Source organism: Pseudomonas sp. NPDC087346, assembly GCF_044744235.1.
GTDB lineage: Bacteria > Pseudomonadota > Gammaproteobacteria > Pseudomonadales > Pseudomonadaceae > Aquipseudomonas.
Genome location: NZ_JBIUXX010000041.1, coordinates 1 through 56,442, shown reverse-complemented (window position 1 = coordinate 56,442; position 56,442 = coordinate 1). Strand labels below are relative to the sequence as shown.

General features: G+C 56.2%; 55 protein-coding genes, 1 tRNA gene and 2 pseudogenes (1 of these 58 only partly in view). 25 read left to right on the top strand and 33 right to left on the bottom strand.

Features of this window, described 5'->3' with window-relative positions:
• Both tgt and queA read right to left on the bottom strand, forming a co-directional pair.
• On the bottom strand, positions 1–255 hold part of the coding region annotated (gene tgt, locus ACIOZM_RS22000; RefSeq protein ID WP_401217129.1) for a tRNA guanosine(34) transglycosylase Tgt (this coding region is incomplete at its 3' end). 502 nt of the annotated region lie to the left of the window's left edge; 255 of 757 annotated nt are visible.
• Positions 256–269: 14 nt separating this feature from the next.
• On the bottom strand, positions 270–1,334 hold the full coding sequence (queA, locus tag ACIOZM_RS21995) for a tRNA preQ1(34) S-adenosylmethionine ribosyltransferase-isomerase QueA (protein WP_401217120.1): 1,065 nt from the start codon (positions 1,332–1,334) through the stop codon (positions 270–272).
• 108 nt (positions 1,335–1,442) lie between these two features.
• Between queA and ACIOZM_RS21990 the strand changes: the two genes are divergently transcribed.
• The 12 genes and pseudogenes from ACIOZM_RS21990 (at position 1,443) to ACIOZM_RS21935 (ending at position 12,145) form a co-directional block, all read left to right on the top strand.
• Positions 1,443–1,527: transfer RNA gene (locus ACIOZM_RS21990), tRNA-Leu, on the top strand.
• A 164-nt stretch (positions 1,528–1,691) separates the two neighbouring features.
• Positions 1,692–2,933 carry a tyrosine-type recombinase/integrase gene (locus tag ACIOZM_RS21985; protein ID WP_401217117.1) on the top strand — a complete coding sequence of 414 codons (1,242 nt, stop codon included), beginning with the start codon at positions 1,692–1,694 and terminating at the stop codon, positions 2,931–2,933.
• A 280-nt stretch (positions 2,934–3,213) separates the two neighbouring features.
• A complete protein-coding gene (locus ACIOZM_RS21980) occupies positions 3,214–4,053 on the top strand; it encodes a hypothetical protein (protein ID WP_401217115.1) in 840 nt (279 codons plus the stop codon).
• A gap of 88 nt (positions 4,054–4,141) precedes the next feature.
• Complete coding sequence (locus ACIOZM_RS21975; protein WP_401217112.1) at positions 4,142–4,462, top strand: helix-turn-helix transcriptional regulator; 321 nt, start codon at positions 4,142–4,144, stop codon at positions 4,460–4,462.
• Positions 4,459–5,067 carry a hypothetical protein gene (locus ACIOZM_RS21970; protein WP_401217110.1) on the top strand — a complete coding sequence of 203 codons (609 nt, stop codon included), beginning with the start codon at positions 4,459–4,461 and terminating at the stop codon, positions 5,065–5,067. Before ACIOZM_RS21975 ends, ACIOZM_RS21970 begins: the two co-directional genes overlap by 4 nt.
• Entirely contained in the window at positions 5,064–5,369 is a 306-nt protein-coding gene (locus ACIOZM_RS21965; RefSeq protein WP_401217107.1) for a hypothetical protein, read from the top strand. The genes ACIOZM_RS21970 and ACIOZM_RS21965 overlap by 4 nt, the downstream gene beginning before the upstream one ends.
• Positions 5,370–5,897: 528 nt before the next feature.
• A complete protein-coding gene (locus ACIOZM_RS21960; protein WP_073473331.1) occupies positions 5,898–6,182 on the top strand; it encodes a hypothetical protein in 285 nt (94 codons plus the stop codon).
• Positions 6,179–6,451, top strand: a complete 273-nt coding sequence (locus ACIOZM_RS21955; protein WP_102901546.1) for a DUF3077 domain-containing protein — start codon at positions 6,179–6,181, stop codon at positions 6,449–6,451. Before ACIOZM_RS21960 ends, ACIOZM_RS21955 begins: the two co-directional genes overlap by 4 nt.
• Positions 6,448–9,355, top strand: a pseudogene (locus ACIOZM_RS21950) (DUF927 domain-containing protein). Before ACIOZM_RS21955 ends, ACIOZM_RS21950 begins: the two are co-directional and overlap by 4 nt.
• Positions 9,356–9,446: 91 nt before the next feature.
• The gene (locus ACIOZM_RS21945) at positions 9,447–10,391 is read left to right on the top strand and encodes a chromosome segregation protein SMC (RefSeq protein ID WP_401217104.1); all 945 of its coding nucleotides are present in this window, start codon (positions 9,447–9,449) and stop codon (positions 10,389–10,391) included.
• Between the two features lie 220 nt (positions 10,392–10,611).
• On the top strand, positions 10,612–10,977 hold the full coding sequence (locus ACIOZM_RS21940) for a histone-like nucleoid-structuring protein, MvaT/MvaU family (protein WP_130911741.1): 366 nt from the start codon (positions 10,612–10,614) through the stop codon (positions 10,975–10,977).
• A gap of 256 nt (positions 10,978–11,233) precedes the next feature.
• Positions 11,234–12,145 (top strand): DUF4365 domain-containing protein, encoded by a 912-nt coding sequence (locus ACIOZM_RS21935; protein WP_395593162.1) that lies wholly within the window; start codon positions 11,234–11,236, stop codon positions 12,143–12,145.
• A gap of 195 nt (positions 12,146–12,340) precedes the next feature.
• Here the strand turns inward: ACIOZM_RS21935 and ACIOZM_RS21930 are convergent, their stop codons facing one another.
• The 3 genes from ACIOZM_RS21930 to ACIOZM_RS21920 form a co-directional block, all read right to left on the bottom strand.
• The gene (locus tag ACIOZM_RS21930; protein WP_401217101.1) at positions 12,341–13,120 is read right to left on the bottom strand and encodes a hypothetical protein; all 780 of its coding nucleotides are present in this window, start codon (positions 13,118–13,120) and stop codon (positions 12,341–12,343) included.
• A gap of 85 nt (positions 13,121–13,205) precedes the next feature.
• Positions 13,206–15,893 carry a TrlF family AAA-like ATPase gene (locus ACIOZM_RS21925; RefSeq protein WP_401217098.1) on the bottom strand — a complete coding sequence of 896 codons (2,688 nt, stop codon included), beginning with the start codon at positions 15,891–15,893 and terminating at the stop codon, positions 13,206–13,208.
• 1,322 nt (positions 15,894–17,215) lie between these two features.
• Complete coding sequence (locus ACIOZM_RS21920; RefSeq protein WP_401217096.1) at positions 17,216–18,484, bottom strand: DUF4062 domain-containing protein; 1,269 nt, start codon at positions 18,482–18,484, stop codon at positions 17,216–17,218.
• Between the two features lie 412 nt (positions 18,485–18,896).
• On the opposite strand from ACIOZM_RS21920, the gene ACIOZM_RS21915 reads away from it, so the two are divergent.
• Positions 18,897–19,226 (top strand): hypothetical protein, encoded by a 330-nt coding sequence (locus ACIOZM_RS21915; RefSeq protein ID WP_401217093.1) that lies wholly within the window; start codon positions 18,897–18,899, stop codon positions 19,224–19,226.
• A gap of 49 nt (positions 19,227–19,275) precedes the next feature.
• Here the strand turns inward: ACIOZM_RS21915 and ACIOZM_RS21910 are convergent, their stop codons facing one another.
• The 3 genes and pseudogenes from ACIOZM_RS21910 to ACIOZM_RS21900 form a co-directional block, all read right to left on the bottom strand.
• On the bottom strand, positions 19,276–19,536 hold the full coding sequence (locus tag ACIOZM_RS21910) for a DUF6429 family protein (RefSeq protein WP_401217091.1): 261 nt from the start codon (positions 19,534–19,536) through the stop codon (positions 19,276–19,278).
• A gap of 132 nt (positions 19,537–19,668) precedes the next feature.
• A pseudogene (locus tag ACIOZM_RS21905) lies at positions 19,669–19,734 on the bottom strand (PH domain-containing protein); the annotation flags it as partial.
• A 20-nt stretch (positions 19,735–19,754) separates the two neighbouring features.
• Positions 19,755–20,501 carry a hypothetical protein gene (locus ACIOZM_RS21900; protein ID WP_401217089.1) on the bottom strand — a complete coding sequence of 249 codons (747 nt, stop codon included), beginning with the start codon at positions 20,499–20,501 and terminating at the stop codon, positions 19,755–19,757.
• Positions 20,502–20,625: 124 nt separating this feature from the next.
• On the opposite strand from ACIOZM_RS21900, the gene ACIOZM_RS21895 reads away from it, so the two are divergent.
• The 5 genes from ACIOZM_RS21895 (at position 20,626) to ACIOZM_RS21875 (ending at position 24,556) form a co-directional block, all read left to right on the top strand.
• Positions 20,626–20,982 carry a hypothetical protein gene (locus ACIOZM_RS21895; RefSeq protein WP_401217086.1) on the top strand — a complete coding sequence of 119 codons (357 nt, stop codon included), beginning with the start codon at positions 20,626–20,628 and terminating at the stop codon, positions 20,980–20,982.
• A gap of 88 nt (positions 20,983–21,070) precedes the next feature.
• A complete protein-coding gene (locus ACIOZM_RS21890) occupies positions 21,071–21,826 on the top strand; it encodes a hypothetical protein (RefSeq protein WP_401217083.1) in 756 nt (251 codons plus the stop codon).
• 72 nt (positions 21,827–21,898) lie between these two features.
• Positions 21,899–23,818 carry an alkaline phosphatase D family protein gene (locus ACIOZM_RS21885; protein WP_401217126.1) on the top strand — a complete coding sequence of 640 codons (1,920 nt, stop codon included), beginning with the start codon at positions 21,899–21,901 and terminating at the stop codon, positions 23,816–23,818.
• A gap of 232 nt (positions 23,819–24,050) precedes the next feature.
• Positions 24,051–24,305 (top strand): type II toxin-antitoxin system prevent-host-death family antitoxin, encoded by a 255-nt coding sequence (locus ACIOZM_RS21880; RefSeq protein ID WP_401217080.1) that lies wholly within the window; start codon positions 24,051–24,053, stop codon positions 24,303–24,305.
• Positions 24,302–24,556, top strand: coding sequence for a Txe/YoeB family addiction module toxin (locus ACIOZM_RS21875; RefSeq protein ID WP_401217077.1), 255 nt, complete (start codon positions 24,302–24,304; stop codon positions 24,554–24,556). The genes ACIOZM_RS21880 and ACIOZM_RS21875 overlap by 4 nt, the downstream gene beginning before the upstream one ends.
• Positions 24,557–24,562: 6 nt before the next feature.
• Here ACIOZM_RS21875 and ACIOZM_RS21870 read toward each other — a convergent pair whose 3' ends face one another.
• On the bottom strand, positions 24,563–25,735 hold the full coding sequence (locus ACIOZM_RS21870) for an aspartate aminotransferase family protein (protein WP_401217075.1): 1,173 nt from the start codon (positions 25,733–25,735) through the stop codon (positions 24,563–24,565).
• A 102-nt stretch (positions 25,736–25,837) separates the two neighbouring features.
• Here ACIOZM_RS21870 and ACIOZM_RS21865 point away from each other — a divergent pair, with 102 nt between their 5' ends.
• Both ACIOZM_RS21865 and ACIOZM_RS21860 read left to right on the top strand, forming a co-directional pair.
• A complete protein-coding gene (locus ACIOZM_RS21865) occupies positions 25,838–26,740 on the top strand; it encodes a LysR family transcriptional regulator (RefSeq protein WP_401217072.1) in 903 nt (300 codons plus the stop codon).
• A 45-nt stretch (positions 26,741–26,785) separates the two neighbouring features.
• Positions 26,786–27,190 carry a GNAT family N-acetyltransferase gene (locus ACIOZM_RS21860; protein WP_401217070.1) on the top strand — a complete coding sequence of 135 codons (405 nt, stop codon included), beginning with the start codon at positions 26,786–26,788 and terminating at the stop codon, positions 27,188–27,190.
• A 22-nt stretch (positions 27,191–27,212) separates the two neighbouring features.
• Here the strand turns inward: ACIOZM_RS21860 and msrA are convergent, their stop codons facing one another.
• The 3 genes from msrA to msrB are packed head-to-tail and all read right to left on the bottom strand — an operon-like array spanning position 27,213 to position 30,303.
• Entirely contained in the window at positions 27,213–27,917 is a 705-nt protein-coding gene (gene msrA / locus ACIOZM_RS21855; RefSeq protein WP_401217068.1) for a peptide-methionine (S)-S-oxide reductase MsrA, read from the bottom strand.
• 15 nt (positions 27,918–27,932) lie between these two features.
• Positions 27,933–29,741 (bottom strand): cytochrome c biogenesis protein DipZ, encoded by a 1,809-nt coding sequence (locus tag ACIOZM_RS21850; RefSeq protein WP_401217065.1) that lies wholly within the window; start codon positions 29,739–29,741, stop codon positions 27,933–27,935.
• Positions 29,742–29,784: 43 nt separating this feature from the next.
• Positions 29,785–30,303 (bottom strand): peptide-methionine (R)-S-oxide reductase MsrB, encoded by a 519-nt coding sequence (gene msrB / locus ACIOZM_RS21845; RefSeq protein WP_401217062.1) that lies wholly within the window; start codon positions 30,301–30,303, stop codon positions 29,785–29,787.
• A 150-nt stretch (positions 30,304–30,453) separates the two neighbouring features.
• On the opposite strand from msrB, the gene ACIOZM_RS21840 reads away from it, so the two are divergent.
• The 3 genes from ACIOZM_RS21840 (at position 30,454) to ACIOZM_RS21830 (ending at position 33,526) form a co-directional block, all read left to right on the top strand.
• Positions 30,454–31,170, top strand: a complete 717-nt coding sequence (locus ACIOZM_RS21840) for a response regulator transcription factor (protein WP_401217059.1) — start codon at positions 30,454–30,456, stop codon at positions 31,168–31,170.
• Positions 31,167–32,687, top strand: a complete 1,521-nt coding sequence (locus ACIOZM_RS21835; RefSeq protein ID WP_401217057.1) for an ATP-binding protein — start codon at positions 31,167–31,169, stop codon at positions 32,685–32,687. Before ACIOZM_RS21840 ends, ACIOZM_RS21835 begins: the two co-directional genes overlap by 4 nt.
• A 134-nt stretch (positions 32,688–32,821) precedes the next feature.
• Positions 32,822–33,526, top strand: a complete 705-nt coding sequence (locus ACIOZM_RS21830; protein ID WP_401217054.1) for a hypothetical protein — start codon at positions 32,822–32,824, stop codon at positions 33,524–33,526.
• Between the two features lie 97 nt (positions 33,527–33,623).
• Here the strand turns inward: ACIOZM_RS21830 and ACIOZM_RS21825 are convergent, their stop codons facing one another.
• From ACIOZM_RS21825 to ACIOZM_RS21800, 6 genes are all read right to left on the bottom strand, one after another.
• Entirely contained in the window at positions 33,624–34,349 is a 726-nt protein-coding gene (locus ACIOZM_RS21825; RefSeq protein WP_401217051.1) for an NTP transferase domain-containing protein, read from the bottom strand.
• Entirely contained in the window at positions 34,346–34,948 is a 603-nt protein-coding gene (locus ACIOZM_RS21820; protein WP_401217048.1) for a gamma-glutamyl-gamma-aminobutyrate hydrolase family protein, read from the bottom strand. The genes ACIOZM_RS21825 and ACIOZM_RS21820 overlap by 4 nt, the downstream gene beginning before the upstream one ends.
• Positions 34,945–37,305 (bottom strand): PEP/pyruvate-binding domain-containing protein, encoded by a 2,361-nt coding sequence (locus ACIOZM_RS21815; protein ID WP_401217045.1) that lies wholly within the window; start codon positions 37,303–37,305, stop codon positions 34,945–34,947. The genes ACIOZM_RS21820 and ACIOZM_RS21815 overlap by 4 nt, the downstream gene beginning before the upstream one ends.
• Before the next feature lie 77 nt (positions 37,306–37,382).
• Positions 37,383–38,693, bottom strand: a complete 1,311-nt coding sequence (locus ACIOZM_RS21810; protein WP_401217043.1) for an ATP-grasp domain-containing protein — start codon at positions 38,691–38,693, stop codon at positions 37,383–37,385.
• Between the two features lie 18 nt (positions 38,694–38,711).
• A complete protein-coding gene (locus ACIOZM_RS21805; RefSeq protein WP_401217123.1) occupies positions 38,712–39,329 on the bottom strand; it encodes a CDP-alcohol phosphatidyltransferase family protein in 618 nt (205 codons plus the stop codon).
• Positions 39,330–39,361: 32 nt separating this feature from the next.
• A complete protein-coding gene (locus ACIOZM_RS21800; RefSeq protein WP_401217040.1) occupies positions 39,362–40,555 on the bottom strand; it encodes an MFS transporter in 1,194 nt (397 codons plus the stop codon).
• A gap of 547 nt (positions 40,556–41,102) precedes the next feature.
• Here ACIOZM_RS21800 and ACIOZM_RS21795 point away from each other — a divergent pair.
• A complete protein-coding gene (locus ACIOZM_RS21795) occupies positions 41,103–42,533 on the top strand; it encodes a PLP-dependent aminotransferase family protein (protein WP_401217037.1) in 1,431 nt (476 codons plus the stop codon).
• Here ACIOZM_RS21795 and ACIOZM_RS21790 read toward each other — a convergent pair.
• The 10 genes from ACIOZM_RS21790 to ACIOZM_RS21745 form a co-directional block, all read right to left on the bottom strand.
• The gene (locus ACIOZM_RS21790; RefSeq protein WP_401217034.1) at positions 42,530–43,339 is read right to left on the bottom strand and encodes an N-acyl homoserine lactonase family protein; all 810 of its coding nucleotides are present in this window, start codon (positions 43,337–43,339) and stop codon (positions 42,530–42,532) included. The genes ACIOZM_RS21795 and ACIOZM_RS21790 overlap by 4 nt on opposite strands.
• 14 nt (positions 43,340–43,353) lie before the next feature.
• Positions 43,354–44,310 carry a diiron oxygenase gene (locus ACIOZM_RS21785; RefSeq protein ID WP_401217031.1) on the bottom strand — a complete coding sequence of 319 codons (957 nt, stop codon included), beginning with the start codon at positions 44,308–44,310 and terminating at the stop codon, positions 43,354–43,356.
• Positions 44,311–44,377: 67 nt separating this feature from the next.
• Complete coding sequence (locus tag ACIOZM_RS21780) at positions 44,378–45,136, bottom strand: TauD/TfdA family dioxygenase (protein WP_401217028.1); 759 nt, start codon at positions 45,134–45,136, stop codon at positions 44,378–44,380.
• A gap of 21 nt (positions 45,137–45,157) precedes the next feature.
• Positions 45,158–46,030 carry a branched-chain amino acid aminotransferase gene (locus ACIOZM_RS21775; RefSeq protein WP_401217025.1) on the bottom strand — a complete coding sequence of 291 codons (873 nt, stop codon included), beginning with the start codon at positions 46,028–46,030 and terminating at the stop codon, positions 45,158–45,160.
• Positions 46,031–46,061: 31 nt separating this feature from the next.
• Positions 46,062–47,396 (bottom strand): KamA family radical SAM protein, encoded by a 1,335-nt coding sequence (locus ACIOZM_RS21770; RefSeq protein ID WP_401217022.1) that lies wholly within the window; start codon positions 47,394–47,396, stop codon positions 46,062–46,064.
• 24 nt (positions 47,397–47,420) lie between these two features.
• Positions 47,421–48,065 (bottom strand): glutathione transferase, encoded by a 645-nt coding sequence (gene yfcF / locus ACIOZM_RS21765; protein WP_401217019.1) that lies wholly within the window; start codon positions 48,063–48,065, stop codon positions 47,421–47,423.
• A 216-nt stretch (positions 48,066–48,281) separates the two neighbouring features.
• A complete protein-coding gene (locus ACIOZM_RS21760; RefSeq protein ID WP_401217017.1) occupies positions 48,282–48,767 on the bottom strand; it encodes a cupin domain-containing protein in 486 nt (161 codons plus the stop codon).
• 81 nt (positions 48,768–48,848) lie between these two features.
• Positions 48,849–49,346, bottom strand: coding sequence for a RidA family protein (locus ACIOZM_RS21755; RefSeq protein WP_401217014.1), 498 nt, complete (start codon positions 49,344–49,346; stop codon positions 48,849–48,851).
• Between the two features lie 39 nt (positions 49,347–49,385).
• Positions 49,386–50,654, bottom strand: coding sequence for an acetyl-CoA carboxylase biotin carboxylase subunit family protein (locus ACIOZM_RS21750; protein ID WP_401217011.1), 1,269 nt, complete (start codon positions 50,652–50,654; stop codon positions 49,386–49,388).
• Positions 50,655–50,689: 35 nt separating this feature from the next.
• On the bottom strand, positions 50,690–51,790 hold the full coding sequence (locus tag ACIOZM_RS21745) for a hypothetical protein (protein ID WP_401217008.1): 1,101 nt from the start codon (positions 51,788–51,790) through the stop codon (positions 50,690–50,692).
• 123 nt (positions 51,791–51,913) lie between these two features.
• Between ACIOZM_RS21745 and ACIOZM_RS21740 the strand changes: the two genes are divergently transcribed.
• Positions 51,914–53,326: a PLP-dependent aminotransferase family protein gene (locus ACIOZM_RS21740; protein ID WP_401217005.1), complete on the top strand. Its 1,413-nt coding sequence runs from the start codon at positions 51,914–51,916 to the stop codon at positions 53,324–53,326.
• A 75-nt stretch (positions 53,327–53,401) separates the two neighbouring features.
• Here the strand turns inward: ACIOZM_RS21740 and ACIOZM_RS21735 are convergent, their stop codons facing one another.
• The 5 genes from ACIOZM_RS21735 to ACIOZM_RS21715 all read right to left on the bottom strand — a co-directional run.
• The gene (locus ACIOZM_RS21735; protein WP_401217002.1) at positions 53,402–53,716 is read right to left on the bottom strand and encodes a helix-turn-helix domain-containing protein; all 315 of its coding nucleotides are present in this window, start codon (positions 53,714–53,716) and stop codon (positions 53,402–53,404) included.
• A 156-nt stretch (positions 53,717–53,872) separates the two neighbouring features.
• Positions 53,873–54,760 (bottom strand): heme o synthase, encoded by an 888-nt coding sequence (gene cyoE / locus ACIOZM_RS21730; RefSeq protein ID WP_401216999.1) that lies wholly within the window; start codon positions 54,758–54,760, stop codon positions 53,873–53,875.
• Positions 54,761–54,771: 11 nt separating this feature from the next.
• Complete coding sequence (gene cyoD / locus ACIOZM_RS21725; RefSeq protein WP_221731491.1) at positions 54,772–55,107, bottom strand: cytochrome o ubiquinol oxidase subunit IV; 336 nt, start codon at positions 55,105–55,107, stop codon at positions 54,772–54,774.
• Entirely contained in the window at positions 55,107–55,730 is a 624-nt protein-coding gene (gene cyoC, locus ACIOZM_RS21720; RefSeq protein ID WP_401216997.1) for a cytochrome o ubiquinol oxidase subunit III, read from the bottom strand. Before cyoC ends, cyoD begins: the two co-directional genes overlap by 1 nt.
• 3 nt (positions 55,731–55,733) lie before the next feature.
• A partial coding sequence (locus ACIOZM_RS21715; RefSeq protein WP_401216995.1) for a cbb3-type cytochrome c oxidase subunit I occupies positions 55,734–56,442 on the bottom strand: 709 nt, incomplete at its 5' end.

Here is a 56,442-nt window from a genome sequence, read left to right as displayed (position 1 = left end):
CGGGCCTTTCCACTGCATGAAATCATGCAGGTCGCCGTGCTTCTTGATCACTTCGGTGCCAGGACGCAGCCACAGGTGAAAGGTGTTGCCCAGAATCATCTCCGCGCCGGTGGCGACGATGTCACGCGGCAACATGCCCTTGACCGTGCCGTAAGTGCCCACCGGCATGAAAGCCGGGGTCTCGACGGTGCCACGCGGGAAGGTCAGGCGACCACGGCGAGCCTTGCCATCAGTGGCAAGCAGCTCGAACGACATACGACAGGTGCGACTCATACAGTTTCCTCTGGGCCCGATTCTTTAGGGGCAGTCGGCGCAGGATTACGCGTGATGAACATCGCATCACCGTAGCTGAAAAAGCGGTATCCGTTGTCGACGGCGGCCTTGTAGGCGGCCATGGTTTCGGGATAACCGGCGAACGCCGAAACCAGCATCAACAGCGTGGATTCAGGCAAATGGAAATTGGTCACCAGCGCATCGACCACATGAAACGGTCGGCCCGGGAAGATAAAGATATCGGTGTCGCCACTGAACGGCTTGAGCACGCCATCACGCGCAGCACTTTCCAGCGAACGCACGCTGGTGGTGCCCACGGCAATCACCCGACCGCCACGCGCCCGGCAAGCGGCGACGGCATCGACCACGTCCTGGCCGACTTCCAGCCATTCGGTGTGCATGTGGTGATCTTCGAGCTTCTCGACGCGCACCGGCTGGAACGTACCCGCGCCAACGTGCAGCGTCACGAAAGTCGACTCGACGCCCTTGGCGGCAATCGCCTCCATCAGCGTCTGATCGAAATGCAGCCCTGCCGTCGGCGCCGCCACCGCACCGAGCTTCTCGGCGTACACGGTCTGATAACGTTCGCGATCCGAGCCTTCGTCCGGGCGATCTATATAAGGAGGCAGCGGCATATGCCCGACGCGATCGAGCAGCGGCAGCACTTCTTCATCGAAGCCCAACTCGAACAACGCATCGTGGCGTGCGAGCATTTCAGCCGAGCCACCACCGTCGATGAGGATCTTCGAACCCGGCTTCGGCGACTTGCTGGAGCGCACATGGGCCAGCACGCGATGACTGTCGAGCACTCGTTCGATCAGAATTTCCAGCTTGCCGCCGGATTCTTTCTGGCCAAACAGCCGCGCCGGAATCACCCGGGTATTGTTGAACACCATCAAATCGCCCGGGCGCAAATGCTCAAGCAAATCAGTGAATTGACGGTGTGCAAGGGCGCCGCTGACCCCATCAAGGGTCAACAGGCGACTACCGCGACGCTCGGCCAAAGGGTGGCGAGCGATCAGCGAATCAGGGAGTTCGAAGGTAAAGTCAGCAACGCGCATGATGGGGTTCGTCTAGCAGGGCCCGAAAGTCTAGCCGAAATATCGAAAATTGACCATGAAACGTGATTGACCAACGGTAATCACCTCTCTATACTTCGCCGCCATTGAGCCCTGATGGCGGAATTGGTAGACGCGGCGGATTCAAAATCCGTTTTCGAAAGGAGTGGGAGTTCGAGTCTCCCTCGGGGCACCATATAGCTGTATCTGAGAGTCTCTACCAGTCTCTCAGACCCAAAGAAACCGGCCACTTGGTCGGTTTTTTTGTGCCTGTCTGTCTACCCCTGTCCATCCTTATCCGTTGTATCCCTGTATCCCTGCTTGTATCCTGAGAAAAGTACCGAACTTTGGGATACAAGGATGAAGCGCGCAGATATCAAGCGTCGGCCTCTAGCAGATACCACACTCGCGGGGCTGGAGCCGGAATCAAAGGAATACCGAGAGCTGGATGGAAATGGCCTCTACTTCAGGGTCAAACCTGATGGGGGCAAATCTTGGCAGCTCCGCTATAAACGCCCGGCGGGTAATTGGGCGTGGATGGGGCTGGGGGGTTACCCAGAGGTAAGCGGCGCGCTAGCAAGAGACAAAGCTGCCGAGCTACGCAAAGTAGTGAGCAGTGGTGCCGACCCTCTCGAGCAAAAGCGATCTGCAAAAGCGGCAATAAATGCAGCTAAAACTCGAACCTTCCGAGCGGCTGCTGATGCTTGGTTAAAGGCGAAAGAAGAAAAGGGCCTGGCTCCGTCCACCCTCAATAAGATTCGCACATACCTCGACAAGGACATTCTCCCGGCGCTCGGGGACAAACCTCTCGACGAAATCACCCGGACGGATTGCGCACATCTGCAAGCATCCATAGAAGCGAGAGACGCTCACAACGTAGCGGAAAAGTGTCGCACCTGGATCAATCAGATCTTCGGTCGAGCCATTGGATTAGGCTTGACCGAGAACGACCCGGGAAGCCGACTTCGCGATATCGCCGCTCAAGCACCGAAAACTCAACAGCATCCTCATTTGCTGGAACCTGAGCTTGGCGACTTCTTGAACGCACTAAGACACACCCCCAGCAGGCTAACGGCTCGAACAGCGGCATGGCTGTGCATATGGACGGCATCGCGACCGGGGATGGTCCGTTTAGCCGAATGGAAGGAGTTCGACCTTGATAAAGCGATCTGGACGACGCCAGCCGCCAAAATGAAGATGCGCAGGGATTTCGTATGCCCGATCCCTAGGCAAGCGCTAATCGCCCTGAAGGAACTCCAGTGCCTAACAGGACGCAGTCGGTGGTTATTCCCCGGTGTCGGGGCCAAGAACCCGACAATCAGTGAGAACACAATCAACAAAGTCTTCGCGACGGTTGGTTACAAAGGTCGCTTGGTCGGTCATGGAACTCGACATACCGCTAGCACTTTACTCAGGGAACACGGCTGGCCAAAAGAGCACGTAGAAGCCCAGCTCGCTCACAAAGAAGAGGGAATTTCAGGGATTTACAACAAGGCTCAATATCTCGATCACAGAGTGAAGATGATGCAGTGGTACGCGGATTATCTGGACCAGTTGGCGGCGGGTAATGTTGTTCTCGGGCATTTCGCCGAGGTGGTATGAACGTGATTATCCACATCCTCTCAAAAATCGGTGTTACAGGTGTTACGCATGTAACGACTGCTACCAAACGCCCGAATTCATTGACTATCAGGCTTGTTACACGATTGCGCGGCTGCTCGTACACCCGATGTAACTCGGCACAAACGTGTAACGCCAAAACGAGGCTTCGTCCTGCTGCGGGCCGCTGCTTGCCCCGCGCTGACAAAGGGCTTTCGCTGGTTACGCTCGCAAAGTATAGGGCGTGGGATCAAAGCGGAGACGATGCGCGAGCCACTGACCAATGACTACTAACCAAAGCATCGCGCATTCGGCACTTACGTCTGGCTTGAGGGGTTTCCTATCTGACCAGTCGCTTTATGCCCTGTGCCGTGAACAGCTCACTGATGTGTGTTACTTGATCGATCAGTGTTGCCAGCGCATCCAGAGCAGCGGCATCAGCAGCGATCTCAGCAGTATGTGCATCAAGGCGACCATGCATGAGGAAACCATTTTCCAGTACGCCTCTACCGAACCCAGAGCGCGCCTCGCGCACTGGGTTCGTCAATACAGCGGGTGTCACGCTGCTTCGGATCGAGAGGCACATGCGGCCTACATCATGGCCTGCGCTGTGAAGGCACTCGGCATTTTGAGCGACTGGATGCGTGAAGCCGATCAGAAGGTCTGGTCATACGTGTCGAAGCATCCGACCGACTGGCCTTGGAGCTTCTACTGTAATTTCGTCGAGACTCAGATTGACCCGCGGGAACGCATTGAGGCGCTCGAGCAATATGTGCTTCATCTGGAGCCGATTACTTCACTCCCCTGCCTTATCGATGATGAGCTGACCCCGACTGCAGATAGAGCTATCAAAAACGCCATTCGCAAGAAAGGTGGCGTCGTCAGTGGGATAGGGCGAGCTCAAGACATGACCACTCGCGATGCGGCTATCACTAAGCAGGCCCTTCATTACTTGGCGAGCGGCATGTCACACAGGGATATCACCTCGAAGGTACATTCCTGGCTCGAGCAGGAAGTCGCAAAGCCACCCGCGCAGCGCCCTGAGTGGATCGCCCTTGAAACCGAAAAGGCGTTGTCTCGTAAAAGTGTCGAGGCAATTCTCAAGCGCAACTTCGTGGTGTAAACCTGAAATTTCAAATGGAAGTGAACTGCTCACCGGCGCCCAATCTCTAGACCATTGCTCTCGTCCAAACCAATCGAGAGCAATACCAATGACAAAGAACCTCACCCAATTCCCCGCTCCAACCTTTTCAAATCTTGCTAATCCTTTCGACTCTCCTTCCGCCGTACCAGATCTAGCCACTCCGTTTGATCCCGCCACTACCCTCATTCGCATGCCGCGTCTTGAGATAGCTACGGGACTCAAGCGCTCGACTCTCTACAAGCTGATGCAGTGCCCTGAAAGTGGTTTTCCACGACCGGTAAAACTGAGCAATAGCAACGCACGCGGAGCTCCTGTCGCGTGGGTTCTTTCTGAAGTCCAGAGCTGGGTCAAAAGCCGCATTGAGGCCCGGGATCAGGTGGCCGCATGAAGCGCAATTACTGCCCTTTCAAGCGACCATTCTTTGACTCGTACAGCATCGGATTCCGCCTCTATCAACCTGGTGAGATTAACTGGCGTCATCGCACTATTGCGGGCGTGAGCTGGAACGGCGAAGAGCAAGATGCGTTCTTCTTCAGCCCTGACGGTCTCGTGCTTCCACTCAAAGCCAATCCTTGGGAACTGCCCGAGCTGATCCTAAAAAATGCGGTGCGCAGAGAGTTTTCGAGCGTTCACGGCTCCGGCTATTTTGCTATGAGCGAAAGCCGCCTCGCCTCGTTGAAATCGCGCGGCATGACCGACTGGGTTACCTACTGGCTCGTCGATCAATCAGCGGGATTCGCGAACGATCCGGCGGTATGGCAACGCATCACGGATGAGGATCTTGCCGTCGAGAAGACGACAAGCGAGCGCGCTCATCAAGATATGCGCTTGACCTCCGACCTAAACGGTTATGTCGAGGAGTGTGTTGCACAACGCCGCGAGCAAATGACCGTTTTACACCGTCGCCGCTGTGTTGAAGACAGCAAGATCCTAGCCTGGCTTAAAGGCGAAACACCGCCTCCACTTTTCGCTAATGCGCAGGAGGCGGCATGAATCGCAATATCGCTGATAACGCCTTGATGCATCCGTTCTCCGTGCTGCGCCGCATCGGATTTTCTACTCGCCTCATGCAGCGCCTTGAACGCCACCGCAGCCAACAGGAAAAGCGAGGCCGCGTGGTCAGCGTACTGAGTTGGGCCGACGGCACCTGGTGCGCCCTCTCCCTCCACTGCGAAAAAAGCGGCGCGGTGATCGTCGACGAAGGCCAGCAAACCCAAGCCTACGAAGACGCCCGCTCGATGCTCAGCGGCGGCTTCCTACCGCTCCTATCCCTGCGCTGGGAAGCCCATGCCTGAAACGAAAACGCCTCCGGGGGCGATCCGGAGGCGTTGAGGTCAATCTACATGCACGAACAATTTATGCCGCACCTGAAAAAACCGCAAGCCATCAGCGCAGTTGCACTTTCGAAAAACGGACGTTACTCTTTGGCCGTCGCTGCAAACTCAGTGACCGGGCTTGGTAACCCGTTGAACAATAGGCGCAACAGCGCCCATATCTCTTTTGCAGGCGCTTTTTTTGCGCCCGCAAATCCGTTTTATGGCGGCTGTGCGTGGGAGACCTTCGGGTCTGCCGGGTTCCTATTGTCCCGGTTTACCAACCTGCGCACAGCTGCCACCCATTCGCTTGGTAACGAACGTGGCAGCTCCTCAACAATAGGAGCTTCGCCAGATGCACGCCCTCAATCCGTCCAAAATTCGCGCCGCTGCACACCGTGCAATGGCTCTCGCCGCTCTACACGCCAATTCCAGCCTCGCTACACGCCTCTCCCGTTACAACGCTCACATGGCCAAAGCCCGCGCACTCGAAACCGCAGGCGGTGCCCAATGAACAACGCTTTGAGTTTCGCCCTGCCCGAAGACCTGCTCTGCGTGAATCCGACCGCAGAAGCCGGTGTACCCATTGACGCCATTACCTGCGCAATTGCTCGCGCCGACTCGGTGCTGACGTTGCTTGAAGAACACTTTGAAAGCGACTCCTCGCGCCTTGCTAACCACGTTATCGCGGCCGTCCTCTGGGACGTGCGCGGCACTCTTGGTTTGATTAAAACACTGACCTTGCACGGCGACTCCACCTCGACGCCTGCTGCGCAGAAAGGCGGTGCGCTATGAACACCTCCACCACCCTCGGGCATGCCACCTTCACTCGCGTGAACGCCTCCGACTTGAAGTTGTTCCGGGTCAATGCCGGAGTACCGGTCGAGGACGCACTGGAGATGGTTTCCCTGCTGCAGCATCACGCCAACCAACTCAACTTCGACGCCGCCATGAGCGACAGCGGTGAGCGTTTCAGTTGGCCTGCTCTGTACCTTGGCGAGATGGCCAAAGCGCTGATTGATGACATCAACGACGCACTGTTTCTGCCGAGGGCTGACACATGAGCCAGCGCCCGAATAGCAACACCAAACGTCCAAGTTTTGCCGACGTGAAGGCCGCCGCGCTGAAAGACATTGATCGTGTCTTGTCGCACTGGCTGCCCAACGGCAAGCGCGTCGATGGCGGCAAAGAATACACCGCACCGAATCCAACCCGCAGCGACAAGCGCGCCGGTTCGCTGAAGATCAGTTTGAGCAAAGGCACATGGTCCGACTTTGCCACCGGCGACAAGGGTGGCGACCTGATTGATCTGGTGCGCTATCTGGACGGTGGCACCGACATCGAGGCCTGCAACCAACTCGCAGAATTGCTCAACGTGTCGCCCGGCGCCGCCCAGGCGAAGATCGCGCCTGCCAAAACAAAGGCACCTGAGTGGATTGCCATTCAGCCGATACCAGCGGAGGCCATGAACAAGTGCCCGGCCAAGCATCGGCAGCACGGCGCACCGTCCAAGGTGTGGATCTACCGTGACGCTCAAGGTCAGCCGCTTATGGCGCTCTATCGCTTCGACCTCGCGCCCGATAAGGGCGGCAAGCCGAAGAAGGTTTTTGCACCCCTTACATGGTGCGAGCGCGCCGATGGCCAAATCAAGCAATGGCGCTGGCAGGGTCTGCCCGATCCACGTCCGCTGTTGCGACTTGATGAACTGGCTCAACGTAGTGATGCACCGGTAGTTTTGTGCGAAGGCGAAAAAGCTGCCGACGCTGCCGCCGAACTGCTGCCGAGCCACGTGGCCACCTGCTGGCCGAACGGTTCCAACTCTTGGCACAAAGCCGACCTGACACCGCTGAAAGGCCGAGACGTGCTGCTGTGGCCTGACAACGACAACAGCGGTAAAGCATGCATGGAGGCCGTCGCCGAGAAGCTGCGCGAAATCGGCGTCGCCTCGGTTCGTTTCATCGCTCTGGACTCGTTCAAACGTAAGCCCACGCTGAAAAGTGGCCGCGCCGCTTTCGCCAAAGGTGGTCAATGGGATGACGGTGATGACGCTGCAAATGCGCTCACCAAAAATTGGACAGCCGCGCATTTCGCCGAGCTGCAAAGCAGCGGCGAGCTGTTTGGTTTGGTCGAGGAAAAAACAGCCCCTGAGCAAACTGAAGCCAAGACGGACGCGAAGACGAAATCCGCAGCCAAGCGCCCGACAAAATCGAAAACCGACCTGATGCCCGGCGGCTTTCGGCTGACGTCAGAAGGTGTGTTTTATGCCGGTGACGACGGTGAAGCGCGTCCAGTGTGTTCACCACTGGAGATCCTCGCCCGTACTCGCGACGACAAAGGTCAGAACTGGGGTTTGTTGGTTGAATTCGACGATCCCGACGGCGCCAAGAAACGCTGGAACATCCCGGCCCGCACCATGACCGGTGACTTCGGCAAAGATGTGCTCGGACCACTAGTGGACATGGGGCTACGCCTCGCAGGCAGTCGCTCTGGCCGCAATGCACGCAATGACCTGCAGAGTTATCTCGGCGGCTTCGACAGCGCGCAACGGGCTCGACTGGTCACGCGCTTGGGTTGGCATGACACAGCCTTTCTACTGCCCGAACAGCAGGTCGGTACGCACAGCGAACACCTGCACTTCTACGAGGCCGGTTCGCAACTTCCGCCTATCAGCGAAGCGGGCACGCTTGAGCAGTGGCAGGAGCAGATTGGCGCGCTTTGCGTCGGTAACCATCGTTTGGCATTTGTCGTTGGAGTGGCCTTCGCAGGGCCGCTGCTGCACATGCTCGGCCATGAATCAGGCGGCTTTCACCTGTATGGCGATAGCTCCGGCGGCAAGACCACACACTTGCAAGTCGCGGCCTCGGTCTACGGCGGACCGCGACTGGTGCGTTCGTGGCGCTCCACCGACAACGCGCTGGAGTCCATCGCCGCCGCGGCATTCCGACGGCCTGCTTGTCTTGGATGAAATCGGCATGTGCGACCCGCGCATCATCGGCGAGACGGTGTACATGCTCGGCAACGGCACCGGCAAGGCACGCGCCAACGATCGAGGGCAAGCTGGCCGACAGGTACAAGAGTGGCGTTTGCTTTTCCTCTCCACCGGTGAAAAGACGTTGGCCCAGCATATGGCCGAAGCGAACAAGGAGCTGAAAGCGGGCATGGAGGTACGCATGCTTGCCGTTCCTGCCGATGCGAGCAAAGGCCTCGGCATGTTCGATACGCTCAATGGTTTTGAAGATGCAGCGGCACTGTCCGACGCGCTCAAGGCTCGCGTAGCGAAATACTACGGCACGCCGCTCACTGCCTTCCTTACGGCGCTGTGTGAACCCGGTAAGCGTCATGGATGGTCCGCCATCCTGCGCCGCACGCTGGAAGGTTTTATCGCCCAGTCGTTACCAGCGTCGGCCAGTGGACAAGCGCACCGTGCCGCTGCTCGCTTCGGTCTCGCCGCCGCAGCGGGTGAGCTGGCCACCGCGATGGGAATCACCGGCTGGCCCGACGGAACCGCCACCACCGCTGCTCGCGTTTGCCTCAACGCATGGATGAACGAGCGTGGCGGCGTCGGTAACTTCGAGGGCGATGCGATCTTGGCGCGACTGCGCCAGGTCATCGAGCGCTTCGGTGAAAGCCGCTTCACGCGCTGGGAATCGACGGCGGCAAAAATCGATGAGCACGGGCCGCGCACCATCGACCGACTCGGTTTTCGTAAGACGCTGGAGCACGGGCTCGGAGACTCCCTGCACACCACCAACACCTATTACGTGCTCCCAGAGCTATGGCGCTCGGAGATCTTCCGAGGCATGAACATCAACGCGGTGAACAAGGAACTGCTGCAGCGCGGTGTTCTGGAACCCGGGAAGGACGGAAAGGCGTCGAGCCTGATCCGGTTACCCGGTCTCGGCACGCAGCGTTGCTACATCGTTAAGACGATTCCGGGAATGGATGAGAGCGAGGCTCGGGCTGCCTGAGGGCATCTCTGCTGATCGAGGTAGCGCCGGCTTATTCCCGGCCTCGCCAGCCACTCAACCAACCCACAATCGAATTGAAAGAGACCAGACCATGAACGAAATTCAAGAACTGAAAGACCGCCGCGACCAACTGCGCAGCGAGGCAAAACAGCTGCACGCCGACATGCTGCCCCTCGAGACGATACTGGAAAGCGACAACGCCATCGAACCGGAACGCGAGCGCGAACTGCGGGAAAAGTACAGCGAATTGAAAGGCAAATTCGACTCGCGCAATCTCAATGCCGATCTGTTGGACCGGCGAATCAATCGCCGAGAAAACCTCGCCAACTGCGATTCCCTGATGGCTGGCTACATCGAAGCGATGGACAACTGGACAGCTGATGAGCATGAATTGAGGGAGAAACGTCAGAGCCTCAGCACACGCCTGGAGCAAATTCAGCAGCAGGCGGAAGAGGACATGGGAAAAGCTCGCCAAGCCGAAACGGACGCCGCCACGGCGTACGCGCAGGCTGTCGCGTGGGGCGACATCGAAGGCGAGAAGACAGCCAATACTGATGCGCAAAAGGCTGCGAAGAACCTCACGGTGGCCACCGAACACAATCGTCGGCAACACCTGATCATGACAGCCTTGGAGCAGGAGCTGGTTACCGTAGATAAATACATCGTAGAAGCACAGATAAAGCATAAAGAGATAGAGCGCACCGCCCTGTTGCTATCGCATACGGTACTCGAAGAGCAATGGAACGATGCCGCTAAAGCGTTGTTCGAGGTTGGCGGAAAGCTTTGGGCGAACTACAACCTGCTCGGCCGTGACCAGATTGGCCTTATGAAGCTTGCCGTTCCAGAGCAAGGCGAGAACTTTGGGAAGTGGACATGGGAAGAGCTATCAGCTCGCTCGCGCCAGTACCGCGCGCGGGACTTGTTCCAGCTCGACGGCTTAGCGACGCCGAACCAACCTGAAGTCATGAGCAATCTGGAACAACGTAAGGATGAACGTAATGAACAAACCGATACAGAACAGCGCCAGTTGGTCTGACACGCTCAAAACTCGAAAGGCCCACCTCATTGGCCTTCTGAAGACCATCAACGCAGGGCCGGGCAAATCCAGTCCAATACAAACGCTGACGATTAACGCGATCAAATCGGAAATGACGCACATTGAAAGCCAACTGAACCGTCGAAAATAGTGCTGAACTTATAACCAGCTCATTTTATCTTATTAGTTACGCACGCTCACTCTGAACAAGGGAAAGACAATGTCAAAACTCGCAGAATACCGTCAGCTGGAAAAACACCTCGCCGAGCAACTCCAAGCGCTGGAAGCACTGAAAAGTGATGATGGGCTGAAGAAAGAAATCGAGTTCGAAACGAAGCTGCGCAAGCTGCTCGAACAGTATGGGTTTAGCCTGCGGCACATCGTCGACATTCTGGAGCCCCAAACCACTGTACGGCACCAATCAGCAGCTTCGGCCGTCAGCACACGCAAACCACGCGTACTCAAGGTCTACAAAAACCCGAATACCGGCGAAGTAATCGAAACCAAAGGTGGGAATCACAAAGCGCTGAAAGAGTGGAAAGCAAAACACGGTTCCGACGTCGTCGAGGGATGGTTGAAGAAGTAAACACCTCTCTAAAAAAGGGCCCATGACGGGCCCTTTTTTTGGACTCACGAATGGCATTCAATAATCCTGGGCAGGAGGATGTGTAAACTTACCGGCTAAGGGTGCCGTTTGGTGAAAAATGGCCATTGTAAAAATATATGATAAAACATGATTTTCCGGTTAGCCTGATATAGATTTACGTTCACATGCGTATATTCGAATCTCAAAATCCAATACCTCTTCCAGCTGGAGAGGATAGAACGTAAAGGTACCAACCATGCGCTACTCTCCTACCGAAAGGATCGGCATCGCACAAGTCGAAGGCATCACGGCGCAGGATCTTGGATGGATTTTCAGAGAGCAGCCAATACTCGATATGGGTGTAGATGCTCAAATTGAGTTTGTAGATGACAATCAAAATCCAACTGGCAAACTAATAGCGTTGCAGATAAAAACCGGCGCAAGCCACTTCACCCGGGGAGACAGCGGTTACACTTACTACGGCAATAACACCCATTTAGAATATTGGACTGGTCACTCCCTACCAGTGTTACTCATTGGCCACATCCCCGAAACAAAGCAAACGTTCTGGCAGGTAATCACTCAGAAAACAATTACCAAGACCGCAAAGCATTGGAAAGTCCTGATACCCTATTCAAACATATATGGCGCAGACTGCAAAAATGAGCTCGAGAGATTTTTTGAAGGAACTCCATCCCAGCAAAAACTCAGAGCCTTAACTTTAGACCTCCCACTTATGCAACATATTGAATCTGGAAAAAAGGTTAGCGTTGGATTAGAACACTGGTACAACAAAAGCCTAGGCAGATCACCGATCGAAGTTTTTGTTTATGATGAACACAATGACGAACAAACCTACAGAGAGTGGCATGTATTCTATACAGCAAGGAGCATCAAATCCTTGGCTAATATTCTATTCCCTTGGGCAAATGTAATTATCGACCAGGATTTTTACGACGAAAACGAAGAATTCGAAGAGGACGATCGCGATCGGTTGATGCGCGCAACTGACTTGGATCATGGCTTTGAGCCCTATATCCCGTCACCCTCTGATATCTATCCCTATGCAGATAATGCAGGCGAAGTAGAGTCGTACAGACTCCAATTGGTCCTCAACGATCTAGGCAAGTCATTTCTTAAAATCACAGAGTACATCGAAGACGAATGAAATCACCAATCTTATAACTGCTCAACGTTAGGTAAATAGGCTTGAACGTAATCTGCAGGCATTCAACAGTCGAAAAAGAGCGGGAACAGTTTATTTTTGGTCAGCCGTCCAACCGTTAAGAATTGGTAGAGCCAACCAAACTACGGAAACGTACAATAGCAAACACTGAAGCTGCCCATAATACAGGAGCGCAATTCAGTCATCGCCATCAAATTCCAAAATAAATTCTACGGGAGCAGTTCTTAACAACTGTTCTGGCCCGGAGCCAAATCGTCGTTGCACAGTTTCTTTTTCTAACGATGCAGACCAAATATCATTAACTTTTTCCACTTCAATTTGCTGAGTATATTCAGCAATGACAATAAATCTTTTAATTAATGCCGCGATTATTGCATACGACAGAGATATCACATGCGGCAACACTCTAAATCCGCTTTCGGAAAACCCATCATAGGCAATTTTATTATCTCTCCCGAGTAAATAACTCTTAGTTATTGCACCATATGTTCGGTGCGTGTACCTGCTAAGATCGCTGTAAAGGCTACTTAAATTTTTAGCTTTATCTTCGCATTCGTATTTTTTAATAAAATCTCTAAAAACTCGATGCGGGATCACTTCATTCCGATACCATTTATCAAGATCCTTTTTAGCTCGATCACCCGCCAAATGGAAATACGCCGAAATATCCATTGTTTCAACCGCATCACGAAACAAGCGCGAGGCAATTCTGTGCCTCTTTTCTTCTGTGAGTTTTAATGCATCCACTAGCGCCTCTAGGGCATCAATTTGTATAAGCCAGATCGCTTTTTCGAGTGACTGCTCATCTCGCCCAAACTGCATGTCCTTTTCTGCATAGTGAGATTTCATTAATGATAGAACCTGACAGGCTTCTCGATGAAACTGCTCTTGCCCCTCATACTCATATGGCTCATTCCATGCATCATCCGTATCTCTGTCCCATACAAAACTTGGCATACTACCACCTTAAAAGTCAGATATAATTATGTAACAAGGTATCTAAAGATAAACTATCACGAAAACCTGTCGACTCCAAAATGCTTTAGAGTGTCACACCGTATATTTTTGCTCTTCTTGTAAAAGCCTCCCGAGCACCTTCCAATATTTTACATGCAGATTCACGAGCTATAGAATCATCTATAGAACCTCTAGATATTACCGTGCTTTTGTCACTAGTGCTTTTTAGAACAATCAATTGCTCAGCATCACCTAAGACTGCAATATTTGCATTATGAGTTACAATTATAACTTGCCGACGTTCTTTGGCTCTTCGCAAAACTGGAACGAAGGTTTGAACAATGAATTCACTATCCAAATTATCTTCTGGCTGATCAATAATTAACGGACGAGTGCTATCTGAGGAAAGTATTAGGGCTAAAAGCACTGACTGCTGCTGTCCGAGCGACAGCTGTGCAAACTCTCGCTGCACGAATTTTGCGCCAGCACCATTATCTATCTGTCGAGAAACTGTCAGCTTTGGCAAATCATCAATATCGCATTGCTCAAGAGAATATCTTACTGACGGCTCTTTTAGCTTATCTACGACATCCTGCGCATCACCAGTAGAAAACATTTTAATACCAGGGCTAACTTCAATACTCGTCAGCCTTGCAACTTGTCCCTTCGATACTATTTCTAACAACACCGGAATTGTCAGTCCTTCGATAAGGGCGCGGGCTTTTGATTGATTTGAGGTACGCCACCCCATTGCGCTCGCAATAATTCCTACTGCTGATTGAGAATAGCCACCGTCTGCATATTGAAGCTTCACCTTCAGATCAGACAATACCTCGTCCAGCGCCTTAGATGCCTTAATTGCGTACGCCTGTCGTAAATTTGATACTACCCTACGACAAACCCACCGATTTTTTAGAGCAACGGCATACTCAGCCTGCATTTTCTCAAGATAAGGCACCCACTTTTCCAACTTTTCAAGTGATGCCAGCAAGGTGCTTTCCTCGGTAGCAAGCTTAGTGATATATGCCATATCCAGCTTAATCCCCTGTGCTTCCAAGGCATTTCTCTTTATGTCAATTTCATCGCGTATTGGCCGTTCCTTAAGTGCCCAACTTTGTAATGACGTAGAAACTAATTCACTTAGGCTTTCGTAGGCTACAGAAATTGATTGTAAAGCAGCATTCATTTCAGTGGAAAAGCTAATTAATTGGTCATCTATCGTTTTGGCCTCATCTACCCCAGCGATTATTTCTGCGTCACGAACAACAGCACAAATAGCTTCGACCATTTCTTTAGCAGATTCTCCCGATATTAATGTTTTTAACCCAGCCATTTTTTCATTGACACTAGCTCTTTTTGCCTTTTCAGCAGACAAACTTCTTTGCAAACGTATGACGTCTTTTCCCTGCGCCGCTTCAAAAGCTGCTAACTGCTGTCTCGTGACTAACAATGAACGTTGTACTTGCGGTATTTGCCCAACATTCGATTCAGCTTTTACGATATTTCCACTTATATCAGACAACATTTTTATTGCAGCCTTTTCCTCAATCAAGGCGTCTTGTACGCGGGTAAATTTATCAAGATACTTCAACAGTGCAAGAGGATCTGTCCTGCTTTGCTCACGAACATTTCCGGCCTCACCCTGTCCGAAACAGTCGATATCGAAACTTAAGGGCCCTTCCCCTTCATCATCTAAATTTTCAAGACTACCGCCTATCGGTCGAGCAAATGAATGGCGCTGACCAGCCTCATCTTGCCAAAATAGATGAAGTTGCTGAGGCCACACTTCTGAATCAACAACTTCAGCTTCCGATTCAGTGCCAGTCAAGCAGCGAACTGCTTCGAAGGCAGTGGATTTCCCCGAGCCTCGACCGCCAATTATGCAATTTAGATTGCTGCTGAAGTGAATCGTTTGACCAGTTAAAAAACCACCATTAATAGAAACACCCAGCACAAATGGGGTTGCAGTGGGAACTTCATCTTCCAAACGAACTCGAGAGTCGCATTCTTCTAGTGCGTGGCGCAATCCCTGAAAGGTCGGCTCCGTCATCTTGTAGCGAGTTAATTTTCTGGCTTGAGCAGCGTTTCTGCCTAGGACATTCAATGTATGCGAGTCGGAATTCAGCACTCTTGCGAGATACTGCCTTGCGCCCAACCCTAACTTATCAATTCTCTGACTTCCAATTTGAGCGCGGACAGATTCAGGATCGCCCAAAGCATAAGAGATTTTTGAGTCAGAGCTTTTTAGCTCTATTCCTAACAACGCAGAATGACAAATAATATCAACCTTGTGAGGCGAACCACCAGGACGATTAGACTCAAGTCCATTGCCGCCATCCACGTGAGCTAATATGCAGAAACCTCCCAATGATTTTGCGCTATCTAAACATGCTAGCATTGCGTCGCTACATCTGCTGTTGGGTGTTCCCCGATCTGCGAGATTCAGTCTACCGTGAAATTTCTGTAGTGCCTCCAAAGTAGGGAAGTAACATAATAAATGGCCTTCAGGTGTTGACAATTCAACAGCAGGAATTACCAGAACACCTGCTTCAGCACCTGCAACCATTGTTGCATGGACATTGCTAATTTCATTGTGATCCGCAACGGCAATGAGGGCCAGATTTTCGCGCAATGCAGTTGCGACGATTTCGACAGGGTTCATATCAATATCGGTAACGTCATGGGACGCCTGGTAGGAGTGAATATGAAGGTCACCACGATAGAACTGAGCGCCATTCGGATGAGACAAACATTCTTGCAAAATTTCGTTCATATCAATCCTTCTCTATTTAATTATTATGATTATCTCAGCCGTTACCAGAACAACCTACAAACAAGCTTTGTGAAACTACACCTCTCTCCACTTCACAATTGCTGTCATCACCGCCACAGATATGATTTCTTCCTCTCATTCCGTTTTTGAAAAAATCTTATCTGACAATAGCAGATAGCCAGCTTTTTGGAACACGATGTCGCATGATGTTTTCTGTTCCACTCCCAAACGCCGCTTGATGCCTCTGATTAACAGACGCACAGGGATGGCCGTGATCAACGAACGTGAATTCAGTCGGCGCTTATTTAAAGTACGAATATGGACTGAGGGAGGGTATCAAGGTCCTTCGCAACATCAAAATCGTTTCCGAGCTCCTCATAGTTCAAGAACCCGAAGTCTTAAAATTTAGGAACACCGAGCCTACGGTGAATGAATGCGTTACACGATTTGCCAGTGCTACACCTTCACCACGAAGGGTTTCAGATGCGTGTAACGCTGAAATTCTCTTTGTTTTCAGATGGTTAACCACAACTGTTACACCAGTAACACGAGTTACACCACATCAAAGGTGTATTCCACCCCTCTCCCCCGGAGATCGAGTTCCTCCAGCGAAGAAGTTCCCGCATAAACGGCTCCCCCCTTTAGGGTTTAGGTCATCACGGCATCGAAAACCCGAACCGCTTCAGCGAAAAGGTGTGCGGATCTGAACTGATGAGGTGTTAACACACCGCTTACTTGTATGAACACCCGAAGTCTCAAGAGGGCGCCGGGGCCCCTGAGCAGATCTGAAAGACACGGGGTCGGAAACCCGCCGGACTTTGATAGCGGACAGGTGCCCAGCTTAGTGAACAGGTGAACCGGGTGAACACACAGTTCACCGTGCAGTTGCACAGGATGATGGGTGGTCGCGGGGACCCTGAGCATTTCTGAATGACACGGGGCATAAAACCCGCGGGATCTTGGTAGTGGCTGACTTTTTTACATTGGTTGACAGGTTGACTCGGTTGACGGCAAAGGGCGTGCGGAATCAGCAACACAAAAGACCATCGTTACCGAAGCAGTAACGATGTCTTATTTCAACCAAAAGCTTTCGATTTCAATGACTGAAATTTCAGTAAGCTGGGAGGCCTCCCACTACCAAGAACCCGCGGGTTTCCGACCCCGTATGGAACCAAAATCCTCAGGGGCCCCGGCCAGTTTTCTCTTGAATCTATCTCCGCCAAAGCACCCGCTCAGGTGGGGTGGTACGCTCTACATTGGACGTTTCGGCATCAAGATGAATTCAGCTACCAGCGTGGCCATGAGTCCATAGGGATATCATGTCAAAAAGTAAAGTTGGACATGAAGCCATCCGCCGTGGCCATAACGGACTTAAAGCCATATTTAGTTAGCGTCAAATCATCTATTTTAGTTAAATAAGGTGAAACGTAGATAGACTCATGTTTTGGGCTTCGACCTTGCAATAGAGTTTGAACGTTACCATCCCTCAACGAGTGACCTATCACCACTATTTCATTATGCGCGATTAGGTTTTTAATTCTTTCAAAAACCGGTCTTTGTGCCACACGAGACAAATCCTCGCTGGTTAGGATTAGCGTTTGCGGTGCCGTTACTGAGCCAACAAGCTTATAAATCGTAAGTCCATTAAAGTCATCGCTAACAGACAAGTCAAATGGATGTACAACACGATAAGTTACACCTTGCAGCTCACTGGCAAGCTCAAATAGTCTGTCATAGTTCGTGGTAACGATACTTCTGAAGGCACGAACTGCCTTCATATGTGCCGGGGTTGGTTGAACCGATTGAGGTGTATCGAGTACCTCTTTAATACGGTTTTCCAATCCAGCTCTTCCCACAACAGACTCGTAGTAAGCGGCAAGATCACTGAAGCTATGAACCATCAGTTGGGTCGTGTCTTGCTGTGGCCCCCATAGATCGTTTGCCAGAATCCCCATCAAAACCATAGCTGTCGGGTAACCGGCTGCGATGGACATGCCCGCTCCCGCGAGCAATACCTTCTCAGTGCGCGGTTTCAACATCGCGGCCCCAGGAGGTTGTACTAAGGCGAGTGTACCGACACCGGATGTTTCATCGGCACGTCTGACTAGCTGTTTGAGCAGTGCATCGGTGAATAGGCTGTTAATTGACGTTGCCACCTTACTAGCAAGTTCATCGGCCCATTCAAAATCCTGCCGGAACACGCCAGTGGCCCAGTCAGAGACCTCCCTACGTAATGAGTCACGCTTAACGTCGACAGCAGCGCCGTAACGGAGCTTTTTCATGAATGCCAATACAAGCTTAGAGCCACGACGTGCAGCTTGTAATTCAAGATGAGTAACCGAGAGACCCGTCCCCGCACCATAACCACTGTCTGGCTCCCAACCGTAACGGTCGCCAAGGATCACAATGAACAGATGACATTGATCTATCTCTGAATGGATAGAATCCCAGCTTGAGCGGCCGACTGGAGGCATATCCTCGGCATTGATCGGTTCAATCCCCATGGATTTTAATTGCTGCACGACCGCACGACGCTCGTTACCCAAGTCTTCCATGGTGCTACTGATAAATGCGCGCAGTTTGTTAGCCACTGGCTTTCCCTGTTTAAATAAAAATTCGCGAAAGACTAGCAGAAGACGAAGAAAACGACGCCGAGTCAACTGCAATAGCAAACTGCCTATGCCCTGCGAGGCTGCCGCTCGCAAACCACTTCAGACGAAGTGAGACCAAAGGGTTTGCAAGGTTCCCCCCTCACTACTCATACTAGGTAGCAAACGTGATCATGTATCCCTACATGTATCCCTAGGCAGCAAACCTCTCTGGAGGCCACGAGTTTACTGGAACGCTACAGTCTCCCTCGGGCACCAAAATTAAGAAAGGTCTTGCTTAGCAAGGCCTTTTTTTTCGCCTGCAATAAAGCTCCCACATCATTTGGAAACTACGGCAGGCTGCGATCTTTTGACCTTAAGCTTCTTGGCCAACGAAAACCCCAAGGACCACATCATGGAAACGTCACTGGAAACAGTCGCCCTTTTCTCCCTCAAGCTGGCTTATGAGGAAGAAGGTCTGAGCCCGATTCTGCGGGACGACATGGTCATGGGCGATTATCAGAAGGACGTTTTCGAGTTGTTGATGCGCCGGGGTGATGTCGAGACCATTCAGTGCAAAGTGAATGAATGTCTGGGTCTGGCGATGGATGCGCTGGGCGGCGTCGAGAAGCCGCTGGGACGGGAGTTGCACAAATTGTCTGCTGAGTTCAGTCAGGTGCGGTCGATGGAGCAGCTCGATCAGCCGCTCCTCGCGCTCAAGGGTTACCTGAAAGACATTCTTTAACGAATCCTGGCAACCGTGGCGTTACCGCAAGTATTCGGATTGCACCGAGTCAAACATCAGTGCTGGGGGGATGTTCGGTTTTAGCGCTGTCCCCAAATAATCGGTCTGCAGTCTGCCTACCTTTCTCCAGGCCTTCTTCCGTCAACCAGATCGATTTGTTCTTGTTCACCGGATCGCTGATGAGACCCTGTTCATGCAGTCGATTCATGATCTCGAAGTCGTACCCTTTCCACGTATTGCCGTTGTCGGAACTAAAGGTTGCCAACAGGGCAAGCACCGCGTCTTCAATCAATTTATCGTCGTATTCCATGATCGTTGCTCCGCTCATCATCGAACGTGTAATAGCTACCCAGCCTATCGCGCATTAAATTCAGCAGCGGCCGGAATCAGTCACCGCGCCCGATTATCCAACGAGCCGGTGCTGGGTGTCATCACCGCCCGTCACGCGTTCGGCGTATTCGTCATTCTGCTTGAGCTTGAAGAAGCCTTTGTTGTTGAAGTCGATCATCTGCCCAGTATTTCCAACTATCAACGCCGAGCCTTCAACACCCGAATCTCCACCGGAAATCCATCCGCACCAACAATCTTCTTCCAGCCCACATACTGAAACTCTCCGCGCTCATCGATGTATTCCCCCTTCTCCACCGATCTCCCACCCATCACCGCCACACGCTTCACTTCTCCACAACCGCCATCGGAAGGCTGGACGGTGTAGATCACATACGGCTTCACGTATTGCGTGGCGCGGAAGTATTGGCCGCAGATTTCGTCGACGGTGATCATCATGGTTTTCAGGCGCGCTTCGCCATCCGTATCTTCGTGCAGTTTCAGGAAGGAAATTTCGCCGACATCGCTGTAGCCGAGTGAGCGCGCGCGTTTGTAGACGGGGGAGTTTTCGTGCTCGACCCGACCTTGTTGTATCCCCTGCTGCACCTTGGCGTTGAATTCATCCAGACCCTGGGCGGCCATGGCTTCAGCCTGGGCCGTGACGTTTTCGCATGCAGCGTATTCGCGGGAGCCGAGGTGTTGCTGAGTAAGGTTGGAGCGCCGCTGGTTGATGGTTCGCAGGCTGCCTTCGAGATCGAATTTCACGTCCCAGGCGGTCTTGCGTCCGCTTTGCACTTCGGCCATTTTTTCCTGCAATCGTTGGCAGTTGGCGAGGTAGTACTGCCAACTGCTTTGCGGGTCTTCTTGCCATTCGGCAAAGGCCGGAGTCATGGCGGCAGCGAGGGTGATTGCACAGAGCAGGCGCGTGGCGGAAGCAACAGTAAGCATGTGTAGTCCATTACGGGATTGAAGACAGTGGCGCGACGCTACTATTTTGATATCTTGCCGTCCAGCCAAGATGGAGTGACTGGAACGTGGCTCTGCGCTCAAGTCGGATTAAGGAAAATGCACAATGAAAACCCTGGTTGCCATTTCAGCATTGGTCGGCATGTGGATATGGGTAGTGAGGAATAGAGGGGACTGGCATCCGTTTCTTGCCAATCTTGCCGGTGCGGGCGCCGGTTTGGTCGCGATCGGGGTCGTGGCAGTTCTGAACGCGGCGCTGTTCGGCACTGAACTGCACGAAGGCATAAACATAGGCGTTAGTCTACTCGCCATCATGACCAGTGCTGGCGCCTGCGCCGGCGTCTGGATGTGGCTCGCCAACCGTCCACAACCGGAGCATCCGGTCGCGCGGCAATTGTTGGGTGCGCTCTGTGGTTTTGTCAGCGGAGTAACGACACTGGTTTTCTTTTCTCTCACCTTTTAGTCGGTTTTGCTATCTTGCTGGCCATTCTTGCAGCTGACTCGGCGAGTGCTGCGTTGCAGGTTTTTTGAAAGTTTAAGGAAAGGATCGAATGGAGTTTCTGCGTTTTCTGGCATTGGTCGCGGCATGGGGATTCATGTGGCGCTGGGTGGTGAAGAACCGCGGTAGCTGGAATCTTGTTTACAGCAACATCGTCGGCGCGGCGGGTGGTTTTGTTGTCGGCATTGTGGTGCTGTCGATCACGCTGTCGTTGTTTCCGGGCGAGAATAAACCCAAGGCCAAGTCACCCGATGCCCCCGTCGTACAGGAAACCGTGCCTGCCAAGCCAACAGCGGAGTTGCTGCCAGAGGCCGAGCCTGTCGTCGCCGTGCAAGCGCCCGCTCCTGTTTCCGACAACCTGCCGGCTTATATCGCCAGCGAACCGCAGAATGAGCCTTCGCCGCCCGAGTCAGCTCTCCTGCCGAACTTCAGCAAACGTCTGCCTGCTTCGACATTGGAAAAAGACTTCAAGGACAATGTGGGTCACGATTTCGCCACTCTGCGCAGATTGGCCGGCAGTAATCCGAACGCTGACAAATCGTTGATGGCCTCCATGATTTGCGAACCCTTGATCAAGAGCGCCATGCGCTTTTCCGCGTCGACAGTGATCTCAAGCGCCAGAAATGCCAGCAGTCAGCGCTTCAAAGATCAGACTTACACCATTACCAGCACTGCCTCAGCCCGGAACATGCTGGGCGATGATGTCAGCTACCGTTTTGACTGTTCAGTGCAGCAAGTGGACGGCAACGATGTTGGCAAGGCCGCATGGCGACTGCTCGACCTGAAACTAAAGAAAACCGACTCTTAAGCCTCGCTTAAGTGTTCAAGGCGCCGGCTGCGCTATCATCGCCGGTCTGTGCGCCTTGAGCTTTGCCCTTTGATATCTCCAACATCTGATGACGTGACCCCACTGCCTCCCGTTCTGGCCGGCCCGCTGTTGCGACGGCTGGAACCAACGCGGTTAGTGCTGTGGCTGGTCGGCACGCGCAAACTGTCGCTGACTTTGCGCCTGCAAGGTGTAGGAGACATTCCTCTTGATGCCACGAAATGTACGGTCATCCCCGTAGGCAGCCGAGCGTTTGTTCATCTGATCGACATCCCCCTTGAAACCGCCCTGCCCTGCGACACGCTTATCGACTACGACCTGCTGATCAATGGACAGGATCGGATCGCCGATTGGGCGCCGCATCTGCTCTATGGCAATGCCACATGCCCGAATTTCGTTCTGCGTTCGCGGATCGATCAGTTGTTGCACGGTTCCTGCCGCAAGCCGCATCACCCGGCGGCGGATGGTTTGCTCTGTGTCGATCAATTGCTGGCGGCGGAAACTGACCCGCAACAACGCCCGGCCCTGCTGATGATGAGCGGCGACCAGGTCTACGCCGACGACGTCGCCGGGCCGATGTTGCGGGCGATTCATGCCTTGATCGAGCGCCTCGGTCTGTTCGATGAACACCTCCAAGGCGCCGTGGTCAGCGACAGCGCAAAGCTCTACGAACACCCTGCCAGTTACTACCACCGTGCGGATTTGTTACCGGCACTGGAAGGTAACGAGACACTGCGTGAACGATTTTTCGGCGGTGCGCGTAAGCCGATTTTCACCAGCAGCAGTGCCGATAATCATCTGGTGACGTTCGCCGAGGTCATGGCGATGTATCTGTTGGTGTGGTCGCCGGTCGCATGGTCGTTGATCGATCCTCAGGCGCCGACACTGACGCCCGAACGACTCACGCGATATGCCCTGGAACAAACCCGCATCGACGGTTTCAAGGCCGGGCTTGGCAACGTCGCCCGAGCGCTGGCGCACTTGCCGAGCCTGATGATTTTCGACGACCACGACATTACCGATGACTGGAATCTTTCCGCGCAGTGGGAGGAAACGGCCTACGGCCATCCGTTCTCCAGACGCATCATTGGCAACGCGTTGATTGCATACATGCTGTGTCAGGGTTGGGGCAATAACCCGGATGCGTTCAAGGATGTGCTGGAGAAAACCCTGCATCTGAGCGCCAGCGGCAATGACCGTTACCTCGACAGCCCGGTGCAGGACGATCTGATTGACGACCTGCTGCGTTTTCAGCGCTGGCATTTCGTGTTGCCGACCAGCCCGGCGCTGGTAGTGCTCGACACCCGCACCCGGCGCTGGCGCAGCGAGATGGCGCTCAAACAGCCTTCCGGGCTGCTCGACTGGGAAGCCTTGAGCGAATTGCAGCAGGACTTGCTCGATCATCCGTCGGCGATCATCGTTTCACCGGCGCCGATCTTCGGCGTGAAACTGATCGAGACCGTACAAAAGGTTTTCAGTTGGTGCGGTTATCCACTATTGGTCGACGCAGAAAACTGGATGGCCCATCGCGGTGCGGCGCAGGTGATCCTGAACATTTTCCGACACACACGCACGCCCGGGAACTACGTCGTGCTGTCAGGCGATGTGCATTATTCCTTCGTCTACGAAGTCCTTATCCGACACCGCAAGGCCGGCCCACGGATCTGGCAGATCACCAGCAGCGGTATCAAGAACGAGTTCCCGAAAAGCTTGCTGGAATGGTTCGACCGCCTCAACCGCTGGCTGTACTCGCCGCGCTCGCCGCTCAACTGGTTTACCAAACGCCGACTCATGCGCATCGTGCCCTACAGGCCCGAACATGCCGAGGCCGGCGAACGACTGTGGAATTCGGCGGGGATTGGTCAGGTGTTTTTCAATGAACAGGGCCAGCCGCGCGAAATCATTCAGCACAACTCGAACGGTGCGCCGAAGACCCGGATGCTGGCGCCGGATCTGGCGGATTATCCGGACTAGCGGCAGGTCTATTTCCCACAGCGAAGCTGTTTGAGGACTACACCGCCAACGGCTTCGGATGGATCAAAACAGTGGATGCGGCTTACAGGCTTCTCAGAAACGTCTTTAGAATTTCCAAGTGATACTGAGCCTAGTCGCAGTCATCTCTTCTGCGAAACAGCCGCTCGTAGGTATCGCCTTGTCATCATGTACTGATTTCTGTACGTTCTTTGCATCCAGCGAGGACTACAGCATGCAAACCATCAACTACACCACAGCCCGTGCCCACTTGGCCGCGACAATGGATCGCGTCAATGAGGATCGAGCGCCGCTGCTGGTAACTCGCCAAAAAGGCGAGCCAGTCGTAATGATTTCTCTGGCTGAGTACAACGCACTGGAAGAAACAGCCTACCTGCTCCGCTCTCCTGCCAATGCTGAACGGCTTATCAAATCGATCGGCGAGATGCGCGCCGGGAAAGCCAAAGTCAGGCAATTGATCGAAGAATGAAAATCGAGTTCACGCCAACAGGCTGGGAAGATTACTTATGGTTTCAGCAGAACGATAAGGCCGGTCTCAAGCGAATCAATCTTTTGATCAAAGCGATTCAGCGCCAACCTTTTGAAGGAGTGGGTAAACCCGAGCCGCTGAAGCACAATATGAGCGGCTTATGGTCACGACGGATAACTGCCGAGCATCGCTTGGTGTATGCAATCAATGATGGTGAGATTTGCGTTATCACCTGCAAATATCATTACTGAAATTGATCACTTTTTATCCAATACCCGCACAACACCTCTGACAATCATCTCCACCTCGCGATCATCAATCGTCAGCGGCGGCAGCAGCCGGATGGTGTTGCCGCGTGTCACGTTGATCAGCAGTCCGTGATCACGGGCGGCGATCAGCGTCAGGTCGCGGATCGGTTGTTTCAACTCGATGCCAATCATCAATCCCTGCCCCCGAATTGCCTGCACATTGGGATTATCCGCCAGCTCTGCACGCAAACAACTGATCAGCCGTTCACCCTGCACCCGGACATTTTCCAGCAGGCCTTGATCTTCGATGATATCCAGCACAGTGCAGCCGACCCGACAGGCCAATGGATTACCGCCGAACGTGCTGCCGTGGCTGCCGGGTGTGAACAACTCCGCCGCCCTGCCCCGCGCCAGACAAGCGCCAATCGGTACGCCGTTGCCCAGCCCTTTTGCCAGGGTCATGACGTCCGGGATGATGTCCTCCTGCTGGAATGCAAACCACTGGCCGGTGCGGCCGATACCGGTCTGGATTTCGTCGAGCATCAGCAGCCACGAGTGACGCTTACACAATTTGCTTAAGGCTTTCAGGTAACCGGGCGGTGGCAGTTGCACCCCGCTTTCACCCTGAATCGGTTCGACCAGAATCGCGACGATCCGCTCGCCATGTTGCTGCTGTACTTGCTCCAGCGCCTGAAGATTGCCAAAGGGCACTTTGACGAAGTCGCCCGGCAAGTCATTGAAACCCAGCCGCACCGCCGGCCCATCGCTGGCGGACAAAGTCCCGAGCGTGCGGCCATGAAACGCGTTGGCCATCACCACCACCAGCGGCTGTTCGATGCCTTTGCGCCAGCCGTGCAGACGCGCCAGTTTCAACGCGGTTTCGTTGGCCTCTGCACCGGAGTTGTTGAAGAACACCCGGTCCATTCCGGAGAGTTGTGTGAGTTTCTGCGCGAGTTGTTGCTGCCAGTCGATGCTGTACAGGTTTGAAGTGTGCAACAGCAGGCCGGCCTGTTCGCTGATCGCCGCAACAATTCGCGGATGCGAGTGGCCGACATTGGTCACCGCCACACCGGCAACTGCATCCAGATATTCACGACCATCCTGATCCCACAGGCGAGTGCCCAGTCCCTTGATAAAACTCACGGCTAACGGTTGATAGGTATTCATCAGGGCGGCGGTCATGACTTCAAACTCCAGTGAAGGTCGGCGTTTTTGCAGTATGGTTAGCCACCAGAGCTGGATAAACCCGGAAAAACTTCAATCATTTAAAAGCAGAGCTTGATAATGGATCTGTTTCAGTCGATGAGCGTCTACGTCAAAGTGGTGGAAGCTGGCAGCATGACGAAGGCCGCGCTTCAGTGCGAAATGTCCACGACCATGGTCGGAAATCACTTGCGGGCGCTGGAGCAACGGCTCGGCGTGCAATTGCTGCAACGCACCACCCGGCGCCAGCGGCTGACCGAGTTCGGCAGTGTTTACTACCAGCGTTGTCTCGAAGTATTGGGGCTGGTGGCTGACTCGGAACGTCTCGCCGAGCAAACCATGGATGAACCTCGCGGCGTCCTGCGCGTTACCGCGCCACTGACTTTTGGCGTCGAGTGCCTGATCCCGGCACTCAGCGAGTTTTCCAAACAACACTCCAAGCTCAAACTCGATGTAGTGCTGACCAACCGACGCCCTGATCTGCTGGAAAACGGTCTGGATGTGGCGTTTCGTTTGGGTAACTTCGAGCAGTCTAACCTGATCGCCCGAAGGCTGATCGACTACACCCTGACCGTGTGCGCATCGCCTGAGTACATAAGCAATCGTGGAATGCCGCAAACACCCGAAGACCTGCAACAACACGATTGTCTGTCATTCGCCTACTCTGCCGGCGACGACTGGCAATCAGTGGAAAAGGAATGGCGTCTTTGCGGGCCGGACGGTGAAGTGATGGTCGCAGTAAGCGGGCCGATGCTGATCAACAGCTCAGCCGGTTTGCATCATGCGGCGCGCGCCGGCATGGGCATCGTGATGTTGCCGGATGCCTTGCTCAAACAGGATTTACGCGAAGGCAAACTGGTCGCCGTAATGCCGGACTACCAACCGCCGAGCCGCCCGCTGCACTTGCTCTATGCGCAGGATCGCTATCGCTTGCCGAAGCTGCGTCGATTCGTCGACTTTGCGATGCAGAAGTGGGGAGCTTAGGCGCGTATACATTCAAAGAATTGTCGGAAAGGATTCGACCCGCAGATGAACAATAACCAAAACGTACGCGATGCATTGCCCGAAGAAGTCGAGTCAATCCGTCTATTCCTCGGACAACATGGCTGGGGACACCGCACAGGCTCTCCCGAGCATTTTGCCCAGTTGATTCAGAACTCACAGCGCACTGCCGTTGCCTTGAAAGGCGCACAGATCATCGGCTTCGCCCGGGGAATAACCGATGGCCTATCCAACGGCTGCCTGTCGATGGTCGTGGTCGATGATCAGCATCGGCGTGAAGGCATCGGCCGAGCGCTGGTCGAACATGTGATGGGCGAAAATCCCGACATCACCTGGATGCTGCGCGCCGGGCGCGAAGGTGCTGAGGCGTTTTTCACCAGTCTGGGATTTGAAACGTCGGTGATCGCCATGGAGCGACCAAGACTCAAGTAACCGACGATCATCTGGCTGGCAATCAGCTTCCTCCTTTCACCAACACCGGTTTCTCCTGATAACGCTGCGCAAACATTTGCTTCAATTGCGCGACCTTCGGCATGTCGTTGATCACGATATACGGATAGCTCGGGTGCTCCGTCAGGAAGTCCTGGTGATAGTCCTCCGCCGGGTAGAAGCCGTTGTAGGTTTCAAGCTTGGTGACGATGGGTTTGTTGAAGGCATGCGCAGCATCCAGTTGAGTGATATAGGCCTGCGCAACACGTTGCTGATCAGCATTGACCGGGAACAACGCCGAACGATATTGCGTGCCGCTGTCCGGCCCCTGACGGTTGAGTTCGGTCGGGTTATGGGCCACCGAGAAGTAGATCTGCAACAGACTGCCATAGCTAACTTGCGTCGGGTCGAAGGTGACTTGCACCGATTCCGCGTGCCCGGTATCGCCCTCGCTCACTTGCTCGTACTCAGCGGTTTTGGCTGCGCCACCGGCATAACCGGAAAGCGCTTTCTGTACGCCTTTGACGTGCTGAAAAACACCCTGCACACCCCAGAAACAACCGCCAGCGAACACCGCTGTTTCGCTGTGCGTCTGAGTGGTTTCGTCGAGGGCGGGCGCGGGTAATGCAACCGCATCCTCGGCACCGAAAGAGAACGCCGAGCACTGGCCAATCACGCCTGCCATCGCGACCCCCAACAACACACGACGCCAGTTTTTTTGAGCTTTCATGTTGCGCACTCCCGATCAGCCAAAGGTGAAGGCGTAGGCCGACACGCCTGAGTCAAGAAATTCGATGCTGAAGGTTCGATCCTTCACATCGTCGGTTTGCCGAACCAATTGATACAAGCGCTGCTCGGTCACGCTGCCGCTGCCATCAGGGGCAACATCGACACCGTGAGCATCGCCGGGTGCCTGACCATCAATCATCACTTTGAAGCGCACTGGTTTACCGTCCGTACCCGGGCCCAATACCAGATGCAGGTCGCGAGCATGAAAGCGATAAACGATGCGGCTGGCCGGTGCGCTGGCAGTAGCGCGCTCTGCGCCGACCGTCCATTGCCCGCTGAGACTCCAGTCGTTAAGGGTCAGATCGGCTGGCGGTTTGTACGCCGCGACCTTGTCAGGCACCAGGCTGGTTTCGGGTACAAAATGTTCCGCACGCTGGTAGCCGACATAGGTTTCCGGCGACAGCACCTGATTCATGTCCGGGGCCAGTTGAACGCCTTTGGCATCGGCATTGATCAGGCCATCGGCGACGGTTTTCGATCCAGCCTCACGCAGCAGTTGTTGTATGACACGTTCCGATTCGGCGTAGTCCCCTTCACCAAAATGGTGGTAACGAATGCGCCCTTGAGCGTCGGCGAAATAGTGCGCCGGCCAGTATTCGTTGTTGAAGGCGCGCCAGATCCGGTAATCGTTGTCGATGGCCACCGGATAGTTGATACCCAGCTCCTTCATGGCTTTGGTGACGTTGCCGACGTCTCGTTCGAAGGCGAATTCCGGCGCATGCACGCCGATCACCACCAGCCCCTGATCACGATATTTTTCAGCCCAGGCTTTGACGTAGGGCAGCGTGCGCAGGCAGTTGATGCAGGAGTAGGTCCAGAAATCCACCAGCACTACTTTGCCCTTCAATGCCTGCGCATCCAGCGGCGGCGAATTGAGCCACTGCACCGCGCCATCCAGCGGCGGCAACGTACCTTCGACCGGCAACGTCGCAGTGGTTTTGGCGGCCATTTTCATCGCGCCGCCAGCGGCCATCATGCTGCCGTTCGCCGCATCATCGGCCGGGGGAATCTGCGCCATCATCGTGCCGCCAGCGTTGGGGAATTTCCCGGAAAGTTTACCGACCAGGGTTTGCTCCAGGCCACCGGTGGAGGCGGTCGAAAGACGCGCCAGAATTCCGGTGTCGAGGCCCAACGCAATCGCTGCCACGCCAGCGAGCATCGCCGCGCCCATTGCACGACGAACCCACTCACCCGCGCCGATCGAGCGCTTCATCACCGCGAAAACCTTACCGCCCAGCAGCAGCGCGGCGGCCAGCGAAGTCGCGGTACCCGCCGCGTAAGCGAGCAACAACAGCGTGGTGGCGATACTTGCTCCTTGCAGCGCGGCCCCGGTCAGAATCAGCCCGAGGATCGGCCCGGCGCACGGTGCCCACAGTAATCCGGTGGCGACCCCGATCAGAAACGAAGCGCCGGGACGCGGACGATTGTCCTGACCGGCGGCCTCCGACAGGCGACTGCCGGCTGACACCAACGGCCGCGTCAGCCTCTCGGCGAGGCGCGGCAGCAGCAGCGTCAGCCCGAACAGTGCTACGAACAGCAACGCGAGCCAGCGCCCGTACTGATTGACTTGCACCACCCAGGCGCCGCCCACCGCCGCCAGTGAGGCGACCAGCGCAAACGTCACCGCCATCCCCGCCAAGAGCGGCAAGCCACTCTTGATAAACGGCTGCCCGGTGCGAGCGAAGACAAAAGGCAGAACCGGCAGGATGCACGGGCTGACAATTGTCAGCACACCGCCGAGATACGCTAGAACCAAGAGCCACATAGTGTCGTCCTGTAGAAAGTGAAGACTGATAACGATCCATGACTCAAACCGCCACTGGCTTGAACGTCATGGCCAGACCATTCATGCAGTAGCGCAGGCCGGTAGGTTTCGGGCCGTCGTCGAATACGTGGCCCAAGTGACCACCGCAGCGCCGACAATGAACCTCGTTGCGTGACATGCCGAAGGAGCGGTCCTGGCGCGTTGCCACCGCATGTTCCAGCGGTGCCCAGAAACTCGGCCAGCCGGTGCGGCTATCGAACTTGGTCTCGGACGAAAACAGCGCCAGATCGCACCCGGCGCAGGCAAATTTGCCGGCGTGATGTTCATTGTTCAGCGGGCTGGTATAGGCCCGTTCGGTGCCCTCTTCACGCAGAATCTGGTACTGCTCGTCACTCAGCAGCGAATGCCATTCGTTGTCAGTGTGGATAACTTCAAAGGCTTCTTCGGCGTGGGCTTCGCTGACCAGCGCCGCGTTGCTCGACAATTTTGGCAATACACCCGCCACCAGGGCTGCAACCCCTAGCCCGCCGCCCGCTAACAGAATCTGTCGCCGTGAAAACATGGCCGTCTCCAAAATCCAGGATGCCTTTCATGGAACACAGCCTAGGCTTGGTTTGATCGCCAAATCCTCACGGGAAGTTAACGAATTCGTGATAACTCGTCCGGGGGAAAACCCGCACAATGCGCTCATCGCGCCAAAGGATTCAGCTTCATGGAACAGATAAAACGCGTCCTGGTGGTCGAGGACGACCTGCACATCGCCGACCTCATTTGCCTGCATCTGCGGGACGAGCAATTCGAGGTGGTACACAGCGCCGACGGCGACGAAGGCATGCGCCTGCTGCAGCAAGGCAACTGGGACGCGCTTGTCCTCGACCTCATGCTGCCGGGGGTCGATGGTCTGGAAATCTGCCGCCGCGCCCGGGCCATGGCGCGCTACACACCGATCATCATTACCAGCGCCCGCTCCAGCGAATTGCACCGCATCCTGGGCCTCGAACTGGGTGCTGACGACTACCTCGCCAAACCGTTTTCGATGCTCGAACTGGTCGCCCGGGTCAAAGCCTTGCTGCGCCGGGTGGACGCCATGGCGCGCAACCTGAAAATGGACGCAGGCAGTCTAAGCATCGATGGCTTGAGCATCGACCCGATCACCCGCGACGTCGCCCTCAATGGCCAACGGCTTGATCTCACCCCGCGAGAGTTCGATCTGCTGTATTTCTTTGCCCGCCAACCGGGAAAAGTGTTCTCACGCATGGATCTGCTCAACGCCGTCTGGGGCTACAGCCACGAGGGTTACGAGCACACGGTCAACACCCACATCAATCGCCTGCGGGCGAAGATCGAAAACGACCCGGCCCAACCCGCGCGCATCCTCACGGTGTGGGGCCGTGGTTATAAATTCGCCACCGATGCCGAGCAGCCATGAAACTGACCCTGACGCAGCGCCTGTCACTGGTATTCGCCGTGCTGTTGCTGGTGTGCTGCGGCACTTCCGCGTGGTTGCAGGTGCGCTCCAGCCAGATGCATGAACTGGAGGTGGTGCAAGGCCTGTCACGGGATCTGGCGCAACACATCGCCCACGACACCGTTTTGATGGACAGCAATGGCCTGATGCCGGGCGCCGTGCGCGAGCTGTTCAGCCAGTTGATGCTGGTCAACCCGAGTGTCGAGGTGTACCTGCTCGACACTGAGGGAAAGATTGTCGGCAACGCGGCACCGCAGGGACGCTTGCGTCGCGAGCAAGTCGATCTCGCACCGATCCGGCGACTGCTCGATAATCAGCCGCTACCGATCCTCGGCGACGATCCGCGCAGCGTTGACGGCAGAAAGGTCTTCAGTGCCGCGCCCTTGCAGGTCAATGGCAAAGCGGCCGGTTACCTGTATGTGGTGCTGCTCAGCGAAGAACACGACCGTTTCGCCGAGAGAGGTGCCACCAGCGCCGCGCTCAACACTGCGTTGCTGTCCATCGGTCTGGTTGCGCTGTTGTGCCTGATTGCCGGTCTGATGGCATTCAATCTGATCACCCGGCCACTGCGGCGGTTGACCGATACCGTCAGCCGCTTCGACATCGATGGCGCGCCGCAACCGGTTTCGGTCACCTCGGCGACTGTGGACAAGTCCGCCGACCCCGATGAAATCGCCGTGCTCGACGCCGCTTTCCGGCAGATGCAAAAACGTCTCGGCGAACAGTGGCGCTCGCTGACCCGCCAGGATCAGGAACGCCGCGAACTGGTCGCGAACATTTCCCATGACCTGCGCACGCCACTTGCCTCATTGCATGGCTATCTGGAAACCCTGTCACTGAAGGACGCCACGCTGAGCCCGGAAGACCGCCGGCGCTATCTGGGCATCGCTCTCGATCAAAGCCGCAAGGTCGGCGGGCTGGCACAATCACTGCTGGAGCTGGTGCGGCTGGAGCACGGTTTTGTACAACCGATACTGGAGCGCTTTTCCCTGACCGATCTGGTCCAGGACATCTTTCAAAAGTTCGAGCTCGGTGCCGAAGCGCGGCAGGTCGAACTCAAGGCCAATTTCGCCGCGAACCTGCCGACTGTCTGCGCCGACCTCGGGCTGATCGAGCGTGTACTGACCAATCTGGTGGACAACGCCTTGCGTCATACCCCGCAGGGTGGCGAAATCCAGTTCGATCTGGTCCCGCAGGGCGCGCTGGTCGAGGTGACGGTCAGCGACACCGGCCCGGGCATCGCGCCCGAATTGCGCGAAGGGCTGTTTTTACGCCCGTTCAATATCGGCGGCGCCCGGCGCGATGGTGGCCTGGGGCTGCGTATCGTGCACCGCATTCTGCAACTGCATGGCCGCGAGATTCGCTTGCTCGATGTTCCGGGGCGCGGCGCCACGCTGCACTTTTCGTTGCCCGTGGATCAACAGATCGCCGAGCAGTGGATGGTGCGCGGAATGAACCTGAACACACCGGAAAAATAATCATCCCGGACAAAAAACCCGACCATCGGCCTGTTGCTCCGTGACAACTCCGCCCCGCTCCCCTAAATTACCGGGTCGGAAAAAGACCTCGTGCTTTCTCGTCTCAACTCAAGTTAAAAAGTAGTGAAATTTCAATGTCCGATTTCAACACCGCTGAATCCGTAGTCACCCTGTCGTCCAAAGCGGAATACGAAAACTCCATCAATCTTTCACAACACCTTCCGCAGGCCAAAAACATCAGCGAGATGGTCCTGGACGCATTCCAGTCGACCCGCGAAAGCGACCAGATCCGCGAGCTGCGTACCGCGATCCGTCAGGCTCACGACCGCTTTGATGACGACCAGGCTTACGAGCTGATGGGCGAACTCAAGCGCCTGAAAGACGCCGAGGCCTCGGACATTGCCGCCCTTGAAGACCTGAGCAGCAAATTTCCGATCAGCCGCATCCTGTCCAGCTTCAAGGACGACCCGGCGTTCCAGGAAATCGTCTACGGACTGGCGCTCAAGGTGCTGAACCAGACCCATCAGGCGATGAGCAGCCCGAGCGGCGGCAAAAGCAAAGCCGCCCGCGCCAAGAAAGACGTCGAAGTGTTCACCATCAGCAAGGACGGCAACAGCGTGACCCTGCCGCTGCGCACACCGCGTTCGCGTCTGAACGTTGACCGTGAAGCGCTGGAATTCCTCGGCTTCAGCTTCGTCGGTGAAGGTGAAGAAGCCGAAATCGACAGCGAAACCTTCGTCGACAACGCCGGCAACGAGCAAGCGGTCAACCGCAAGAACATCATCACCGCGCTGCAACAGCAGACCGCGTTCGATGGCTACAGCATCGCCGCACAGTAACTCAGCCTAAACGCCGAGCCAAAAAAAGCCCCACGCGGCCAGTCAGCGTGGGGCTTTTTTAGTTTGCGCGCCGGACCAACGCAATCGCTCCAGCTTTTCAGAGCTGTGGATAAATCCGCTCATACAGCAGCACATCGGACGGGCAATCGATCTCGCCCCACGGCTCGTTCGTCGGTGTTCCGCCGACGCGTACGCCCGCTTCAATCGCCCGGGAAAACAGTGAGGTCATATCGACCTGATCGCGTTGCTCGGTACTCAGTCCTTGCAACTGCTCGTTGAGTGCGCGCCAGCCTGTCGGGGTGAGTTTGAACAAACCCATGTATTGGCCCTGGATCTGCTCCAGCGATTCGGCGCGATGGCCGATCTGGCAAATCCGGCCGTTGTCGATGATAAATCGCTCCATGTCATCCAGCGGATTATCGAAGCGTTGCTGCCAGAGCCTGACCGCTTGCGGGTCATAACCGAGGTCGATGTTTTCATCTTTTTGCATCAGATCGCGAACCAGTGTCGGCGAATAAAAGATGTCGCCGTAACTCACCACACAGGGCTGCGAATCCAGCCACTCTGCGGCCGCGCTCAATGACTGGCGAATGCCGGTTGTGCTCCACAGTGGATTGATAAACAACCGGTCGGCGTAAGATTCGAGCATGTCGCTGCGGTAGCCGGCGACGATGCCGATTTCGCTGATGCCGGCGGCACGCAAAGTGCGCACGGTGCGTTCGATCAATGGGGTTTTGTTGAACTCGACCAGCGCCTTGGGCCGCTGATCGGTAAGTGATCCCAGGCGGCTGCCACGTCCGGCCGCGAGAATGATTGCCTTCATGCTGAAACTCCAAAAACCTGCCGCACCAGAGAAAGGTCGGCACTGTCTATCTGTGGGTTGCGTTCGGGATGCCACATCACCGCGCTGTGGCGTGCGCCCGGATGGCTGACGGCTTCGATCACGCCATCCTCGCTCACGGCCTCGACTTCATAACCCGGCGGTGCCGCATAAAAACCGTAATCGTGGAACGAGTTGACCCGGCGCGTCGTACCGCGATATCGAATATCGTGGGCGCCAACATGCGCGGTGACCGGTTCAAGCCTGGCCCCGGCACGGGCGAGCATCACCTGCATGCCGCGACAGACCCCCAGCACCGGCAGCCGCCGCTGTTGCGCCCATGTCAGCAACAACGCTTCGGTCTCATCACGGCAATCAGCACTGCCGGTCAACGCCTGACAACTGCCGCCGCCGGTCAACAACACGCCATCGGGGTGAAAACGTTCCAGTAATTCCTGGCTGACTTGGGGATCGTTCGGCATGTACAACGGCAGCAACGCGCATTGCCCCAGAAACGCAGTCCAGCGCTGATCGATTGCATCACGCCATTCGTCACGCGATGCGTCGTACAGGCGCAGCATGGTCACCGCGATCAAGGTCACGACAGCACCTGAATTCGGCGCTCCGCACAATCGAGAATCAACCGGGTGCTCGACAGCAGACTGCGGAATTTAACGTCGCCAACACCGATGGCGGCAGGAATCGCGAACTCGCGGGCGCGGATCGACATGTGCGAGTTTTCACCACCATAGGCTGTGATAAACCCGGCGATACGATGGGTAAAAATCCAGTCGAATCCCGGGTCGGCGTTCTCGATCAGGACAATGCAGCCTTCGATATCACGTTTACCGCTCTCTTCAGCACGCAGCACAGCGACCGGGGCTTCCGTCGCACTGCGGGTGATGAAGTTCGGATTGCACGATTCAATCGCGTGGGACAGCAAATCCTGCGGCTTGCAGACAATCAGCGGTGTGCGAATCCCTTGGGTCTGCTGCCAGCGCGCCTGATTGCTGGCGATCTTGTCGCGGATTGCATCCAGACGTACTTCTTCCGGATTACCGATGAAGTCGCCTAGCTTGGCGAAGCTCAACTCTTCGAGACTCAACTGGTGATTCTCGCCCCAAGCGGCCAACGCCTTGAGGGCTTGCGAGACAAACGCCCCGTACAGATATTTGACCTTCTCGCGAGCGGCTACCGCAGCGTCGAGAAACTTGAAAAAGTGCTCGGCCGACACTCGGAACTGACATTCATCGAACGCCTGCTGCACGGCTTGACGGATTTCCCGACTGATCACTCGTGGCCCTTCGTCACGATGGGCGCGTTGCAGCGGGGTGTTCCAGTCGAAATAGGCTTCAGGGGCTTCGTCGTAACGCGATACACGCACGTCGTACGTACCGGGACGCACATGGCCGTGCAGACGCAGGAACGCCTCTTTGTGCAAGATCCGGAAATCATCGGCCATTTTGCGTCCGACTGTGTTTACCCCACCGATTACCCAGTCAGTGAAGCCCGCCGGAATCCGCTGCTGGGTTTCCAGCGACTTGATGACCGCCGTGGCGACGAACGCTGCGCGTGCCGCGCCAGAAAATACTTCGCCCACAACTTTCGCGTCGGCCAAAGCATGGCGCAGGCGTTGCAGCGGATCTTCATTCTCGTGATAGCGGTCGAGTTTTTCAGCCTTCTGCTCGATTCGCGGCAGACGTGTCAGATCCGAGAAAAACGGGCCGTCGGCATTGATGATGTGTTCGGTGACGCTTTTAAGCTCGGCCAGATAGAGCTTGCACTGCTGCGCGCTCAAGCCCCTGAAAGCGGGAATCGATTCGGCGGGCGTCGCCGCCAGTTGCGGGGTGAAACAGGTTGGAATGATCGAGAACTCGATCTTGTCGTGCAACGACTGATGAGCCGCCAGATGCTCACAGCACTGGCTGACCACCGAGTTGACGATCGACAGCGGCAGCGTCGCCGGAATGAACGACTCCACGCTGTAAGGAATGCAAATGTACGGTGAACCGCTGAACTGATACATCAACGGTTTGTTGCGCATATCACGGTAACCGTAGCGGAACCGCGCCGAGGCCCAGTTCACATCGGTGATCAGTTCCTTGTACAGCGAGTACGCCAGCGGGCGTGGCTTTACGCCGATCATCTCCGCCGGATTCCAGTCCGGCATCAGACCCAGAAACGCATTGTTACCGAGTTCGGGCTGACGGGTCTTGCGGGCCAGTTCCTGAAGCAGAACCACTTCAGAATCGAGCACCGTGCGCAAAGCCTGATCCGCTTGGGTGTCGATATTCTCGACTCCTTGCCCGGTCATTGGACGAACCTGAAACAGCAGCGGGCCATCCGCAGTGATCGCGAATTCGATGTCCAGCGCATCGCGCTCTGTCAGCTCTTCGACTTCAGCCAGCAGGGCGAACAAGCCTTTGAGCGCCAGTGGTTCGGCACAGCACTGAGATTTGATCGCCACGAACGAATGCACGATGCCGGTGCCAGCCGTAACGCCGTCGGTACCCTGCCCCGGCACGTAATCGACGACGTAATAAGGCAGACCGGTTTCCGGATCCCGCGTCATCGCCACACCCGAAGCCAGCACACCGGTGGCCATGCTCTGGATCAGCACTTCATCGAAATCACGCGCCTGCCCGTAGGATGCAATCACCTGTTCAATGGCCTGCTTCAATGCCGACGCCCCGCGCACATTGCCGACCGAGTCGTACATGCCGGCGCCGGAAACGCCGTCCTGATCCTCGGTCAGACTGCTGGAGCGCACGATCAGCGGTTGATCGGCAAAACGCTTTACGCAGTAATCCAGAATCGCTTGCGGCTTGCTGCGCCAATTCGCGACGGTGAATCGGTGCAGTGGCAGCACGCGACCGGATTTCAGGAACGGGGCAAGGCTTTCCAGTGTTCCGGCTTTACCGGAAAACTCGAAGGGACTGGCTAAAGTCATCGACTGCATGTCGTCTTCCATTGATAGAGATAATTACATTCCGTTGTGGGCAGCGATGACCACCAGGAGCCGGGCAAGCGAGCGATTTACAGCAGTTCAGGACCGGTGTATTTCGCCAGTTCGTTGCCGTACAGCAGCGACAGTTCAGCGAGGAACTCATTGCCCTTTTTCGCCGCTGCGTATGGGCAGCTATCGAGTACGATCACATGCCCGATGGTGCCGATGTTGCCGCTGTAGACACTGACTTCCTGCCCGGCAACGACATGCGCGGTGCAGAACGTGATCTCGTATTTGTCCAGCAGTGGCTGCAACAGGCTCGGGTCGTAACTGGTGGCAATCCGGCCGCCATGACGCGAAGCCACGGTGACCACGGTGCCAGCGGTTTCAATCAGCGAATCGTCAATCTTGATGGCCTCGCCCAAATGCAGGCGGATGAGCATTTCGAACGGATCGATACCGGTGAGCATCCGATACATCTGTGGAGCAACACTGCCCATCATCCGAGCGTTGATCTCGACCAGGCATGGGCCCTTTTCGTCACGAAGCAGCTCAACGTGGTACAGACCGATATCCAGTTTCAGGGCGCTGAATACTTGCTGCACATAGGCCTTGATTTCGTCACGCGCCGCAGTGTCCAGACCCGATGGCATGGTCGCGGTCATTTCGAGAATTTCGTTGTAGTCGGCGCGGAAACGAATGGTCGTGGCGTAGCACGACACCACGCCTTTCTGCACGATGACTTCAGCCGAATGCAGCGTACCGTTCACGTATTCTTCGACCAGATACTCACGGCTGACCAGCGCATCGATCATCGGATCGGAGTCGGCACGCGCCTGACGGATGTTTTCGACGAACGCATCAAAGTCATGCTGGGTGAAGCAGATCGCCGAAAACTGCTTGGAGAAACCACGGGTCGGTTTGACCACGAACGGCAGCGCCAGACGCGGTGCAATGCCCTCTGCCAGTTGGCTTTCGGTCAACACCTGGAAGTCCGGCGAACGGACGTTGTTGGCTCGCAAGGTTTCCCGCAGACGGCTCTTGTACACCGCGCCGCACAGATGCTCATGGCTCGGGTAAGGCGTGCCCAACAACTCGGCTTCGCGAGCGACCGCAACAATCGCTGCTTCGGAGGTGGTGATCAGTGCATCGATCTTGCGGGTGTCGTTGAGCTTCACCAGCAGATCATGAAACTCATCGCCATTGAGCGATTCGACACGAATGTATTCGTCGACATGCTTGAGGTAAGGCTCGATTTTCGATTGATCGCCCTTAACCGAAATTGTCAGGAACGACATGTCGCGCTGGTGGATGAACGTCACATAACAGCCCAGACGCTTGGCAGCTTCAAAGGCCAGCAGACCACTGACTGTGCTGTCGACCAAAACGACGTGTTTCATAAAAAACGCTCCTTGTAGTTATGTGTGGTGAAGAAGAAAACTGCTCAGGGAAAAGACCGCCGCGATGAACGTGACCGTGGGCACTGCCTTGAATTTCGGCAGCTTCAGGTTGGTCACTTGCAGTACGGCGATCACGAATGTCAGCGCCAGCACGGCATGGGCAGTGAGCTTGTCCGCTGCCATCGCCTGAAACGCCAGAGCAAACAGCAAGCCGGAATAAGTGGTTGGCAGCCCGCGATACCCGACCGGGGCATTCGGGTCATTGATGGCAAACACCGCCAGGCGCAGGACGCCCGACAACACCAGAGCAGCGGCGGCCACGACACTTAGTAAAGAAGGGAACAACAGAATCAGGATCAACGCCGGCGCGACGCTGAAATTCAGCAGGTCGGCAAAACTGTCGAGATGTTTGCCGAAAGCGCGACGAGGTGCGTCGGCCGCGAGCCAGGTTCTGGCAATGTGTCCATCGACAAAGTCGAGGATCGCGGCGAGACAAATAATGCTGGCCGCCCACGACAGACTGCCTTGTTGTGCCGTCACGACTGCGGCAAACGACAACAGGATATTGACTGTTGTTACGCAATTAGCCAGATCGAGAAAACGCACGAACGGAAACGCGGGCACAATAATGCGCATCACTGATGACTTCCTTGTCTATGAAATATTATTTATACAGTTTGTTCGACTGGCTTCAGACCAAACGACAGTAACTTTATAACCAGCAAGTAACTAATAGCAAAAACAATACTGGTATAAAACAAGCCAATATGCTCAACCAACAATGAACCGAAGAATATGGTGAAGATCATTCCAGCATAGACCCCGGCATATTGCACCGACGCCACCAGCGGCATTGCATCGCTGGGTGTTGCAAGCACAACGTCCGACTGCAACTTGAAGAACGCCAGTTCAAAGAAAAAGATGTAAAAGAAATAAGCCATGTAACTGGAGGCGAATCCTCCGCCATACGCCGCCGTCATCATGAACAGCGCACTGGCGCAGGCCATCGACAGCGGTGCCAGGCGATGGCCGCGCTTGTTCAGCTTGTAGTAGAGAATCGCCCCGGCCAGCGCAGCCATGCTGTTTACCGCTTGCAGCAGGCCGACGTAACCTTCGGACAAATTCAGTACATGGGCGGGCAGCAGAATCCGCGAAACGTTGAAGAAGCCCTGATAGACACTGACAAAGATGATGAAACTGACGAAGCTGCGACGCAGTTGCGGCGTGGTTTTCATCAGGTTTGAAAAGGTCGCGATCAGCGCTGCGGATTGCGCAGCAACGCCACCGGCCGGACGCTCGGCCCTTGGCAGCAAGAAGGCAGCGAAAGCGGCGCAGGCAAACAGCACAGCGGTAATCAGCATGGCTTGCCACGGTAGCATCTCGCCTTTGACCAGGCCCATCGCAGCGCCAGCAACCCCTCCGGCGATGAACTGCGCAGTGAGGGTCAAGGGCACTGTGGATTCGACATTCTGCGAGTTGAAGTAACACTTGATGGCAACGATGCGACCGACTCGCTGCAACGCATCGAGGGTACCGATGGCGATGCCACCGAAGACGGCAATCAGCGCAACGCTCGGCAGGATCGAATACACCAGCAATGCCACCAGCAGCGCGACGACGTTGGACAACAGCAACAATGTACGAGGGGAGATTCGATCCGACAGCCGATATATCTGCCCGACAAATAACACGGGCAACACCATCGGCGAGAACAGCACTATCTGCGAATACAGAAGACTACCTGTTTCCTTATAGGTGTAATAAGAAAGGTAGATATAACTGAGTGTGGATGCACAGATTGCACAAAGATTAACGACCCATATCAGGATCGTAAGATTTTTAGTCGAGTAGGTAATACGCATGTGATCCTTCACTTCAAAGCTTCCTGCTTGCGACACACACGCTATAGCAAAAAAAAACCCTCGGCAATATTTTTTAACAAATTTGTAACATGCTTATGATAACCGCTAAAACCGCACTATTTCAGTGCAAGTAAGCAGGCAAAAAGTCACTACTCCGTTACAAAACTCCCTCAATAACCCTGCGTCGCATGATGAACTATCAGTGTGAATGATTACTGCCCGGTCAATCTTTAAACGGTAGCCCTTGGTTGCACTAACCCTGTGCGAAACCAACCTGGGTACAACTATCGCTGCATCCACTGCGGTTGCACCCTCACTTCGGACACATCTCGCACAACTTACTGCGATGAAAGCCATGCAGCTCCCTCCGTTGCAAAGTGCCACCATCTGCGGCAATCAATGCCATCCCATGAACAATCGCAGGCCACAGAGGCAAGCTGGCCTGTAGCAAAAAACTCCCCCTAACCCTTGAGCACCACGGAACCGCCCGCAGGGAGCGTCAACTCACTTTCCAGCCCAAGACAGTGGTGCGATTGCTGAGGTCACCATGAACTCCCCGCCACTCTATCGACAACTCGCCAACCACTACCTCGATGCTATTCGCAGCGGCACGCTCAAGGCTGGCGAACGTTTCCCCTCGATTCGCCTGATGATGGAAAAACACGCCGTCAGTCTGTCCACGGCGGTGCAGGTTTGCCGCGAGCTGGAAGGCCAGGGCGTGCTGGAAGCGCGACCACGTTCCGGCAATTTCATCCGCCAACCGGATAAACCGCAAAAGTCGCCGACAGTGATTACGCCGCCCAAGGTCGACAGCGGCGTGTATGTCGGGATTCACGAGCAGGTTTCCTCAGTGCTCAAAGCCAGCCAGCAGGCCTCGATCAAGATCAACTTTTCCAGCGCCTACTGCGCGCCCGAGCTCTATCCGCTGAAGATCTTGCAGAACCACATGGCCAAGGCCCTGCGCACCGATCAGCACTTGCTCGGCACACCAGGATCGGCTTGCGGCAATCCGGCACTGCGTCAGGTGCTCGCCCGACGCGCGTTGGCGAGCAAGGCCAATTTGCCTGCCGAACGCATTGTTATCACCAACGGTGCGACCGAGGCCATCAACCTCGCGTTGCGCGCCGTCACCCAACCCGGCGACACCGTAGCGGTGGAATCGCCGACCTTTTATGGCCTGCTGCAAATTCTCGAAAGCCTGAATTTGCGCGTGCTCGAAGTGCCGACCACGGCGCACAGCGGTTTGAACCTGCTGGCATTGGAACAATTGCTGTCAGGACCGGAGCCGATCCGCGCGATGATCGTGATTCCCAATCTGCAAAACCCGCTGGGCAGCATCATGCCCGACACGCACAAGGCGCGACTGGTCGAGTTGTGCGACGAACACGGCACGGTGTTGATCGAGGACGACACCTATGGTGATCTGGTGGATACCGAGTTGCCGCTATCGACCCTCAAACACTGGGATCGCCACGACAACCTGATTTATTGCGCCTCGCTGAACAAGACCCTGGCACCGGGGATTCGCCTGGGCTGGATCAGTGCCGGGCGCTGGCACGAGCGCGTCGAGATGCTCAAACACACGCAGACCCGAGGCTGCGAAGCGATGTCGCAACTGGCGGTCAGCGCATTCATGAAAACTGCGTCGTACGAGCGTTATCTGCGCCGTTTGCGCAAAACCCTGACCGAGCAGCGCCAGCAGATGAGCGCAGCGATTTTGCGCTACTTTCCCGCCGGCACCCGAGTCACCGAGCCCCGGGGCGGCACCTTGCTCTGGGTGGAGCTGCCCCGGTCGCTGTCGGCGATGACGCTGTTTCATGACGCACTGAAAGTCGGAATCCAGATCACCCCCGGCGATATTTTTTCCAACGCCAAGCGTTTCGGCCACTGCGTGCGCATTGGCTGCGGCACGCCGTTTTCACCGCGCATCGACGAGGCGTTGAAAACCCTCGGGCAGTTGCTCGCCAATCAAGATTAACCGGGAAGGAGCGGCGGCTGGTGCAGACAGATGATGTGCGGGTCGTCGTTCCAATGCGCAAAGCGCTCGGCAATCAGCGGGTCGTGGCCGGGGATCACATGATCCTCGCCGTCCGCCAATGCGTCGATCAGGCTGAACGCTTCCAGCGTCTGCGCCAGGTCATCGAGGATTGGAAACGGACTGCGCTGACGGATGTTGGCCCACAGGTGCGCGGCATCCGAAGCCAGCACAATCCAGCCGCGCTCGGTGAACACCCGCACTACCTGGCTGCCGGGCGTGTGGCCGCCGACCGGGTGCAGCGTGATCCCCGGCAACACCTCGGCGCTGCCGGTGTGCAAACGCAAACGCCCTTCGAACAACGGCGGCAACGCCGACATGACGTCCTCGACCTCGTAGGTTTTGTTCACCGTGCGATGAGCCATTTTCGGCCCGGTGCAGAAGCGTAGTTCGGCTTCCTGCAAATGCACGGTGGCATTCGGAAACAAGCCGAGATTGCCGGCGTGATCCCAGTGCAAGTGAGTCAGGATCAACTGCTTGACCTGCGTCGGATCGATGTCCAGTTGCCGTAGGGAGTTTTCCGGCAGGCGATACATCTGACGGTTGCGCCGATCCGCCGTGGCCGGCTGGAAGCAGGTATCAACCACCACCACATGTTGCGCGTTGCGGATTACCCAGAAGTAGTAATCGAGCGGCATCGCGGCATTCGGATCGCCACAGCAGGCGTCGTAAAGAAAGTTTTCCTTGGCGGTGCGCTGCGCATTGGCGCCGACACGGATGGCGAATACTTCGTACACAGGAACAGTCATTTTCGCTCTCCTGCTCAGGCTGCGCTGGACTTGAGGGTCGGACGGAAATCGAAATCGATTTGCGCGCTGATCCCCAGGTCTTCCGCCAATCGATGCAGACCGCTGTAGTCACGCATGATGGTCGCGTTGCGATTGCTCTCGCGGGTGTCATCAATGATCTGCGCCGCCTCCGCTACACCGAGCTGAGTCAGAATCGCCTCCCACATCGAGTAGTCCTGAGCGACAAACGCACTCAGCGCCTGCGACAAGGTACGTGCGAAAAATTCCCGCTGCGCTGGCTGCATGTTGGCGTACATGACCTTGGCCACCTCGGCCAGCACTTTGCTGTGGGCATACTCGTCGCGGTTGTGCAGTTCGGCGACGCGGCGGTTCTGTGGCTGGATGGTCTGATCATCGGCCAGCAGATCGAGGTAAGCGTTGACGCTGATTTCCGCGACCACGGCAAAGGTGATTGCTGCCAGATCGCGCTGCCACGGCTCGCTCAGTTCTTCACGCAGCGCCGCCAAACGCAGGTAGGTCACCGACGGCGGCAGATCGAGCATGGTCTCGATATTGCGCTCGGCGCGGGTGCGTTCGATGGCACGCAGGTGCATCAGCGTGTGGTAATGCTCGTCGATCAAGGTCTGCTGCATGGCTTCGCGGAAATGCCAGTCGTCAGCACCCAGATACTCGTTGGCGATCACGCTCAACGCCGGGTTCACCACATGTTCCTCGGCAGTGACAGTCCGCAGGTTGTAGCCGATCCAGCCCCAGGTCAGCACCGCACTTTTCAGCTGGTCGCTGAGCGCCTGAAAACCCGGGTGATTGAAAAACGGCACCAGCCGCTCGGGGTAATCCGCACGCGTCGGGTCGAATGCCTCGACCACGTTGGCGCGGTCCGGTGAGCACACGGTGGCCCGTTTGCTCCAGGCCTGATTCAGTCGAACCACCAGTTGATGGTCAACGGTGGCGATCTCGATTGCTGTTTGCATGACACGGTACCTGTAAGCCGCGTACCCGCCATGGGGTACGCCAATGGAATAAATGACGTCGGAAAAATCAGCTCAACCAATAACGCGTGAGGTGTCGCCCCGGGTCGTTGTAGCGGCTGCGAGCGTGGATCATTCGCCAGTTATCCCAGATCAACATGCAGCCATCGGGGATCAGCACCGGGGTGTTGTGCTCGATGAAATACGCCTCGCCCAATCGAGCGAATCGCGCCAGTGGTGCATCGCTGTCGGCGACTTGCGATTGCTCCAGCGCCTGCTTCGACGGGTTCACATCGCCGTAGTGAAACTGGTTGTAGCTGAAGCGGAAAATATCTCCCGCCTCGGTCGGCGTGAGGATGTATTCCATCACCCGACGCTGATCCGGCTCACCAGGTTTGGCGGTGGCGACGAACTCTACCGGAGTGTCGTGCAGCCATTCGCGCAGTTCCGGATCGCTGCTTTGCAGTGACTGCAAAAACTCAATGCCATCCACCAGTCCGGTGTGCCCACCGCCGCAGGTCGCCTGCCGAAGACAATGCAGGGCCAGATAACGCGGCGGCGGGCCGTAGACCGGCGCTTCGGTGTGCGGGCCGATGCCGTTCATGCTCTGCGAATACGGCAGGTCTTCGTAGCCTGGTTTGCGGGTGATGGCGAAAGCCGTTTGCCCGTTGAACTGCGGAATAATCGGCCCGAAGCCCTGTAAAACGCCCTCGACATCGTGGGCAAATTCCTCCGGAGTCAGCACTGTCCAGCCGCGCATTGCCAATTCCTCATGGCGATGGCCCAGCGCAACGTAAGGTGCAGACACAGCGAGTCCTTGATCTGACATGGTGGCAGTCCTTTTTCTTATTCAGGCGTTAACGGTTGAGGTGTACGCCGCGATCAACTCGCGGCAAGCAGTGCCCGGTTCGAAGCGCTGCTGATCGATGCTTTGCACCGGGGTAATTTCGGCGGCGGTGCCGGTGAGAAAACACTCATCGAAGTCGCCAAGTTCCGTAGGCAAAATCGTCCGCTCGATGACCTGGTAATCCAGTGCCTGCGCCAGTTCGATCACCGTCTGGCGGGTGATGCCATTGAGGAAACAATCGGCCAGCGGCGTGTGCAACGTGCGCCCTTTGGCGAAGAACACATTGGCACTGGTGGCCTCGGCCACATGCCCGCGCCAGTCGAGCATCAAGGCGTCGTGGTAGCCGTTGTTTTCCGCGTCGTGCTTGCTCAACGTGGCGATCTGATAATGCCCGGAGGCCTTGGCTTCGAACGGACTGCTTTCAGGTGGCGGCCGGCGCCATGACGCAGTTTTCAAACGAATCCCGGCCATGCGCGCCGCCGGGTCGAAGTAGCTTGGCCACTGCCAGCAGGCAATCGCCACATGCACCCGATTGAAGCGCGCCGAAGTAGAAATCATCTCGCTGCCGCGCCACGCCACCGGTCGCAAGTAACCATCGATCACGCCGTTGCGTTGCAGCAGTTGTTGACTGGCGTCTTCCAGTTCTGCCGGCGAATACGGGATCTCGAAGTCCATCAGTTGCGCCGAGCGGTACAGGCGTTGCGTGTGCTCACTGAGTTTGAAGATCTTTCCTGCATACACGCGCTCACCTTCGTACACAGTGCTGGCGTAATGCAGCCCGTGACTGAGCACATGCAGACGCGCCTGCGACCACTCGACAAACTCGCCATCGAGCCAGATCACGCCGTCGCGTTGATCGAACGGAATTGCGCTCATGCTCTTTTCTCTCCTTGGATGTTCATGGGGCCTACGCGCTTTGCAGCAACACGGGTATCAATTCAGGCGTGGCCGGTGCGTCGGTCTCAAAGAAAAACCGCTGCTCACCGAAGGCCGGGCGCAACTCATCGAACCAGGTCGCCTGCGGGTCGAACCGTGCATAGAAAGTGCGCAAAACCCACTGCGGGTCGCGTGCCTGAAGAAACTGCAAGACGAAGACTTTTTCCCCGGCGACGGTCTCGATGCCGTTGATCAGAACCTTGCCGTAGAAGGTGCTCATGGAAGGCCCACGCACCGTGCGCGCCAGCCCGGAGACCGTGCGATAGGCCGCCTGAAAAATCTCGAAAGCGCGGGCCAGCGGCATCGCGAAGTAGTGGCTCGGCCCGGTGTCACGCTCGACGAACATGTAATAAGGAACCGCCCCGAGGCGTACACCTTCAGTCCACAACGTCGCCCAGTCCGCCGGGTTTTCGTTGATATGGCGGATCACCGGCGCCTGCATGCGCAGGGTCGCGCCGGTCGCACGAATATTCGCTACAGCCTGTCGGGCGATATCCTGCTGCAACTCCACCGGGTGGTTGTAGTGGCCCATGATCGACAGGTTTTTACCGGCAGCGATGATGTGCCTGAAAAGTTCCAGCAACTCGGGCGCATCCTTGTCGCTGACAAAGCGCTGCGGCCAGTACGCCACCGACTTGGTGCCGATGCGGATGCTCTTCAGGTGTGGCAACGCCAGCAGTGGCTCGATGTAACCGGCCAGCGAGCGGGTGTTCATGATCATCGGGTCGCCACCAGTGATCAGCACATCGGTGACTTCGGTGTGCTGTTTCAGGTAGCTCACCAGCTCCTGGGACTCCTTGGCGTTGAACTTCAATTCTTCCTCGCCAATGAACTGCGCCCAGCGGAAACAGAAGGTGCAGTAGGCGTGACAGGTTTGCCCGGCGCCGGGGAAAAACAGCACGGTCTCGCGGTACTTGTGCTGAATGCCCGACAAAACCTTACCGTCGAGCGTGACGCCGTTGTGCGTCAGTTGCCCGGCCGGGTGTGGATTCATCCGCAGCCAGATCGCTTCGATCCGACGCTTGATTGCTGCCGGGTCGTCCTGCTCGATCAGACGTTTGAGCGCCTCGTACTCGTCCGGCAGCAGCATGTCGCGGTGCGGAAAGGTCATGCGGAAAATCGGATCATCCGGGATGTTGTCCCAGTTGATCAGCGTGCTCAGCACGTAGTCGTTGGTACGAAAAGGCATCACCCGCGCCACCACGGTCATGGCTTCCTGCAAGGCAGGCGTGAGTTTTTGCCAATACGGCGTGTCGCGAATACTGCGTGAGTTGTAGGGTTTGTAGCGTTCGGCAAGTCCGTTCATGACAGCGCTCCCTGACTGGCCAGATTAGTGTTTCGGCGCGAGGCTGCGCGGCTGATCCAGCCACGCCTGCACGCTGTCGCGCTGCCATTGGCGGCGCACGTAATCAGCCAGTTGCGCCGGCATCGGATCACCATTGGCCAGCAGACGGTTGAGCATGATCGCCAGGTCGGTGTCGGCAATGCTCCACTCGCCAAACAGATGCTCGGCGCCCTGCTCCAGCAATTGCCCGGCGACAAAGTACAAGCGCTGCACCGCGCTCTGCGCATCGGCGGACAACGGCGTATCGCGTGGACCGAAGTAAATGAGGTCGGCCGGGCGCTCCTTGCGAATCACCAGCAAGTCGCTGCGCAGCCACGCTTGCAGCTGCCGGGCACGAGCGCGCTGGCGCAGATCCTGCGGCAAGAGTTTCGGGTGGCCGGGGGCGATTTCGTCGAGGTACTCGGCAATGGCCGAGGACTCGGACAAGGCGAATCCTTCATGGACCAGCGTCGGGATCTTGCAGGTCAGGGAAAGATCGCGATAAGCCGGAAGATAGTTCTCCCGCGCCTTCAAATCGACAGTAACGATATCGAATGAAAGTTGTTTTTCCTTCAGCCCGACAAATGCCGACATTGCAAAAGCACTGACAAAGTCCGCCCCAACATACAACTTAAGCTTTGCACTTTCCATGAAACACTCCTGTGTATTAAGCGCAGTCAAGCGCACCACTAAAAGCGGGTGCGAAGGTTTGCTTGAATGCCTTGGAAGTGATCCTAGTAAGTTGCATACAGGCTGAACAGATACAGAATTTGTCTGTTTATATCGATACAGGACTTAGTTCAACGAACAGTAAAAAAAACCATAAAAAAAGGGAGCCATCGGCTCCCTTGTCGTTAATGCCCCGCGTCAGGCCGGGCTGGTGATCAGCCCATGGCTGTCGGCAAAATTGGCCAGCAAGGCCATTTGCGGCATGTTGCTCAGGTTGAGCATTGCCAGGGGTTCATCACCCTCGCTGTTACTGAAACCATGGGTGGTCCAGGCCGGAACCAGTAGCACATCGCCGGGCCCGACCGTTACAGGCTGGGCGTCGCCGAGGGTCAGGCTGCCGTGGCCGGACTGGATGATGAACAGATGCCACCAGGCGTGGGCATGCCCTTTGAGCCCGACACCGGGGTTGAGCCATTGCATGGCCATGGCCATCCCGGGTGTCACTTCGCAGCCCATCAGGCTGGGAGCTGATGCGAGGGCAACGATGTCCACATCGTCGCTTTCGAGGGACTGACGCATGCCCGCCAGTTGCGCGTTGCTCCAGACTTTCGGGCTGAGCGGACGATGATGCAAACTTCGCCGAAAGTCCTTGTAGGAAAAGAATTCGCCCCTGATACCGCTCATGTAATCCTGCCTGTTATCAATAACTTTTGTTGGCCAACACTAGTTGAGCAACCTTTCCCTGTAAAGTTATATAAGCAGCACTTACAACGCCGAAGGTCGCAATGCAGCAATCATGTCCACTTCAATTGCCGCGTTTTTCGGTAGTTGATAAACGCCGATGGTGGTACGGGTATGTTTACCCGCTTCGCCCAGCACACGAGTGAATACATCGGACGCACCGTTGGCCACTTCGCTCAGGTCGACAAAATCGGCGGTGGATTTGACGTACACCGTCACCCGCAGCAGCGATTTGATCTTGTCCAGCGAGCCGATCGTATCGACGATCAACGCCAGCCCGCGCATTGCGCTGATGGCCGCCGCAGCCTGGGCATCGATCAGGTCCAGTTCCAGGCCAACCCGGCCGGGATAATGGATTCTGCCGTTCATGCGCGGCACCAGACCGCTGACGTACAGTTCATCGTGATGGCGTATCAGCGGCGCGTAATGGCCACCGGCGGTGTTTTCACCATAGATGTCATAGTCCATCTGCTTGGCCAGCGCGATAAAACGCTCATCACAGGTCTGCTTTTCTAAAATCATCGACTTCACCCTCTGAATCACTACTACAAAATTTTTCCGTCAACCGGCCAAGGCCAGCGCGGTGACTTCGATCCGCGACTCGATGGCCTCGGCCAGTCGCTGCAAGTCGTCACTGAGCTGCGGGTAATCGCGGTTGAACAACACGATGTGGCCGACAAACGCGGTGTTGTCCTGCACCAGTGCGGTCACCGAGTCGCCGATCTGCTTGGCGTAGGACGCCTCCAGCAGTTCGATGCCCAGCGCAGCGGCCAGCGCCTTGATGTCCGGTGCCGAACGTAGAATGCCGCCGGAAGGCGAGCGCAACAGGCGAATCCCGCAATGACCGCGAGCAACCGGCACGTGTGGCCGGACGCGGCCCTCCACTGCCCAGCGCACCCAGCGTTCCCATGGATCAAAATTGATGAATGCCTCACGGGCCAGATCCCAGATGTGCATGCCACCGGGGCGCATATTGGTTTCCACGGCAGAACTCAGGCCGTCGCTGCGCAAGAACACTTCGTTGTGCCAGGCACCGTTATTGGCCGACACCAGTGCCGCCATGTGCTGCCCCGCCGCCATCAGGCGCGTCTGCACCTCGGCGGACAACGGCGCCGGCACCACTTGCTGGATCTCGGCGCGGTAGGCGCCTTCGGTGGTGGTTTTCTCGGTGATCCAGGTGCTGCCCGCGACGTCATCCCAACTGTATTCACGGGCGTTCTGAATCAGCTCTTCGAGGACGATGCCGCCTTCGCGATAGGGCTTGAGTGCCTGCCAGACGTCGTCGCACTCCGCTGGGTGATGGATCACCCGACAGCCCCGACTGGCGCCTTCGCAAGCGGGTTTGATGAAGGCTTTGCCGCCGAGAGCGATGACCCGTTCACGCAATTGCGCGAGGCTGTCGATGCGCATCGATACCACTGGGCGATAGTCCGCCGGAGCTGAATCGGCGCTGGCTTCGAGTTGACGGAAGATCTGCTTGTCGAGCCCGGCCCGCGCTTCTGCCGGGGCAATGCCCGGCAGGTCAAAATGCTTGGCCAACGCCGCGCCGAGTAACACGCCGCGATCAGAAAACGGCAGCACGCCCAGCAACTTCCACCGGTCGGCACTCAGGCAATCGGCGACCAATTGCACTGAGTCGGATACGTCCTGCTCGGCAAATGACGTGGTGCAAACATGATCAGCCACCCGGTGATCGTCCGGGTGAATCTGCTCGACCAGCAACACCAGCCGCGCGTGGTACAGGCGATGGCACAACTCGCGCAGCTTCTGAATATCGTTGACCCGGTTGCCGTTGTAACCGACCACCACCATGCAAGACGTCGTGTTCATAACTACCTCTGACTGCGTGTAGGTAAACCACTGAATCAATCGTGCAACGCTGCGTTGGAGCGACGGACCATCCAGTACCAGGCGAGAATCCCGGCCGCGCCGAGCAAGGCCAGCAACAGCGCGTTGTACGGCGCCGGCACCACGCGCATGACCAGCACGGTCAAACCCGCGCCGACGCCCAGCGAGACTTCTTTGACGAACATGTTGTTTTGCTTAACCGAGAAGTAGTCGAGGTAGCTGAACGCGCACTCGGCGATCGACAGCAGCGCGACCCAGATCAACGCGCCGAGCAAGGTCTCGACATGGAATGCGGAAGGCGTCGACAGCACGGCGAAGCCACCGACGATGATCGTAATCACGGTGACTACCTTGAAGCGGCCGGTGCGTTCGATCAGGTTCATCACCGGCACTTGGGCGAACACCACCACCGCGCTGTTGACGATCAGCATCAGGCCGTACCAGGTCGGCAATTCACCAGTCTTGAGCAGGATCGCCTGAGGCAGGATCGAGAACACGCCGAACAGCTTGATGCCCATGATGATTCCGGCGATCACCCATGGCAGTTTGTTGCGCCAGCCACTGCCTTCCTGAGTTGTCGGACGGGCCACGCTCGGTTCGATACTGAACTTCGCGCCGAGGGCAATCGGCAGGCACAGCAGCACGAATGCCGCAGCGCCGAGGAAAAACATGGTTGGGGTGAGCAGCGGCGACAACAGGATCAGCCCCGCCACCAGACTGCCCATGTTCATCGCGACCCGGTTGTAGGCCGCGCCTTCCTTGGTTTGCGCCGCTTCACTCTTGATCAGGTAACCGGCAATCGCGATGCCGTAGGCGAACAGCGCGGCGGCAAACATCACCATTCCTTGATTGCTGGTGAGTGCCAGCAGCACCAGGCCGAGACTGGCGCACAGCAGCGTCACGCTCAGCGAGCGGCGACCGAGAATCAGCAAAGTCAGCGGCAGCAGTAACAACAAGGCGCGGTAGCCGAGGGCGAGGATGCTGTTGGTGGCAGTGTCGAGCCAGACGTTGGCCTTGCCCAGCACCGCGAACAGCGACACGGCGGTGATCATGCGGATCACGAACAACCGCACGTTGATTACCGGTTTGGCGACGGCAACCGTTGTTTCAATACTCATTGCAAAACCCCTTACCACCACAATCGAAAAGTCTGTAAGGCGATGGTAGAGACGCGCACATGTTCCGGTCAGAGCAAGTTCGTATAGAATCCAACGAAGTTTACTGTCGGAGAGACCAGTAAAATGCAGGTTCAACGCGCCGTGATCGCCGCGATCGAGTTCCAGCCGGGTGTGCCGCTGGTGCAGCAGATCGTCGATGAACTGTCCCGGGCCATCAGCACTGGCCGCCTGCCCCACGGCGCCAAGCTGCCGCCGATCCGCGAGCTGTCCGAGCTGATGAACGTCGGCAAGTCGACGGTGGTCGACGCCCTCGACCGCTTGCGCGCCAAAGGCCAGGTTGTGTCGCGTCAGGGTTCGGGGCATTACGTGCACCGCGCAAGCAGCTCGATGCCTGGAGGCAAAGGCCCGGATCTACAACCTCAGGACACCCTCAGCGTGGTGCGCCGCGCCCTGTTGCTGGACAACGGCGCGCTGCGTCCCGGCTGCGGATTTCTGCCGTCCTCGTGGCTACCCGCCGAAGAACTGCTGAAAGCCGTGCGCGGCACCTTGCGTGCGACGACGCTGCGCATGGGTGAGTACGGCGTTGCCGGCGGCTATCCGCCGCTACGTCAGGCGCTGCGGGTGAAGCTGGCGACCTTCGGTATCGAGGTGCCGGTCGATCAGATCATCACCACCGCCAACACCATGCAGGCCATCGACCTGCTGATGCGCCTGCTGATCAAACCCGGTGACACCGTGGTGCTCGACGACCCGTGCTACTTCAACCTGCACGCCAATCTGGCGCTGCACGGAGCCAAGGTCGTCACCATCCCGCGCGACTGCGATGGCATGGATCTGGACGCGTTCGAGCAGTTGGTCATTACCCATAAACCGGTGCTGTACATGACCAACAGCACTTTGCATAACCCGACCGGTCACTCGTTCTCGCCGGCGCAGGTCTACCGACTGGTGGAGTTGAGCCACCGCTACGGCTTCCACATCGTCGAAGACGACTTGTACTGCGACATCCAGCAACGCCGCACGCCGCGACTGGCAGCGAGCGGGCTGGACAACATCAGCTACGTCTCGGGATTCTCGAAAACCCTGACCGCCAACAGCCGGGTCAGCTACGCAGTGCTGTCGCCAGCCCTCGCGGCGCGGATGATTGCGCTGAAGATGGCCTGCGGTGGCGTTACCTCGGAACTGGCCGAGCAAATCACCTGCACCATGCTCAACGACGGCAGCTACGCCAAACATGCGCGGCGCACCGTGGATCGTCTGTACGAGTCCAACAGCCGGGTAGCGAGCTGGCTGGTCGAGGCCGGTTGCTCGGTGTCTTCGTTGCCGGGCGAAGGCCTGTTCATCTGGACCCGCCTGCCCGCCGGCAAAAATGCCGAAAGCCTTGCCCGACGTGGTCTGGAAAATGATCTGGTGCTGGCACCGGGAACCCTGCTGAGCAAAGCCGCAGACGCCAATAACCACCTGCGGTTCAACGTGGCGCACAGTGATCACGTGCAGGTGCGAGAGCGGTTTTTCCGGTTGTTGGAGACTGAATAGCGTTCAGTATCAGCCAACAACAAAAAAGCCCCACTTCGATTGCAAAGTGGGGCCTATGCCATTTGCGCAAAAAACCTAAACAGCGCCAAGCCGCTCGACCATGTCAGGAAACTTCCCGACCAATCTGATCAAAAGGGCCGCTTGGGCATTAGGCTTCGACTTCTCTTGCTCCCAGTTCCTGAGAGTGCTGGGGCTCGTCCGGATTCGCTTGGCGAACACCGCTTGGGACATATGCAACTTCTCCCTAAGCGCAACGATTTCCTGCGCACCAACCTCAAGGACTGGCTTGTCCTCAATCGTCGTATTTCGCAAGGTAATCTTGCCTTCGCGTTGAGCTGCCATCTCATCAACGCCCTGCATCAACTCTGCAAACAGGTCGCGCTTTTTCATTGGGTACCTCGTGTTTTCAACTCTCTTTCTATCGGCGAACTATAAGCAGATTGCGCATAGACAAGATATTAAAAAATACCCAAGCCAGATAAACATTTACCCAATAAAAAACCCCGCGCATCTCACGATGGCGGGGTTTTTACTGTTGCTGCAACCTTACGGCGCGTACGTCAGCAGCAACTCGGCTGGCACCTTGAAGTCCAGGGACATCATGACGCTCAACGCAGTGATGGTGAAGATCGAGAACACGAACAGCTTGCGTGCCCAGACCGTGTCATCCACCGCTTTGTAGCCGGTCCAGGCCATGTACAACCAGTACATGCCCATGGCCGCGGCCACTGCGAGGTAGCTCATGCCGGCATAGCCGCTGAAGGTCAGCATCAAGGTCGCCACGAGGAACGCCAGGATGTAGAGCAGGATGTGCTTCTTGGCCACTTGAATCCCGCGCTTCACTGGCAACACCGGAATCGATGCAGCCAGATAATCGTTGAAGCGGAAGATCGCGATGGCGTAGGAATGCGGCATCTGCCACAAGCTGAACATCACCAGCAGGGTCAGCGCGGCCATGTCGAAGCTGTTGGTTACGGCCACGTAACCGATCACTGGCGGCATGGCGCCCGACAGACTGCCCACCAGCGTGCCGTGAACCGACTTGCGCTTGAGGTACAGGCTGTAGAAGCCGACGTAGATAACGAAGCCGATTACGGCGAACAGGGCAGCCAACGGGTTGGCCACCTTGTACAACAACGCAACGCCGAGAACACCCAGGACGGTCGCATAGATCAGGGCCAGTTTCAGGGAGATCAAGCCCTGAACCAGCACGCGGTTCTTGGTGCGTTCCATCTTGATGTCGATGTCGCGGTCGATGCAGTTGTTGAACACGCAACCGGAGGCGACGACCAGGGACGTGCCGATCATGGCTGCCAGAAACACGGCCAGATCGACATGCCCTTTCGAGGCCAGGAAGAACCCGCCTGCCACAGAAAGCACGTTACCGAAAATGATCCCCGGTTTGGTGATTTGGATAAAGTGCTTGAGCGACATTCGGGTCTACCTCACTTCGCCATCATGTACGTGTGGATGCTGAACATGATCCACAGCGACAGGCCAACCAGCAGCACGATCACAATCGCGGCGAACACGAAGGCAATCACGTTGTTACGTTGCGCAGCCGAACGATCCAGGTGCAGGAAGTACACGAGGTGAACAACTACCTGGATCACGGCGAAAGCCAGAACGATCATCAGCGTGATCGACTTCGGCAACGACGGGTACATCACCAGCGCAAACGGAATTGCAGTCAGGATTACCGACAGGATAAAACCGATCGCGTAAGACTTGACGCTGCCGTGGCTGTCGTCGTGGCTGTCATGGGAGTGTGCATTAGCCATTACAGGGTCCCCATCAGATAAACAACGGTGAATACGCAGATCCAGACCACGTCCAGGAAGTGCCAGAACAGGCTCAGGCAGCTCAGACGAGTCTTGTTGGTTGCGGTCAGGCCGTGCTTGTTGACCTGGTACATCATGATGCCCATCCAGATCAGACCCGCCGAAACGTGCAGACCGTGGGTACCGACCAGGGTGAAGAACGCGGACAGGAAGCCCGAACGGCTAGGACCGTAGCCCTCGGAGATCAGCAGGTGGAACTCGTTGATCTCCATGGCGATAAAGCCAGCGCCGAGCAGGAAGGTCATGAACAACCAGCCCAGAACCTGCTGCTTCTTGCCTTTGAACAACGCCAGCATGGCGAAGCCGTAGGTGATCGAACTGAACAACAGCAGAGCGGTTTCGCCCAGCACGTATGGCAGTTCGAAGATGTCGTGGCCCGCCGGGCCACCCGCTACGTTGTTTACCAGTACCGCGTACACCGCGAAGATCGACGCAAACAGAATGCAGTCGGTCATCAGGTAGAGCCAGAAACCGTATACGGTCATCTCGCCCGAATCGTGGTGATGGTCATCGTGCCCATGTTCACCATGGGCGTGTCCAGCATTGGTCACTAAATTCGACATGGTTTAAGCCTGTTCCAACGAGGTTTCAACACGGGTGGCGGAAGCCGGGATTTTCCCTGCCGCGACCAGACGCTTGTGCTGCTCGGCTTCGATACGCTCGATCGTTTCAACCGGAACCATATAGCCCTGGTCGTCACGTGCAGCGTGGATCACGAAGTACACAACGGTGCCGACCAGACTTGCGATCGCCAGCCACCAGATGTGCCAGATCATCGCGAAACCGAACACGGTCAGCAGTGCGCCCATGACCACACCGGTAGCGGTGTTGTTTGGCATGTGGATCGGCTCGTACTTGGCCGGAGCCTGGTACGCAGTACCGTTTTCCTTGGCTTCGGTGAACGGGTCGATGCAGTCAGCCTTAGGCAGCACAGCGAAGTTGTAGAACGGAGGTGGCGACGAGGTCGACCATTCCAGAGTGTGCGCATTCCACGGGTCACCGTGATCGCAGATGTTCTCTGGCTTGTTGCGGTCACGCACACTGACGTACAGCTGAATCAGTTGGCAGGCGATACCGGCAGCAATCATCACCGCACCGAACATGGCAACGTACAGGTACGGTACCCACTCAGGGTTGGTGGTGGCGTTCAGACGACGGGTCATGCCCATGAAGCCCAGTGCATAGAGCGGCATGAACGCGACGTAGAAGCCCGAGATCCAGAACCAGAACGCTGCTTTACCCCAGCCTTCGTGCAGCTTGAAGCCGAACGCTTTC

What these genes read in the sequence shown, in the direction of transcription:
- ACIOZM_RS21910 (WP_401217091.1), bottom strand. Translation starts at nt 19,536, where the DNA reads ATGGAATACGACGATAAATTGATTGAAGACGCGGTGCTTGCCCTGTTG.
- ACIOZM_RS21770 (WP_401217022.1), bottom strand. Translation starts at nt 47,396, where the DNA reads ATGAACGGACTTGCCGAACGCTACAAACCCTACAACTCACGCAGTATT.
- ACIOZM_RS21870 (WP_401217075.1), bottom strand. Translation starts at nt 25,735, where the DNA reads ATGACCGCCGCCCTGATGAATACCTATCAACCGTTAGCCGTGAGTTTT.
- ACIOZM_RS21915 (WP_401217093.1), top strand. Translation starts at nt 18,897, where the DNA reads ATGGAAACGTCACTGGAAACAGTCGCCCTTTTCTCCCTCAAGCTGGCT.
- ACIOZM_RS21810 (WP_401217043.1), bottom strand. Translation starts at nt 38,693, where the DNA reads ATGAAACACGTCGTTTTGGTCGACAGCACAGTCAGTGGTCTGCTGGCC.
- ACIOZM_RS21925 (WP_401217098.1), bottom strand. Translation starts at nt 15,893, where the DNA reads ATGAACGAAATTTTGCAAGAATGTTTGTCTCATCCGAATGGCGCTCAG.
- ACIOZM_RS21800 (WP_401217040.1), bottom strand. Translation starts at nt 40,555, where the DNA reads ATGCGTATTACCTACTCGACTAAAAATCTTACGATCCTGATATGGGTC.
- ACIOZM_RS21865 (WP_401217072.1), top strand. Translation starts at nt 25,838, where the DNA reads ATGGATCTGTTTCAGTCGATGAGCGTCTACGTCAAAGTGGTGGAAGCT.
- ACIOZM_RS21955 (WP_102901546.1), top strand. Translation starts at nt 6,179, where the DNA reads ATGAACACCTCCACCACCCTCGGGCATGCCACCTTCACTCGCGTGAAC.
- ACIOZM_RS21790 (WP_401217034.1), bottom strand. Translation starts at nt 43,339, where the DNA reads ATGACTGTTCCTGTGTACGAAGTATTCGCCATCCGTGTCGGCGCCAAT.
- ACIOZM_RS21880 (WP_401217080.1), top strand. Translation starts at nt 24,051, where the DNA reads ATGCAAACCATCAACTACACCACAGCCCGTGCCCACTTGGCCGCGACA.
- ACIOZM_RS21980 (WP_401217115.1), top strand. Translation starts at nt 3,214, where the DNA reads ATGACTACTAACCAAAGCATCGCGCATTCGGCACTTACGTCTGGCTTG.
- ACIOZM_RS21815 (WP_401217045.1), bottom strand. Translation starts at nt 37,305, where the DNA reads ATGCAGTCGATGACTTTAGCCAGTCCCTTCGAGTTTTCCGGTAAAGCC.
- ACIOZM_RS21825 (WP_401217051.1), bottom strand. Translation starts at nt 34,349, where the DNA reads ATGAAGGCAATCATTCTCGCGGCCGGACGTGGCAGCCGCCTGGGATCA.
- yfcF (WP_401217019.1), bottom strand. Translation starts at nt 48,065, where the DNA reads ATGGAAAGTGCAAAGCTTAAGTTGTATGTTGGGGCGGACTTTGTCAGT.
- msrB (WP_401217062.1), bottom strand. Translation starts at nt 30,303, where the DNA reads ATGTTTTCACGGCGACAGATTCTGTTAGCGGGCGGCGGGCTAGGGGTT.
- ACIOZM_RS21900 (WP_401217089.1), bottom strand. Translation starts at nt 20,501, where the DNA reads ATGCTTACTGTTGCTTCCGCCACGCGCCTGCTCTGTGCAATCACCCTC.
- ACIOZM_RS21805 (WP_401217123.1), bottom strand. Translation starts at nt 39,329, where the DNA reads ATGCGCATTATTGTGCCCGCGTTTCCGTTCGTGCGTTTTCTCGATCTG.
- ACIOZM_RS21745 (WP_401217008.1), bottom strand. Translation starts at nt 51,790, where the DNA reads ATGAGTATTGAAACAACGGTTGCCGTCGCCAAACCGGTAATCAACGTG.
- ACIOZM_RS21970 (WP_401217110.1), top strand. Translation starts at nt 4,459, where the DNA reads ATGAAGCGCAATTACTGCCCTTTCAAGCGACCATTCTTTGACTCGTAC.
- ACIOZM_RS21755 (WP_401217014.1), bottom strand. Translation starts at nt 49,346, where the DNA reads ATGATTTTAGAAAAGCAGACCTGTGATGAGCGTTTTATCGCGCTGGCC.
- ACIOZM_RS21850 (WP_401217065.1), bottom strand. Translation starts at nt 29,741, where the DNA reads ATGTGGCTCTTGGTTCTAGCGTATCTCGGCGGTGTGCTGACAATTGTC.
- ACIOZM_RS21890 (WP_401217083.1), top strand. Translation starts at nt 21,071, where the DNA reads ATGGAGTTTCTGCGTTTTCTGGCATTGGTCGCGGCATGGGGATTCATG.
- msrA (WP_401217068.1), bottom strand. Translation starts at nt 27,917, where the DNA reads ATGAAAGCTCAAAAAAACTGGCGTCGTGTGTTGTTGGGGGTCGCGATG.
- ACIOZM_RS21835 (WP_401217057.1), top strand. Translation starts at nt 31,167, where the DNA reads ATGAAACTGACCCTGACGCAGCGCCTGTCACTGGTATTCGCCGTGCTG.
- ACIOZM_RS21740 (WP_401217005.1), top strand. Translation starts at nt 51,914, where the DNA reads ATGCAGGTTCAACGCGCCGTGATCGCCGCGATCGAGTTCCAGCCGGGT.
- ACIOZM_RS21930 (WP_401217101.1), bottom strand. Translation starts at nt 13,120, where the DNA reads ATGCCAAGTTTTGTATGGGACAGAGATACGGATGATGCATGGAATGAG.
- ACIOZM_RS21945 (WP_401217104.1), top strand. Translation starts at nt 9,447, where the DNA reads ATGAACGAAATTCAAGAACTGAAAGACCGCCGCGACCAACTGCGCAGC.
- ACIOZM_RS21795 (WP_401217037.1), top strand. Translation starts at nt 41,103, where the DNA reads ATGAACTCCCCGCCACTCTATCGACAACTCGCCAACCACTACCTCGAT.
- ACIOZM_RS21750 (WP_401217011.1), bottom strand. Translation starts at nt 50,654, where the DNA reads ATGAACACGACGTCTTGCATGGTGGTGGTCGGTTACAACGGCAACCGG.
- ACIOZM_RS21860 (WP_401217070.1), top strand. Translation starts at nt 26,786, where the DNA reads ATGAACAATAACCAAAACGTACGCGATGCATTGCCCGAAGAAGTCGAG.
- cyoE (WP_401216999.1), bottom strand. Translation starts at nt 54,760, where the DNA reads ATGTCGCTCAAGCACTTTATCCAAATCACCAAACCGGGGATCATTTTC.
- ACIOZM_RS21895 (WP_401217086.1), top strand. Translation starts at nt 20,626, where the DNA reads ATGAAAACCCTGGTTGCCATTTCAGCATTGGTCGGCATGTGGATATGG.
- cyoD (WP_221731491.1), bottom strand. Translation starts at nt 55,107, where the DNA reads ATGGCTAATGCACACTCCCATGACAGCCACGACGACAGCCACGGCAGC.
- ACIOZM_RS21830 (WP_401217054.1), top strand. Translation starts at nt 32,822, where the DNA reads ATGTCCGATTTCAACACCGCTGAATCCGTAGTCACCCTGTCGTCCAAA.
- ACIOZM_RS21875 (WP_401217077.1), top strand. Translation starts at nt 24,302, where the DNA reads ATGAAAATCGAGTTCACGCCAACAGGCTGGGAAGATTACTTATGGTTT.
- ACIOZM_RS21840 (WP_401217059.1), top strand. Translation starts at nt 30,454, where the DNA reads ATGGAACAGATAAAACGCGTCCTGGTGGTCGAGGACGACCTGCACATC.
- queA (WP_401217120.1), bottom strand. Translation starts at nt 1,334, where the DNA reads ATGCGCGTTGCTGACTTTACCTTCGAACTCCCTGATTCGCTGATCGCT.
- ACIOZM_RS21935 (WP_395593162.1), top strand. Translation starts at nt 11,234, where the DNA reads ATGCGCTACTCTCCTACCGAAAGGATCGGCATCGCACAAGTCGAAGGC.
- ACIOZM_RS21735 (WP_401217002.1), bottom strand. Translation starts at nt 53,716, where the DNA reads ATGAAAAAGCGCGACCTGTTTGCAGAGTTGATGCAGGGCGTTGATGAG.
- ACIOZM_RS21960 (WP_073473331.1), top strand. Translation starts at nt 5,898, where the DNA reads ATGAACAACGCTTTGAGTTTCGCCCTGCCCGAAGACCTGCTCTGCGTG.
- ACIOZM_RS21785 (WP_401217031.1), bottom strand. Translation starts at nt 44,310, where the DNA reads ATGCAAACAGCAATCGAGATCGCCACCGTTGACCATCAACTGGTGGTT.
- ACIOZM_RS21760 (WP_401217017.1), bottom strand. Translation starts at nt 48,767, where the DNA reads ATGAGCGGTATCAGGGGCGAATTCTTTTCCTACAAGGACTTTCGGCGA.
- ACIOZM_RS21965 (WP_401217107.1), top strand. Translation starts at nt 5,064, where the DNA reads ATGAATCGCAATATCGCTGATAACGCCTTGATGCATCCGTTCTCCGTG.
- ACIOZM_RS21985 (WP_401217117.1), top strand. Translation starts at nt 1,692, where the DNA reads ATGAAGCGCGCAGATATCAAGCGTCGGCCTCTAGCAGATACCACACTC.
- ACIOZM_RS21780 (WP_401217028.1), bottom strand. Translation starts at nt 45,136, where the DNA reads ATGTCAGATCAAGGACTCGCTGTGTCTGCACCTTACGTTGCGCTGGGC.
- ACIOZM_RS21975 (WP_401217112.1), top strand. Translation starts at nt 4,142, where the DNA reads ATGACAAAGAACCTCACCCAATTCCCCGCTCCAACCTTTTCAAATCTT.
- cyoC (WP_401216997.1), bottom strand. Translation starts at nt 55,730, where the DNA reads ATGTCGAATTTAGTGACCAATGCTGGACACGCCCATGGTGAACATGGG.
- ACIOZM_RS21775 (WP_401217025.1), bottom strand. Translation starts at nt 46,030, where the DNA reads ATGAGCGCAATTCCGTTCGATCAACGCGACGGCGTGATCTGGCTCGAT.
- ACIOZM_RS21940 (WP_130911741.1), top strand. Translation starts at nt 10,612, where the DNA reads ATGTCAAAACTCGCAGAATACCGTCAGCTGGAAAAACACCTCGCCGAG.